This is a genomic window from Pelotalea chapellei (genome assembly GCF_018531195.1).
GTDB classification, from domain to species: Bacteria; Desulfobacterota; Desulfuromonadia; order Geobacterales; family Pseudopelobacteraceae; genus Pelotalea; species Pelotalea chapellei.
Genome location: NZ_JAHDYS010000017.1, coordinates 1 through 56,504 on the forward strand (window position 1 = coordinate 1; position 56,504 = coordinate 56,504).

Genomic DNA, 56,504 nt, shown 5'->3' on the forward strand with positions numbered 1-56,504 from the left:
GCCATGATCAGGGACAACCGCCGCTGGAACGATAGTTTTTATGCTTTCACTTGACAGAGAACACGGTTGCTCCGCGGTGCTTCCTGCGGGTGCGACGATCTGACTGCTTTTGAGCAACGTGAATTTCTAAACTGCCTGATAAGTCGCAAGTCAATGTATCGCGGATACGGCGGTTTTAAGCGGATCTTCATCTTTTATTCTTCGTCCTGATCCGCCGTTATCCGTGCTTTTATCCGCCTTTTCCGCGTTCTATTGCTTTTTGTTTTTAGAAATCTCGAGGTGCCATGAAAATCTCCCCAGCCGACAATTCCTACGCCACCTTCTGCGACCTGACCACCGGTTACCGCTTGTTCTACCTCCTGCGTGAGGCGTGCAATGCGGGGATCATCGACCGGGTGGCGGAGCATGCCTGTACAACCGAAGAGCTGGTGAAGCAGTGCGGCCTGCGGGCGGAGGAAGGGGGGCGCTTCGTCGAGTCACTGGTGAATGTGGGATTGCTGGAGCGCTACGACGGGCAGCTGTACCTCTCCCGTTTTGCCGCTACCTACCTCGCCAGCACCAGCCCCGAGAACCAGGTGCATGTGCTGGAATTTGAAGAACTGCTGATGGAGAACTGGGGCCAGCTGGGGAAGGTGCTGAGGGATGGTCAGGGCTCGCTGATCCAGGAACGTTCCCCGGATGAATACCAGCGCCGGCTGAACCTTTTCCAGGGGGCCATGGCCGAGGCGGCCCGGGTCCGCGCCCGGGAACTGTGGGAAGCGCTGCCCGGACTGCCGGAAACCGGACTGATCATCGACATCGGCGCCGGTGACGGCAGTTATCTGCATGAGTTTCTGACAGGCCACCCCGGCTGGCAGGCGCTCGCCTGCGATCTGCCCGATGTCTGCAACGCGGCGCAATCGGGCTCCACCCACCCTAACCTGCGCTGGCACCCCATCAATATTATTGCTGAACATGAACTGGGGCAGCTCGTGGAAATGCAACGCGGCCAGGCCTCACTCGTAGTGCTCTCCAACCTGATCCACTGCTATTCCGCAGAGGAGAACAGCAACCTGCTGGCCCGCCTGGCCCAATTGACCACCGCCGACGGGATGGTGATCGTCCATGATTTCTATACCGACGGCAACGGCTTTGGCGCCATGTACGACCTGCACATGCTGGTCAACACGTTCAACGGCCGTTGCTACACCATCCCGGAGACCGCCGACCTGTTGCAGCAGGCCGGACTCCCCCAACACACCGTGCTGGAACTCCCCTCCCGCTCCCATGCCGTTATCGCCGGCCGAAGCAGTTCCGTCGAAGCGGGCACTTCGCTCCACCTCCTGCGTACCACGGCCCGTCAGCTCGGCTTTCATGCAGCGGTGGACCTGGACCCGGTCGTCATTACCATCGAACCGTGGGTAAAAGCCAAATGTTCCTATGGCTGCTCGCAGTACGGCAGAAAATGGAGCTGCCCGCCCCATTCCATGGGGAGCGAGGAATTCAAGGAGCTGCTGGGGTGTTACTCCCGCGCCCTGCTGGTGGCCGGACAACCGCCGCTGCGCTCATTTCAGGAACAATTACTGGAGCTGGAGAAAGCGGCATTTCTGGGCGGATTCAAAAAGGCGCTGGCCTTCAGCGGCGGTCCCTGCTGCTGGTGTGAAACCTGCCCGGAAGATCGCTGCACATTTCCGGAAAAGCGCCGTCCCTCGCTGGAATCCTGCGGCTGCGATGTCTTTGCTTTGGCCGAAAGGGCGGGAATTAAGATGGGACCACTGAAAAATAGCGATGACTTTGTGCAGTATGTGGGATTGCTGCTGGTGGAATAAATGTCACGTTCATCTTCAGAAAACCCTTAAGCCTCACCTCACTCCAGCAGTCTCTCCAAGATCATTGCCAGCCACACCACTATGGTGTATATAATTTTCCTATGACCGGAAAGCGTAAACCTACATATGATCTTGATGCGTTTAAGGCCACTTTTGATCGTGTCGAACGTCTTGCTGTTACCGGCACGGCGCTTCGCAACGCTGCCGCGCTTGGATGTGGACGTACCGAGATTGTGAACATAATCCAGACGATGCAGCGAGGACATTTCTATAAATCTATGACTGCTTATGCCGATTCCCGGCTTTGGCAGGACGTATATCACGTTCCGTCTCCGGTGGGTCTGCTGTATGTTAAGTTTACCGCGGATGCCATTACCGAATTTCTGCTGTTGTCGTTCAAGGAGAAAAACAATGACTGATCCCGTTTGTCCTGAAACTGGGGCACCAATGCATCGCGGGGTGCGGCCGATGATTCTTACCTACAAAGGGAAGAGCATCACCTTTGACATGCCCGGCTGGTATTGCGATCAATCAGAAGAAAGTATTCATACCGGCGAGGATATGAAGATTTCAGACAGGATGTTGAATCTTCTCAAGGCTCAAAGCGAAGGACTGCTTGAGCCGGAGGAAATTCGCCGTATCCGCAAAAAACTTCATCTCTCTCAGGAAGCGGCAGGCCTCTTGATCGGCGGTGGCCCCCGCGCCTTCCAAAAATACGAGAGTGGCGATTTGCTGCCCAGCCGAGCTGTCAGCAGCGCACTTATCTTGCTGGATCATGACCCGGAGGCGTTGGCAGTGCTCACTGCCCACAGAAAAGCAGCTTGAATTGGTAAAGCCTGCGCAACACAATGTTACCGGCACTATTCAAACACACGGGAGAACAATATGAAAATCGACCTTATAGTCGCACAACCGCTCAAACACTCAACCCCTGCGCTGGTCATCGGCTGTTGGGAAGATAACCGGGATGACCTCTTTGCCCAGTGCGACGCTGCTCTAAACGGCCTGCTTGGCCGGCTGGCAGAAAACCGCGAGTTCTCCGGCAAGGCCAACTCCACCCATCTGGTGCACACGCTGGGCAAACTGCCGGCGGAACGACTGGTGCTGGTGGGACTGGGCAAAAAGGCAGAGCTGAATGATGAGCGCATTCGTCAGGCGTCCGGTAATGCCGTGCAGGCGCTGCGTGCGGCCCGGATCGCGTCCTTTTCCACTGCACTGCATCTGGCAGGCAAAGAGACACCTGCGGTCGAGGCGGTTTGTGAGGGCACCCTGCTCGGCAGTTACGCCTTTGAGCACTACAAGACCAAGGACAAAGAGGAACGTTTCAGCTATGAGGCTATGACCCTGCTGCTGAAAAGCGATACCGTCAACCAGGACCGCGCCCGGGTTGAGCAGACTGAAATAATCTGCCAGGCAGTTCAACTTGCCCGCGACCTGGTCTCGCACCCGGGCAACGTGGCCACCACCGGTTATCTGGCCGACACGGCGCGGGAACTGGCTGAGCGCCACCCTCTCAAGTGCTCCGTCCTGGAACTGGACGAGCTGGAAAAACTCGGCATGAATGCTCTCGTGGCTGTCGGCAAAGGATCACATGAGCCGCCGCGCCTGATCGTGCTGGAGTACCATGGCGCTGGAGGCAAGGATCGTCCGGTTGTGCTGGTCGGCAAAGGGGTCACCTTTGATTCAGGCGGGATTTCCATCAAGCCGGGGGCCGGGATGGAGGAGATGAAGACCGACATGGGGGGCGGAGCGGCTGTGCTGGCAACCATGCAGGCTGCTGCCGGCCTCAAGCTGCCAATCAATCTGGTGGGAATCATCCCGACTGCGGAGAACATGCCCGATGGCAAAGCCTACAAACCGGGCGATGTACTGACTTCCATGTCCGGAACAACCATCGAGATCACCAACACCGACGCCGAGGGGCGCCTGATCCTGTGCGACGCACTGCACTACGCCCAGAAATACCGGCCGGCAGCGATGGTCGACCTGGCCACCCTGACCGGCGCCTGCGTGGTAGCGCTGGGACACCTGGCCAGCGGCTTGATGGGAAATGATCAGCGTCTGGTGGACGCGCTCAAGCGGGCGGGTGAGCGCTGCGGAGACAGAGTCTGGGAGTTGCCTCTCTGGGACGGCTACGGCGAGGCCATGAAGAGCGACATCGCCGACCTGAAGAATGCCGGCAGCCGCGACGGCGGCAGCATTACCGCCGGATGGTTCCTGAAGCAGTTTGTCGGCAAAACCCGCTGGGCCCACCTGGACATAGCCGGAACCGCCTGGAGCGACAAAGCGCAGCCCTGCTGCCCCAAAGGGGCTACCGGAGTTGGCGTGCGGCTCTTGATCGAGTATCTGAGGGAATTGACCAAGGGGAAATGAAGGCTATCGTGAAGCTGAAAAGATTTTGTCTCACGCAGAGCCGCAGAGTAACGCAGAGAAAGGCGATGCGACAAAAACCTATCTTAGCCTCACGAAAAGGCCGGATTTACAAACAATAATCTTAATCGAAGTTGTAGTCGAGAAGCTTAAAGTCTTGTCTCTCGTAGTCGCAGAAAAAACGCTGAGAAACGCATCAAACAGAAAACATCTTTAGCTTCACGAAAAGCCCCGATTTTTGAACTTTGATTTTTAACCGTGAGGTCATCGTGAAGCTAAAGATTCTTAAAGTTTTGTCCCCTTCGCTGAGATTCACGATTTAGAATTAGTAGGGCTGTAAAATCCGGCCTTTTCGTGAGGCAAAGAAAGCTTTAATCAGACTACTCAACAGTAAACCTTTCTTACTCCTCTTTCTGCGACCGTTCAATTGCCCGCTGCATGTCCGCAAGCGTCGCTTCAAACTCCTGCCATGCCTTCTGACCCGACTCACGCAAGCGAACAAAATCCTTCTTCAGTTGTTGCTCTTTTAGCCGCAGCTCGGGGAGCTTCTTTTTAAACTCGGCCTGTGCCTCTTTACGCGCACCCTTCAGCGTCTTCTCCAGACGGTCCAATTGCCGGTCAATCTCGTCAATCTTCTTCTCCAGCCGTTCGTTCCGTTGTTCCGATTCTTTCGTCTCCGCAGGATCAGCGGGAGGATCGGCTGCCCTGACGAGCGGAGCGGAGTATGCCAGACAAACAGCCAACAGGAGCAGTGAAAGTATTCTTTTCATGGTTTTCTCCTCAATTCAAGGGTGTGGTGTCTCAAAGCTTATCAGATGCCTATGATCAGTCGAGAGTGCATTCACACCTGATCTTCCCAAATTGACACGGTATCCGCCTTTGCTGCAATCCCGGACAACTTTAAAATAAAAGTTTTTCATAGTGATATTGACTTTTAGTGTTGTATTTGCTACCTCCGTGAACATGTATTTTAATGTGTATCGCTTGTTTCGGAGCATATATGTTGTTTGCGTCAAAAAGTGATGCGGCGCTGTAAAGGCCTCGGGTTCCCTAGCGGAATTCGGGGCCTTTTTGTGTCTATTGCAAGCTGAACGAGGTTGGAATGAACTTGATCGGATACAGATATGCTGTTGTTGTGCTGATGACCGTCCTGTTGGCGTCAATCATTGCACCGGTATTTGCGACAGTGCAACAAACGCCCCCGCCGTCAATAAAGTTGACGAACGAAGAAAAAGAGTGGCTCAAGGCTCATCCAGTCATAAGGGTTGTTTCGGATCCGCTACGCGGACCACTGGAGTTTGTAGATGAAAACGGCACACCCAAGGGAATATCCGCCGATTATCTCAAGCTTTTGGAAAAGATGCTTGGTATCCGCTTTGATATCGTCCGTGGCGGCTCGTGGGTAGGGATGGTCGAACAGTTGAAACGCCGGGAACTGGACATGATCACCGGCTTCACCAAAAGCGAAAAGCGCAGTGAATATGCGAATTTTACCAGATCGTACATTTCGTCGCCCTATGGCATCTTTACCCGCCAGAATATGCCTTATATCTATTCCCTTGAAGATCTGAAAGAGAAAAAAATCGGGATTGTGGAAGGCTATATTATCAATGAGTATCTGAAAAAGGATCATCCAAATCTAAAGCTTGTTATCTGCGAAAACGTGGTCGATGGTTTGAAAAGATTATCGGACGGCCAGATAGACGCCTATCTCGGCAACACGCTTACTACCGGGTTTTACATAGCACGTTTGGGGATGGGGCATATAAAAGTGAGCGGGATGACCCCCTACCGCACGGAGGAATCCATGGCCACCCGCAAGGACTGGCCCATTCTGGCCTCAATACTCGACAAGTCGCTCAACGCCATTCCGGATGCAGAAAAAAACAATATTTATACAAACTGGATCTCCGTAAAATTCGAACAGAAGATTGATTATCGTCTGCTCTGGAAGATAATGCTCGGAGCAATTCTGGTGGTAGGGCTGCTGATTTACTGGAACCGACGTCTGGGGAAAGAAATTGCCATTCGCAAACAGGCAGAGACAGCGCTGCAGTCCAATCAGGCGCATCTTGAACAGTTACTTCTGGAGCGCACAGCCCGCGCAGCCGAGTTGAGCGAAGCCAAGGAGCGAGCCGAAACTGCCGACCATTTGAAATCGGCTTTTCTGGCAACCATGTCACATGAGTTGCGCACCCCGTTAAACTCAATCATTGGTTTTACCGGCATCTTGCTCCAGGGGCTGGGCGGCCCGATAAATGAAGAGCAGGTCAAGCAGCTCGGCATGGTTAAAAAGAGCGCCAATCACCTGCTTTCACTAATCAGCGATATTCTGGATATTTCAAAGATAGAGGCGGGGCAGTTGACGGTGGCATCCGAACCCTTCGACCTGAAAGAGTCAATTCTCAAGGTCACCCAAACCGTCCTTCCGCTGGCCGAAAAGAAGGGGCTTGATCTTTCCGTTGATGTGGCTGGAGATGTGGGCAATGTCTGTGCGGATATCCGCCGGGTAGAGCAGGTATTACTCAATCTTCTTAGCAATGCGATCAAGTTTACCGAAGAGGGTAGTATCTCACTAAGATGTGTACAGGAGCCTGAAAAGGTCGTGGTAACTGTAGCGGACACCGGCATTGTCATCAAGCCGGGTGACATGGAATCCCTTTTCAAGCCGTTCCGTCAGATAGATACCGGCCTCAGCCGCAAATACGAAGGCACCGGTCTGGGACTCTCGATTTGCAGGAAACTGGTGGAATTAATGGGTGGAACCATGCTGGTTGATAGCTGCCCGGGAAAAGGGAGTACCTTTGGTTTTACCCTTCCATTTAAAAGGAATCAGGCATGAAAACAAAAATTTTGTATATAGAGGACAATGAGCAGAATCTGTATCTGGTGACCTTCATGCTGGAGAAACATGGTTATGAGGTGTGCGCCGCTGCTGATGGGCGGGAAGGGATTGATCTGGCTGCCAGATTAAAGCCCGACCTGATTTTGTTGGATATTCAGCTGCCAGGTATGGATGGCTATGCAGTTGCACGGCATCTCCGTACAAATCCCGATCTGGCAGATATTCCGATTGTTGCCGTTACTTCGTACGCCATGGCCGGAGACCGGGACAAGGCTCTTGCGGCCGGGTGTACAGGGTATATCGAAAAACCTATAAATCCCGACAATTTTATACAGCAAGTGGAACAGCATCTCCCCCAGTCGTTCCTAGTGAGGAATTAAGATCATGCAAAGAGTGTTGATTGTGGATGACATTGCCGACAACCTGTATTTCCTTGAAGCTCTGCTAAAAGGAAACGGATATGACGTGAGTGCTGCGAACAATGGCGCAGAGGCGCTTGAGTCGGCAAGAAGCAATCCCCCCGATCTGATCATCTCCGACATTTTGATGCCGGTGATGGACGGTTATGCTCTTTGCCGGGAGTGGCGCTCGGATGTGCTCCTCAGCCAGATACCATTTATTTTTTATACAGCCACATTTATCGAGAAGAAAGACGAAGAACTGGCGCTCAGCCTGAAAGCAGACCGCTTTGTCATAAAGCCGCAAGAGCCGGAAGTATTGATGAACATCATTCGTGAAGTACTGGCCACCCCCTGCGCTTTTATGGATAAAGGTAACGCTTCCAGTGCTTCCGACGAAGAAGGTGTTCAGAAAGGATACAGCGAGGCGCTGTTCCGCAAACTGGAAAAAAAGATGCACGATCTTGAACAGGTTAATCAGGAGCTACGCCAGACTATTGCCGATCAGAAGCGCCTTGAAGAGCAGCTGCGCCAGGCTCAGAAGATGGAGGCAATCGGCCGTTTTTCCGCTGGAATAGCTCATGATTTCAACAATATTCTGACTGTTATCCTTGGATATGGTGCAATGAATGATACAGACGGAGATGTCGAGCGATAATCCGCAACGGGACAAGATGGGTCAAATTTTGAAGGCGGCTGAACGTGCCACTAACCTGACCCGCTCTCTTTTGACGTTCAGCAGAAAACAGGAGCTTAAACTGGAGCAGTTTGATCTGAACGATACTATTAAGAATGTGGAAATTTTTCTTCGGCGTGTCATCGGTGAAGATATCAAGCTGATTATATCTCTCAAGGAAGATAATTTCAGAGTTGCAGCTGATAAAGGACATATTGAGCAGGTACTGATGAATCTGGCCGCAAACGCGCGGGATGTGATGCCGGAGGGGGGCATCTTTTCAATCAGCACCGATGTTATTGAGATGGACGAGACATTCATAAAAATGCATGGCTATGGTGCACTGGGGCGTTATGTGGTGATCTCCGTCGTCGATACCGGCGTCGGCATGGATGAAACCACCAGACAACGTATATTTGAACCCTTTTTTACCACCAAGGAAACCGGACGCGGGACAGGTTTGGGACTCTCGATAGCCTACGGAATCATACAGCAGCATAATGGTCATATACATGTCTACAGTGAACTGGGACAAGGCACGACATTCAAAATTTACCTGCCGCTTATGCAAAGGGATGCTCATTCAAGCGATGTAAAAATAAGCCTTCAAAACCAGGTGATACCGGGTGGTCGTGGAACAATATTGGTCGTGGATGACGAAGCCAGCGTAAATGATTATCTTAAAAAGTTTTTGACGGATCTGGGATATGTGGTTTTATTAGCCCGGGACGGACAGGAAGCAATCGATATTTTTCGTGCCCAAAAAGACGAAATAGATCTGGTGTTAATGGATGTTGTCATGCCTAATATCAATGGCAGTGAGGCTGCCACAGAAATCAAACGTTTGTCTCCAAAGGTTAAAATTATTTTTACTAGCGGTTACCCCTATGACCTGATTAACGAGCAAAAGCTGTTTACAGAAAGTTCGCGAATCCTTATGAAACCGCTGATTCCAACTGAACTGGCAGTAACTTTGCGGGAAATCCTTGCCATACCTAATTGAAGCAGATTTTCTGGCCGCTTTGACAACCGCTCGACGCTCCCGACCTCCGTCACTTTGGCCGACCCCTGCCGGAGGATTGTTTGAATCGCCAGCAGTCCCGGCAATTACAGGGACTGTGGCAAATCAAGCCACAACTCTTCCAAGGTCCGATGCTCCCTCAGCCTGCGCACCACACTGTCCACCGGTGCCGCAAAAATCGCCTCGTAGATAAATTCATCGGCCGCAAGGTCCATGGCAAAAGCGAGCTGCTCTTTCTTTATGCTGAACTGGGCATTGATCCCGTTGGTATTACCCCGCGCATCGACCCGAACCCATTTGTCGAGCGTAGTGAGGTAGATCGCATTAAAGCCGTGCAGAACGTACTCGCTATCATCAGGTGGATTCAGGCGTAAAACCTGGTAGCAGAAACCGGCGGGTATATTCACCGCCCTGAGCAGGGCGGCCAGGAGGTGGCTTTTTGCGAAGCAGATCCCGGTACCGTGTTGAAGCACTTCACTTGCCGTGCAGGTCACAATGTCGAGGCCGGCATCATTGGTATGAGGAATGACGTCTCTGACCCATTCATACAGACAGCGGGCCTTGGCAACCTCATCCGGTAAGGACTGGGTCAGTTCCAAAGCCTTCTGTTGAACAGCCGGAGACCGCCAGTCAATGATCGCGTCGGAAACAAGATAATCTTTCAAGTCATCAGATTCAGGGTACATACAATCCTCTTTTTATCCTTTGTTGAAAAATCAATTTATCTCAAAAGTTTCAAGATTCGACTCGCGTCGCCCCCTCTTCGAAGCCCCCCTATCCATACGCCAGCCAGTTATCACACTGGCCGCCGCCACTGAACCGATAATCAGGAAACCACCAAGGAGAGACTGTGCCGAAGGCACTTCCCGCAGCAGCAGAAAGACCCAGACCGGGTTAAACACCGGCTCGATCAGGGCAATCAGATTTGCCGTAACAGCCGAAACACGTTTGATGCCGTATGAAAAAAACAGAGTTGCCAAGCCGATCTGCAGTACGCCGAGCACAACGATACTGCCGACAGCGGCCGGGGTAATCCGGGGAACAGGGAGGAAGACTGCAACACTTAAGGCGATTATGGCTGTAATTGCATGGGAAGCCATCAGCGACTGCAGAGGGTTGCCCTCCTTCTGCATGCGGGTGAAGATGAACATCAACGCAAAGGTAACTGCCGACGTGAGCGCCAACATGTTTCCTAAAAGTTGCCCGGTAGAGAGGCGGTCAAAGAACAGCAGAGCCATTCCGACCGGCGTCAGCAACAGAGCGATGACCTGTTCCCGCCGGACATGCTCCTTGAGGATAAAGACCCCCAATATGGCGGTAAAAACCGGCGCCAGGTATTGCAGCAGAATGGCATTGGCCGCCGTAGTGGTCTTATTGGCGGATATAAAAAGTAGCATGGTGGCAGCATTGGCCAGAGCAGTCCCAACCAGCGGCCACGACCATGTCAGCCTGACGGAGCGGGCAATGGCAAACAGAAACAGGAAAGCGATCAGGCTTCTCATCCCTGCAATCAGGAAAGGGTTCCAATCCAGAATTTTGATGAACAAGCCGGCGACGCTCCAGAGAAAAGCGCAGGCCATCATGGAGAGTGTGCCCAGCAAGGCGGGCGAGAAACTGGTATTCATTGCAAGACCTTTAATTGAATTGTGGGATTGACTGAGGAAGGCATTATTTCGCTGTTTGCATTCGAGTGTACGCCACCAATCCTATGATAGTCAGGGCAACTCCCGTCGTTCCGATGGAACCTGGGAAAACACCCTGCAGAAAAATTATCTCTCCGGCAAGCGAAAATATCACTTCCATGGATTGGGTGGCATCGACTGCGGCAATTTCGCTGGGACGGACGCACAGATGCCTGGCATAGAGAAAGATGGTCGTGGCGATAACACCTGAGAACAGCGCTACCAGTGCAGTGCTGATCAGCTGACTTGACGAAGGTGGCGGTGGTGAAGCGACCAGAATGAGCACAATCCAGAATGGCACTGACCCGATGGTTAAGAGTAACACTCTGGCAAAACTGTCTTTAACTACCCGGCTTTCGATGTGCGGAATACGTCCATTTTTCCCTCGCACCGCCTCCCACACCATCTGATTGCCTGTCGGATATGCGAATGCGGCGACCAGAACCGGAAAAGCGGAGAGCATCACTTCACGAACTGTGGCCGAAGCGGCATATTCGACGTTCACCAGCAAAATGCCGGTGAAGATAAGAGCAATAAGCAGCAGCCCCCTGGTGGGAACCTTTCTGCCGAACATCATGAGAACTACCGGAGTGGCAAGGATAGTCAACTGCCAGGTAGTCGCGACAATCCACCCGGCAGCGTAGGAGGCACCGAAGCTCAGCAGAGAATAAAATATCCCAAAGCCCACGCTTCCCGCCATAATCCAGAACAACCAGTGCCGGATAAAAACTTCTTTGATATCAGCCAGGTATTTGGACCCTTTTGAAAAACCGATCCAGATACTCAAAAAAACAAGCATATATCCGAACCGCAGACTTGAAGTCCATACCCAATGCCCCCCGCCCAGGCTCATCGCTCTGTTTAAGATAAATGTGCTGCTGAAGAATAAGGCGGATAACGTCCCAAGAAGAATTAGTCTAACCACTACAACTCCTTACGGAAGGCATGCTTTAAATATATATTTTTCATAAGAGCGGGTGGTCACCTGTGCTTCACAATATAGTGGACTGGCTAGGAAACAACTTCACACTTCATAATTCTTTACTTTTATAACATGAATGTTATGATCGACATCATGGTTTACCATCTTTCATACTACAATGAAACTGTAGAGACCGAACTTGATGCTTGGCCTGTCGGTTTGCGTGCTCGATTTCGAGCACTGACCGTACGCATGGAAGAAAATGGTCCCAACTTGGGAATGCCGCATACACGGGCGCTTGGCAATGGCCTCTTCGAAATCCGCGCCAAGGCAGAGGAAGGAATTGGAAGAGTTTTTTTCTGCACAATGGTCGGGCGAAAGATCATAATTCTACACAGCTTCATCAAAAAAACGGATAAGACACCAAAACGAGAATTAGATATAGCGCTTACCCGGCAGAAGGAGGTAGTTAATAATGAGCTATAAACCTGTTTCGTACGACCCCAAGAAAAAATTGGAAAAAGACCTGCAAGATCCCCACTTCAAAAAAGCATGGGAAGCCTTGGATGATGAATTTGCCGCTTTGGATGCACTGCTTGCAGCACGCAGGCAGGCAGGCATGACACAGGAGCAGGTGGCAGCTAAAATGGGCGTTTCACAGCCATCCTTGGCGAGGGTTGAAGCCTCGCTCGGCTCTCACCGTCATTCACCGTCTCTGGAAATGCTCCGAAAATATGCTGCCGCCGTTAACTGTAAGCTTGAGATCAGGCTGATACCACAGCACTCGTAGTATCCTGCGCTCTGGTAGAGGGCAAAAAGAGGGGAGCCCTCTTTGCCCTCTCATAATACTTTTCTTTTTTTGTTTCCCAATATTCCGGCAGATCCCAAACCTTTCTCTAATTACCGAATCCATGAAAATCCTCATTGTTGAAAACCCACGACCTCTCACTTTCGCGCATTACAACGACGTGGCCAATGCCCCGCTCTCTGCCAGCCTGAACAGCGGTTATGCCCTGGCTATCGCCCGTCAGGCCGGCTGGGACGCGGCCCATCTTGATTTCACCTCCAGCACTGAGACGCCGAAGAGACTTGCCACCACAATACTGGCTGAGGATGCAGATTTGGTCCTCTTCCATTGGGTCTATTCCTGGGGGCATGAGCGGATCGTTCGCGAAGTGCTTGATCTGCTGCGCGAAAGCGATGCGCCGCTGGGAGCCTTCGGCCTGTTTCCGACGCTCTCCTGCAACAGACTTCTCCAGTACGCCCCCACGCTGGATTTCATCCTGATGGGCGAGTTCGAAGCGACCCTGGCCGAGTTGCTGGCCACCTTCAGGCCAGGCGACCTGCAACCGCTCCCCGGCCTGGCCCTGCCCGACGCACCGTTCATCCCCCGGGCTCTGATCGATGATCTGTCACTGCTGCCGGTGCCGGACGACGTGGGGGCAAACTGCAACTATGCCAGCATGAACATCGCCGCCAGCCGCGGCTGCCATGGCGATTGCAGCTTCTGCTTCATCAAGCCCTACTACGGCTGCAGCCGCCGTCGGGTACGCACTCCAGCTTCGCTGGAAAGGGAATTGACCCAGCGCATAGGGCGTAGACAGGTTGACAGCCTCTATTTCATCGACCCGACCTTCATCGCCCCCGGTGAACGGGAGCGCGAACGGATCATCGCCCTCAGCCGCATCGCCCGCGCAGCTGGCCTGCCCTTTGGTTTTGAGACCAGAGTGGATACGGTTGAAGAAGGGCTGCTGAAAACTTTGACCAAAAACGGGGCTACTTCAGTTTTCCTTGGGATCGAGTCGGGCTGCGATGCCGTGCTGCGGCGCATCAACAAACGCATCACCAAACAGCAGGTCAGCGATGCCGTGCGCATCGCCCAGCGCTGTGGTCTGCAACTGAACATCGGCTTTATCATGTTCGAACCCGATTCAACTTTGGATGAACTGGAAGAAAACTATACATTCCTGGAGGAGTTGGAGCTGCTGGATGAGCCTGATATGACCGTCAACCTACTGTATCACAATCAGATCGTGCTGTATGGTTCCCCTGCCTGGAAGCGCTTTGAAGCGGAAGATCGTCTGTTGGTGGATGAACATCTCCCGTTCGAAGCGCGCTACCGCTTCCGGGACGAGCGGGTGGGACTGGTTTGTGCCGCGATGGGGCGGCTGGCCTATGAATATTTCAGGGGTAGCGATCGGTTGCAGGGCAGCGCCAGCCAGGGGAGAGTGAACAATTCCCTCAAGGAAGCCTTCAGTTCATACACCCTGGCCGCAGAACGGGGCCAGACGGAACAGATTGCCGAGCTGGAAGTTTTTTTTGCACAACAGCTGAAAAATATAGAGTAATACCGGAGGTAAAATGAGGGGGCGGCCTGACCGTTTCGAATGCAACAGGCAGAAATATAAATGGCCCTTCCTTTATTCCGACCAGCCAGGAATAAAGGAAAGGGCCAGATAGTTACAAGAGGATATTGGGATGTCAGATGCCGGCAGGTGCACTCTCAACGGAATATTTTGCCGCTACCCAGTCCACCATGCCGCCCCTGAGCCAGCGAACATTGGTGTATCCCTGTCTAATGGCGAGGATGGCTGCCTTATAGGATCTCCACCCGTTGATGCCGTTACTGTAGAAAACGATAGTGGCGCTCTTGGTTGCGGGGAGGGCAGTAAGGTCGAACTGATCGAGGGTGGCGTCGAAGGTGGTGGTTTTCAGGCTCCGCTGCGTGTAATGCACGTTAGCGGTTCCGGGGATATGACCGGCGCTGTACGCGCTGGAAGAACGGACGTCAAAGAATACGGCTGTTTTAGCGTCGAGGAGGGTTTTGGCGGCACTGGCAGTGATAACTGTGCCTCCAGGAAGAGTGGTCGGTGTCGGGATTACGGTCGTGGTCGTGGTCGTAGTTGTGGTTGTCGCGGCGCTCGCCGGGCCTGACCACGTCATGCAGAAAACTGACAACGCAAGAAACAGCACCAGTGATAATCTTGTCCAAATCATTCGTATTTCTCCTTTCACATCACCTATGGGGTTTTATACTGCCTCGGGACTGTCACAACGGAGTCCCTGAACAGTTTTTGGATTAGCAGCTTCAGGCAGGACGGCTCAATTTATAGCCTTGAGGGGTGGGCAAAAGTCTGTATCACGTACCACAAGATAAAATTAATTTCAACCCATTAATTATTTGTTGTTTACACTATTTCTTTTTCTTGTTCCGAAGCCCGCGAGGAGGGACGTAAATCGGGTCATGAAGTCCCCGCGCTGCAAAATCGATTCCCGCACACCCTCACTTGAGTTACAATCATTCATCCGGCCAGCCCGGCCCTTATGGGAAAAAGATCCGAGAGGAACAATCCATGACACCCGCAACACGCATCCACCTCGTCCGCCATGGCCAAGTGGCAGGATACGACCAACCCCGCTACAACGGACAGACCGATGTCGCCCTGACCGACCTTGGCGTTGAGCAGTACCACCGCCTGAAGGAACATCTGGCTGATGTGCCGCTTTCCGCCTGTTATACCAGCGATCTGTCACGCTGCACGATCGGTGCTGAAATCCTCTGCGGAAAACTCGCCGTCGAGCCGGTCAAACGCAAAGAGCTGCGCGAACTGAACATCGGCATCTGGGAAGGAATGACCTGGAGCGAGATTACCGGGCGCTGGCCAAAGGAGTGGCAGGCCCGACTGGCGGACCTGGTTAATTATCGGGTGCCCCAGGGAGAGAATCTGCTGGACGTGCAGGCCAGGGTTATGCCGGTGATCAGCGAGATAATCGACCGGCATAAGGGGCAGGAGATACTGGTGGTGGGGCATGGCGGCGTCAACCGTGTCATTCTTCTGAATGCGATCGGTGCACCTCTTAAGGGGATGTTCAATATCGAGCAGAACTATGGCTGCTATAATATCATTGACTATTATGCCGATGGCCGCGCCACGGTTAAACTGCTCAACCAGCAGGTGGCCTGACCATGGCCCGCGGACCGAAAACAGTCAAACTGCCCAGCGCTGAAGAGGCTGCCGCGCTTCTGAAAAAAATGCGCGGCGAAGTGGACAGCAACAGTAACTACCGGACCAAATCGCTGAAGATCCATGGACCGGTCTGCGCAAAGTGCGGCCGCGAGTTTGATGCCGCCAATCTGAACCAGCTGACCGTGCACCACAAGGATGGCAACCACCACAACAATCCCCCCGATGGCTGCAACTGGGAGAATCTCTGCATTCACTGCCACGAGGACGAACATAGCCGGGACCTTCTCGGTGACTACATCTCTGGAAAGGAGTGAATATGAAGTTTTTACGGGGTTTCATCAGCATCATGATGGTCTGCGGGCTTCTCGCAGGAAATGCAACGGCAGCAGAAAAGGCTACAGCTCAGCCGGTTGTCGTTGATGTACGATCGCAGCAGGAATGGTTGACAGGTCATCTGGAGGGAGCGGTATTGATTCCCCACGAGCAGATTGTGGAGGGAATCGCGAAAGTGACCAGCGACAAAAAGGCAAAAATACTGCTCTACTGCCGAAGCGGCAGACGCACGGCCATTGCCATTGATGAGCTCAAAAAGAATGGCTATGAAAACCTGATCAATTTGGGCAGTATTGAAAATGCTTCCAAGGAACTGGGCAGAGCGATAGTAAAGTAATCGCACAAGGTCAGATCAGACTAAAAAAGGCCGTTCAACCTTCCCAAAGGAAGAAGTTGAACGGCCTTTTTATTTTCTGCTTGAATTAACGCCAGACAAGGGAACTTTTTATGCCTGTCCACCCGCACTGCTATTTTCAAAAGCGCTGCGAGCCTTGAGCATCTCTTCCATCTCACGCAGTTTCTCACCCATCCAGGCATGGAACACCTTTGCATTTTCATAGCTCATCACCACGCCGGTATCGATGAAACGCACCATGCTGTTTGCCAGATCACTCGGCTCCATACTGGTCTCGCGGCCGATGGCGCCTTCCGAGGTGATTTCATGACTGATGGATTCGGGCAGCGGCTGGCGTTCGAGATAAAAGTTCACGATCATCTCGCCGCGGGGGGAAAACCCGCCCTGGGCTCCATTGACATAGGTAGGGTTGTATCCATAGTTAAAAACGTACTTGAATTTAAGTTCCGGTTTTTTGTGGCTCATGTGATCTCCTTGTATGTGATGTGTGACGTATGCTCCGTCAGTGGTGGTGTTATGTATCATATTACCCGCTAATCATGAAAATAAAACTTGCAAAAATGACCTCATCGGACCATAAAGGACAAAATGAGTCTTATTACTGGAGGCACACATATGAACCGCACAATCCGGAAAATCCCCATCCTCCTTCTCTCTATGTTGTTTCTTCTGCCGCTGAATTGCCTGGCCAAAGACGATGCTCCGCGGATCCTCTTTGACCAGGGCCACAACCAGCGTTTTCTGATCGGAGAGAAAGGTGAACTGCAGCTTTCCAAACTGGCCGATACAGTCCGGAAACAGGGAGCCCAGGTGAATTCAACCACTTCTCCCCTGAGTAATGAAACACTCGGCAACTGTGAGGCGCTCGTCATCTCAGGCCCCTTTGCAGAGTTGACCTCCGAAGAAAGCGATGCTGTGCTCCATTTCTTGGAACGCGGCGGCCGGCTGGCTGTAATGCTGCACATAGGACAGCCGGTTGCCGGCCTGCTCGCCCGGTTGAATGTCGAACATTCCAATGCGGTATTGCATGAGCGCCGGAACATCCTCGACATGGACATCAACTTCACGATAAACGATCTGAAGAAAAATCCTCTGTTCAACGGTATCAGCCAGTTTTCCGTCTATGGGGCCTGGGCGCTCAATCCAGGTCCCGGCTCAACCGCCATTGCCAGCACCTCGCCGGAAAGCTGGGTTGATCTGAATGGCGACAAGACTTTTTCAAAGGATGACGCCAACGGTCCTTTTGCCCTGGTTGTTTGGGGAAACAAAGGGAAAGGCAGTTTCATCATTTTTGGTGATGATGCGATTTTTCAAAACCGGTTCCTCGATAAGAACAATGCCGCGCTTGCCGTTAATCTTGCCGCCTGGCTGGCACACAAAAATTGACACATTGGATATCTGGCGATATAAGGCTATTAATTAACCTTAAAAGGAGAATCATCATGAAAAAAAGCTTCGTCAGATCCGCCCTCGCAGCAGTAGCCCTCATCATGTCAGCGAGCCTCGCCATGGCCGTGGACACAACAACCAAAATGCCTGACGTGAAAGGTGCAGCAAAAGCCACTGCAGACAGCGCCAAAACAGGTGCCAAATCTACAGCCGACACAGCCAAGGGCAGTGCCAAGGGTGCTGCAGCCGATGCCAAGGCAACTGCAACCGACACCAAAGACAAAGCTAAAGCCGCCGCAACCGCTAAAGTGGTTGACATCAATACCGCCACTGCAGCCGAGTTGAAAGCTGTCCCCGGCATTGGCGACACTTACGCATCCAAGATCGTTGCTGGCCGCCCCTATGCCAACAAGGCTCAGCTCAAGTCCCGCAACATCCTTCCTGCGCCTGTGTATGAGAAGGTCAAGGACCTGATCGTAGCCAAGAAAAAATAAATTCATAGCCGCATACCTGAACCACCGGGACATCCAGTAATGGGTGTCCCTTTTTTTGTGCCTCGTTCGACTGCGGCGCCTAAAACTGCTCTCTCGCCAATCACGCATCTTCAATGATAGTATTAGAGCACAGCCAGGAGGTGCGTCATTCAAGGTTTTCCACTTCTGATACGCCTGATTACCATATTCTGTTTTGCCTTCCCACTCGCAACTGCCGCGCAGGAAGCGCCGAAAGAGAAGAACGTGGTGCTTGTCGGCGGAGACCAAAGCTACCCCCCATACGAATTCATCGACAAGGATGGCAATCCGACCGGCTATAATGTCGAGCTGACCAGGGCCATCGCCAGGGTCATGGGCCTGAATGTCGAGGTCAGGCTGGGTACATGGGCGGAAATGCGCAACGCCCTGCTAAGCGGCAGGATCGATGCGCTGGAGGGGATGTCATACTCGGCTGAACGCGCCCTGACCATTGATTTCTCACCACCGCACACCATTGTGCATCATTCATTTTTTGCCCGCAAAGGCGTGGCTACACTTCCCACTCTGGCCAACCTGCGCAACAAGGAAGTCATTGTACTTAATCACGGAATCATGCAGGAGTTTCTCCGTGATCAGAACAGCGGGGCACGCATCGTGACCGCCGAGACCCATGCCGACGTGTTGCGCCTGCTGGCGGCTGGAAAGCACGATTATGCCCTGATGGCCAAACTGCCCGGGCTCTACCTGATCCGCGAACTGGGGCTCTCCAACCTGGAAGCAGTGGGAGATCCGGTTTCGGCCCAGGATTACTGCTTTGCCGTGGCCAAGGGAAATTCGGCTCTACTGGCCCGCTTCGGCGAAGGACTGGCTATTCTCAAGAACAGCGGAGAATACCAGCAGATCTACAACAGATGGCTGGGAGTGCTCGAGCCGCGTGGGATCACCTGGCAGCAGGCGGCCAAGTACGGGGCGATCATAATAGTGCCGCTGATCCTGCTCCTGGGGGGCATGGCCCTCTGGTCGCGGACCCTGCACCGTGAAGTGGCCCTGCGCACCGCAGAGCTGTCCCAGGAAGTGGCCGAGCGGCGCCACGCCGAAGAAGAGCTGCGCAGCCAACAACAGCAGCTGGTCCAGGCCGACAAGATGGCGGCGCTGGGGGTACTGGTTTCGGGAGTGGCCCATGAGGTCAACAACCCCAATGGACTTATTCTGCTGAATATGCCGGTGGTGATGGAGGCCTTCCAGGATGCGGAACCGATTCTGGAGGAATATTACCGGAAGCATGGCGATTTCGACTTTGCGGGACTGCGGTATTCACGCATGCGGGAGGCGCTGCCGCGCCTGATGAGCCAGATGCTGGAGGGCTCGAGAAGGGTCAAGGGTATCGTGGAGGACCTGAAAGATTTTGCCCGCCAGCCGGTTGCGGAACAGAGTGGAGACCTGGACCTGAACGAGACGGTCCGCGCAGCCCTGCGGCTGCTCTCCAACCTGATCGAGAAGAGTACCGAACACTTCAGCGTCGAGTATGGCGAGTCGCTGCCTCAGGTACGGGGGGCCGCCCAGCGCATCGAGCAGGTGGTGGTCAACCTGGTGATGAACGCCTGCCAGGCCCTCCCCTCGCCGGATCGGGGGGTGGCGCTACGCACCTTTCAGGATAAGGATACTAACTGCATCATTCTGGAGGTGCGGGATGAAGGTATCGGCATCCCGGCGGAAAACCTTTCCCGGCTGACCGATCCGTTTTTCACCACCAAGCGTGAGACCGGCGGCACCGGCCTTGGCCTCTCCATTTCAACCGGTATCGTCAAGGAACACAACGGTACCCTCGAATTCGATTCCACGCCCGGCCTGGGCACCACGGTCCGGCTGAGCCTGCCGATCCCCGTCAAGGAGTCTGCCCCATGAGCGTCACCCTCTACCCTTCTTTCAGCATCCTTCTGGTGGATGACGAGCCGGACTGGCTTTATTCCATGGGCATCAGCCTGGAGCGTGCCGGCATCAACAATATCCTGACCTGCAGCGACAGCCGTGCAGTGATGAAGATGCTGGCGGACAACCCGGTGGGCATCGTGCTGCTCGACCTGACCATGCCGCACCTCTCCGGCCAAGAGCTGCTGGGCATGATCGCCGAGGAGCATCCCGGGGTGACAGTGATCATCGTCAGCGGCCTTAATCAGTTGGAAACTGCAGTCGCCTGCATGCGGGGCGGAGCTTTTGACTACTACGTCAAGACTTCCGAGGAAGAGCGCATCATCAAAGGCGTCAAGCGCGCTGTACGGGAACAGGAACTTCAGCGGGAAAACCGGGAGCTGCGCACCCGTTTTCTCTATGACCGGCTGGAACATCCCGAGGCCTTCAGCAACATCATAACCGGCGACAAGGGTATGCGTTCCATCTTCCAGTACATCGAGGCGGTGGCGGTCAGCTCACAGCCTATTCTGGTCACCGGGGAAAGCGGCGTAGGCAAGGAGCTGGTCGTAGCTGCACTGCACAAGCTGAGTCGACGCAAGGGGGAACTGGTGGCGGTGAACGTAGCCGGCCTGGACGACACCATGGTTGCCGACACACTCTTTGGCCATCTGAAAGGGTCCTACACCAGCGCCGGCGAAGCTCGCGGCGGCATGATTGAACAGGCCGGAGAAGGCACCCTTTTTCTGGACGAAATCGGCGACCTGAGCCTGGCCTCCCAGGTCAAGCTGCTGCGCCTGCTGCAGGAGGGTGAATACTATCCCATCGGCAGCGACCGTCCCCGGCGGATGCGGGCCAGGGTCGTGGTGGCCACCCACCAGGAACTGGCCGACCGGCAGGCGGCAGGACAGTTCCGCAAGGATCTCTTTTACCGTTTGCGGGCGCACCACCTGCACATCCCCCCCCTGCGCAAGCGCAAGGGTGATATCCCGCTGCTTGTTGACCACTTTCTCGAGGAGGCTTCGCGGGAGTTCGGCAAGAAGAAGGCCACCGTACCCAAGGAGTTGGCCATCCTCCTTTCCACCTACGACTTCCCCGGCAATGTGCGCGAACTGAAGGCCATGGTCTACGATGCGGTCAGCTTTCACCAGGGGGGTGTGCTCTCCATGGAAGCCTTCATTCGGGCCATTGGCGGACGACCGGCGGAAGCGCTTGTGGAGCGGGATGCCGACCCATCCTCCAATCCCTTCTTCGCTATGGAGCGGCTGCCCGGTTTCAGCGATGCCATCGAGCTGCTGGTGAGCGAAGCGATCCGGCGGGCCGAAGGAAACCAATCCATCGCCGCCCGCCTGCTAGGAGTCAGCCAGTCCGCTCTCAGCAAACGGCTCAAGCCGAAGTCGTAGCAGACAAAATGTGTTAGGAGTGCCAGGCAGTGTTGCCTCAAAGTAGCCTCAATCTCCCCTCCCGCACGGGGAGGGGGAGATTGAGTGCCGAAGTTGTCGTGCAAATCTTAATTCTGTATCAATGCCAATCCCTCCCCCTTGACGGGGGGCTGAAGTGCTAGGAAACCAAGAGCTTCCTTCATACGTTTGCCAGAGAACTGCGCAATAACACTACAGACGTAGAGCGCATTCTCTGGCGTCATTTAAGAAGCAGACGACGCCCCCAAAAGGGGTATGCCCACCGGAATAGTATTCCTCTCGGCATACCTCATCTAACCACCTGTAATTCCGCAGTTTAACACCACACACTCGCCACAAATTTTCCATCCGTCATACCCCTTTCCGTCAACATCCACGCAATTATTTCCGTAAAATCAGCGTATTACATATTCCCTCCTTTTGGCATTTTCAATGCTAATGAGAATGTCGATTAACGACCCCTGTGGGGGATTTCTGAAAGATGAAAAAGGAGTAGGCAACATGTTTTGGATCGAGTTCGCGGTGGTACTGGCTGCAATCTTTATTGGTGCCCGTCTGGGGGGCGTTGGCCTTGGGGTCATGGGAGGTCTCGGACTGGCTGTTCTGACCTTTATCTTTCATCTGCAGCCGACCGCTCCTCCCATCGACGTCATGTTGATGATCACGGCGGTGGTAACCGCAGCCGGCGTGCTGCAGGCGGCCGGAGGGCTGGATTACCTGGTCAGCCTGGCGGAGAAAATTCTGCGCAACAACCCTGACCGGATCACCTTTTTCGGTCCGCTGGTGACTTACTTCTTCACCCTCTTTGCCGGCACCGGCCATGTCGCTTACTCGGTGCTGCCGGTGATTGCCGAGGTGGCCCGTGAAACCGGAGTTCGCCCCGAACGCCCCATGTCCATCTCCGTAATCGCTTCCCAGCAGGCCATCACCGCCAGCCCCATCGCAGCGGCTACCGTGGCCCTGCTTGGGCTACTGGGAGGTTCTGCGGCCAAGTTCGGCTTCAATGTCGAATTGATCGACATCCTCAAGGTCTGTATTCCTTCCACGCTGATCGGCGTGCTGCTTGCCGCCTTCGTATCCAACAAACTGGGCAAGGATCTGGACAAGGATCCCGCCTACCAGCAGCGTGTGAAAGAGGGTCTGGCCCCTGCACCCCACACCACAAGCATTTCGGTAACAGCCAAAAGCTTTCCGGCCACCGCCAAAATTGCAGTTGGGCTCTTCATGCTGGGCACCCTGCTGGTGGTCCTGTTCGGCTCTTTCCCACAGATGCGCCCGGAATGGAGCACAGGCAGCGACACCAGGATCAGCCACATCGTGGTAAAGAGCGAGGCCGAGGCCAAGGATGTGCTGGCACAGCTGAAGTCGGGCGGCAGTTTCTCGGATGTTGCCAAGCAGTGCTCCATCGACGCCACGTCGACCACCGGCGGCGATCTGGGCTGGCAGGCCAAGGGCAAGATGCTGCCTGAGTTCGAGAAAGCCTGTGCCAAACTGAAAAAAGCGGGTGATCTGACCGAGGTGGTCAAGACCCCCTTCGGATATCACATCGTCAAATTTGACGAGAAACGTCCCGCCCAAGCCAAAGAAAAAATGGGCATGCCCCACGTTATCGAGATTGTGATGCTGACCATCGCCGCACTGATGCTATTGATCTGCAAGGTCAAGATCTCCACCATAACCGAGGGGAGCGTTTTTATCGCCGGCATCCAGGCAGTCATCGCCATCTTCGGCATCGCCTGGATGGGGGACACCTTCTTCCAGGGCAACATGGAACTGTTGAGCGGCTCGATCAAAAGCATGGTCACCACCGCACCCTGGCTGTTCGCCTTCGCCCTGTTCGTGCTTTCGATCCTGCTCTACAGCCAGGCCGCCACGGTGCGAGCCCTCATGCCGCTCGGCATCAGCCTCGGTATTCCGGCCCCCTTTCTGATCGCCATGTTTCCGGCAGTCAACGGCTATTTCTTCATCCCCAACTATCCGACCATCGTGGCCGCCATCAACTTCGATCGCACCGGCACGACCGGTATCGGCAAGTATGTGCTTAACCACAGCTTCATGATACCGGGGCTGGTGGCGACGTTCAGCTCCATCGGCATTGGTTTCTTGCTGGTCAAGTTCATGTTCTGACAAGCTACTGCGGGGCCAATCTGCGGCGTTGCCGCTCACTCAAAATCTCAACGTACCAAGGGGTACGCCTCGGCCTTTCGTTCGCTTGCGCTTCAGGCCCTGTGGGTCCTTGCATCTCGGCCTCTTTAGGCCCTTTGGGTCCTCGCGACGCTTGTTAACAAACTGCTAAAAAAGGAATAGCCATGAAAACAACTGCAGCTGAGCAAAAAATGAGAAGTTCTGAAACCATGGAAAACCGCAACTGGCTGATGGAACAGATGAACCCCTACTTCTTTGTGGCCATGAAGGACGAAGCCGGAGCAATCGCGCTTTTGGAACGGGAAATGGGAACCTTGCGCAACAATCGCCGCCTGGTGCTGGCGGACCGTGACAAGGCTTTCATCCAGGCCATGCCTAACATGCCCGGCTCCCTGTACGATACCCTTCGCCGGATCCCGGAGCGTGAAATTTCCTACGCCCTGATCGCTCATTCGGAAGGTCCGCTCCCCGGCATGGATGCTACTTTGGAAATCCAGCGTTTCGAGTTTGACCGCAAGAGCAACCAGGATATCCAGCAGGGTCTGGCCGTCGTTGTCCCTGCCGATATCAAAAGCAGGATTGCAGCCGCGCTGAAAAAACATTACCCCGATTTTGATCGGAAAGTCTTGGAACGCCTGCTGCGGATCATCTGGCTGAACAACGAAAACTACGTGCGCACCGCTTCCCCGGAGCGGGTTGCCCAGATCCTGCACCTGTTCCAGAAGGGCAATCAGGGAGGCGGGCTGCACCTGGATGTGGAACCGGTGGAAGAGGGACGGGAATCACGGATTCACTTTGCTGTGGGCAACCCGCCCCAGAAAGACTTCCTGCTCCAGCTGATGGAGGTCTTCAACCGCCTCGACCTGGGGGTCAACCGGGCCTACTGCCTGACGATCTCAAACGGCACCCACCCCTATTTCCTCGGCACTTTTTATGTAAGACGCCGGGACGGCGAGGTGCTCAACCGGGGCAGCGAGCTGTTCAGCCGCCTGCAGAACGAACTCTGCAATACCCAGATCCTGGCGACACATTCCCAGACGTACCGGGATTACGTGATCAACCAGGTGATGACCGGTGAAGAGGCCTCCCTGGTTAACGCCTTCATCGCCTTCTGCCATACCAATCTGGCCCACAACCAGCCCGACCGCTTCGGCCTGGACGATATCCGCAACGCCTTCCACTCCCATCCGGAGATCGCCCTGCAACTGACCAAGCTCTTCCGGGTGCGTTTCGACCCGGAGATCACCGAGCGGGAGACGGCCTATCAGTCCGTGCTGGATGAGACCCGGCGGACCGTGGAGGCATACAACACCGGTCACCGCTACCTGGACGACATCCGCCGTACCATCTTCAGCTGCTGCCTTATTTTCATCCAGCACACGCTGAAGACCAACTTCTTCGTGCTGACCAAGCAGGCCCTTGCATTCCGCCTCGATCCGGCCTACCTGGCGGCGCTTGGTCCCCAGTTCACCGCGGACCTGCCCCAGGCAACGCCTTTCCGGGTGACCTTTTTCTTCAGCCGTGCCGGCTTCGGCTACCACATCGGCTTTTCCGATATCGCCAGGGGTGGCTGGCGCACGGTTATCTCCCGTTCGCCGGACGACTTCATCACCAACGGCAATACCATCTTCCGGGAAAATTTCGTCCTGGCCCACACCCAGCACCTCAAGAACAAGGATATCTACGAGGGTGGTTCCAAGATGGTGGTGCTGCTGAACGCCTCGGACCTGAAGTCGGCGGAACGGGAACTGGAAACCTGGCGGCTGTACAAGCTTCAGTACGGTATCACCAATGCTTTCCTGGATATTTTCGTTACAAAGGAGGGCGTCGCGCAGCATCCGGCGGTGGTGGACTACTACCGCGAAGATGAGCCGATCGAGGTGGGACCGGATGAAAACATGCACGACAGCATGATCGAGTCCATCGCCCGTTTGTCGCGCAAACGGGGATACATCCTCGGCATCGGCATCATGTCCAGCAAAGAGGTTGGCATCAATCACAAGGAATTCGGCGTCACCTCAACCGGCGTGGTGCGGTTTGCCGAGCTGACCATGCAGGAGTTGGGCATCGACATGCACCGGGAGCAGTTCAGCGTCAAATTCACCGGCGGCCCTAACGGCGACGTGGCGGGCAATGCCATGAGGATCATGCTGGAACGCTGCCCCAGGATGGAGATCAGGCTGATTCTGGACGGCACCGCCGCCCTGTTCGACCTGCAGGGGGCCGACCACCGCGAGCTCGGGCGCATTCTGCTGAAAGAGGATCTGGATGCCTTCAATCCCCAGGCACTTCACCCTGGGGGCTTCATGCTCTTCCGTTCCGGCTGCCGCACCGAGGGGCTGAAGGCGCTCTATCGCAAAGTAACCATGACCGAGGCAGGCCTGAGCGAGGAATGGATTTCCGTTGATGAGTTTTCCCGTGAGTTCGGCGACCTTCCCTTTACCACTCCGGCCGATCTGTTCATCCCCGGCGGCGGCAGGCCGGAAACCATCGACAGTACAAACTGGGAGCGCTTCTTCCTGGCTGACGGCAGCCCATCCAGCCGGGCTGTAGTCGAGGGGGCCAACTCGTTCATCACTCCCGATGCCCGTGTTCAGCTGCAGAAGCGGGGGGTGATCATCATGCGCGACGCCTCGGCCAACAAGTGCGGCGTCATCTCGTCGTCATACGAAATCATCGCCAACCTGCTCTTCTCAGAGAGCGAGTTTCTGCAGAACAAGCAGCGCTATGTAGGTGACGTGCTGGCAATCCTGGAGAAACGGGCAGGCGACGAGGCGCGCCTTATCCTCAACCGCCGTCGTCAGGAGCCGACTCTGCTGTGTACAGAGATCTCAGATGCCATCAGCAGCGAGATCAACGGGCATTATGCCCGCCTGTTCAAATTCTTCCAGGGGCGTCCGGAGCTTTGCCTCCAGCCGCTGTTCCGGCGGGTGATCCTTTCCCATCTCCCCCGCATGGTCAGCGAGGAGCCACGCTACCGCCGCCGCATAGCCAACCTGCCGCAGAAGTACCTTTCTGCCATCCTGGCAGCTGAGCTCGGCTCTTCGATGGTTTACCGGGGCGACCGGGAGACCGAGTTCGAGGAAATCCTCAAGCTGCACATCGCACGAAATTTCTCCGGGTAACACAGTAGCCCTTTGCACTACGCTGTCCTGTTGGGAACCGCCTCCACCGACTTATCCGTCGCTGGAGGCGGTTTTATTTATAGCGCCGGCTCGTTCCCTTAAGGACAGAATCGTTGACTTTTCGACGGTAAATCACTATTCTGTCACATTTTTAGCCGCAGATAAGGAGCCGTAATGAAACCGCTATTTTTGAACCCACCAACTTTCGAGGATTTTGACGGCGGCGCCGGTGCGCGCTACCAGGCTTCCCGCGAAGTAACCTCTTTCTGGTACCCCACCTGGCTCTGTTTTCCTGCAGCAATGATCGAAGGCAGCCGCGTAGTTGACGCTCCGGTGCAGAAATTCGACCTTGAGAAGTGCCTGGAGATTGCCAAAGACTTCGACATGGTGGTCATGTACACCTCCACCCCCACCTTGATGATGGATATCGAGACCGCCCGGCGCATCAAGGGGGTCAAGCCTGAAATAGTAACCGTTCTGACCGGCCCCCATGTGACGATCCTGCCCGAGGAATCGCTGAAGGCCGGCAAAGGCGCCATCGACATTGTCTGTCGCGGCGAATTCGATTATTCAACCAAGGAACTCTGCGAAGGCCGTAACTGGAGCAGCGTGGACGGCATCAGCTTCATGCAGGACGGAAAAGCCGTCCATACCGCTGACCGCCCGATGATCGAGGATCTGGATGCCCTACCCTTTGTGGCGCCAATCTACAAGCGCGACCTGCCGATTTCGGAATACGTCATACCGCACTTCAAGAGCCCCTACGTCTCGATTTACTCCAGCCGCGGCTGTCCCTCCAAATGCATCTATTGCCTCTGGCCCCAGACTTTCTCCGGACAGCGCATGCGTACCCGCTCTCCCCAGAATGTCTACGAAGAGATTAAGTGGATCGTGGAAAACATTCCCGAGATGAAGGAACTCTCCTTTGACGACGACACCTTTACCGCCAACAGGGAACATGCCCGGGAAATTGCACGCCTGATCAAGCCGCTGAATATTTCCTGGACCATCAACGCCCGGGCAAACACCGATTATGAAACCCTCCGCATCATGCGCGACGCCGGACTGCGCCATGTAGTGGTGGGATTTGAAAGCGGCAACGCCCAGATCCTCAAGAACATCAAGAAGGGTGTTACCAAAGAGCAGGCCCTCGAGTTCACCAGGAACTGCAAGAAACTGGGGCTGTCTGTCCATGGCGCCTTTATCATGGGCCTGCCGGGCGAGACAAAAGAAACAATCCAGGAAACGATCAAGTTTGCCAAGGAGATGGACCTCAACTCCATCCAGGCCTCGCTGGCTTCACCCTATCCCGGCACCGAATTCTACGATATGTGCAAGGAGAACGGCTGGATTTCTTCGGACAACTTCATTGACGACACCGGCCACCAGAAATGCGTGATCAATTATCCGAACCTCTCCAACGCCGAAATCTTCAACTCCGTGGAAGAGTTCTACAACAAGTTCTATTTCCGCCCCAAGTACATTGCCCGCAGCATCGGCAGGATGATCGTCAACTCCGAAGAGCGCAAAAAACTGCTCAAGGAAGGCAAGCAGTACCTGCAGTATATGAGAAAACGCAAGGAATCCTGCGAGTCCTGCAAATAGATAAGTCCTCACGAAACAAGAAAGACAAGCATTGAAACAATTGATCATTACATCCGACGACTTCGGCCTTTCCACCGGCGTCAACCGCGCCGTGGAAAAGGCCTGGCGCGAAGGCATACTGACCTGCGCTTCCATCATGCCCGGAGGCGCAGCCTTCGACGATGCGGTGAAAATTGCCAAAGCCAATCCCGGCCTGCAGGTGGGGCTGCACCTGACCCTGGTGCAGGGGAAAGCTGTCCTGCCCAACGAAAAGGTTCGGGAACTGGTGAACGCTGGGGGGCATTTCTCCGACAATCCGGTAAAATCGGGGTTCCGCTATTTCATCGACCGGGGACTGTTCCTTCAGCTCAAGCGGGAGATCGAGGCCCAGATAGTCAAGGTACTTGACGCCGGCATCCCCCTGACCCACGTGGACGGGCACCTCAACATCCACATGCACCCCACGATCTTCAGAATTCTTGCCGAACTGATGCCCCGTTACGGCATCACCAGCTTCCGCCTCTCCCGGGAACGCCTGTCCCACAACCTGACCTTCGACCGGACCCGCCGCCTGGGCAAGACGGTTGAAAACATCATCTTCAGCTCGCTTTCCGATCATTGCCGTCCGATCCTGGAAAAGCTCGGCATCAGGTCAGCTACGGAAGTCAAAGGTGTACTTAATTCCGGCTGCATGACCGAGGAATACATCCTCAACATTCTTGATGGACTCTGCAATGGTCTCACGGAAATCTATTTTCATCCCGGAATTTTGCCTGATGAAGAGATAACTCGACGCATGCCGACCTATCGCCATACTGAAGAACTGGCATCCATAACCAGTTCCCGAATCAGACAAAAACTCACATCCCTGGGAATTGAGCTGGTCAATTACCGGGGAGACAGGAAAAATCATGCTTAAAACTGTTATTGTCATGTTCCTGGCGGTCAGCGCCGGGACCGTGGGGGATATCCTTCTGGCCAAGGGAATGAAAGAGATGGGGGATCTCTCGGCCATGAATTTCCGCGGTATTTTAGACGCAGCCCTGCGGGCCCTGACCACCCCTAAATTGATCTTCGGCACATCAATGCTGGCTATTTTCTTTTTCCTCTGGCTGGCGGTGCTCTCCTGGGAAGACCTGTCCGTGGCACTGCCCATGCAGGCTCTTAACTACGTGCTGGTGGCCTTTCTGTCACAGTATTTTCTGGGAGAAGTTGTCTCTCCCCTACGCTGGGCCGGGACGGTGCTGGTCTGCGTGGGTGTCATGATGATCACTCGAAGCGGCGGACAGTAATCGGGGGACTGGGGATCAAGGACTTCGGTCGCAGGTCTTATGTCCTGCGGCAACTCAGAGACTCAGTGACTTGAAACACAACGGGAGGTGGGAAGCATGCTGGAAGGAAAGAAAATCGGCTTCATTGGCGGCGGCAACATGGCCGAGGCTATTATCAAGGGTTTGCTGGCCGGCGGAGTTCATACGGATTCGGTTGTAGTCGCCGAACCGATGCCGCTGCGCAGGGACTTCCTCTCCTCCGAGTATGCTGCCGAGGTAAGCGATGACAACCTGGAGGTGGCCCGGCAGGCGGACATCGTTGTTCTTGCGATCAAACCGCAGATGGCAGGCAGTGTATTGGCCAGCCTGGAACCGGCGATTCTGGGGAACAAACTGGTAGTCTCGATCATGGCCGGGGTTTCCACCGCATTTATCGAAGAGGCACTGACCAACGGCGTGCGGGTGGTACGGGCCATGCCGAATACGCCTGCCCTGATCCAGGCAGCGGCCACAGCCATCTGTCCCGGCAAAAAAGCCACTTCCAGCGACCTTGACATGGCCAGGGCCATTTTTGAACGAGTCGGCACTGTGGTAACTGTTCCGGAGAAAATGATGGATGCTGTTACCGGGCTTTCCGGAAGCGGACCCGCCTATGTCTACACCTTCGTTGAAGCGCTCTCCGATGCTGGTGTCAAAAACGGGCTACTCAGAGAAGTTGCAACGGAGCTTGCCGTCCAGACTGTGCTGGGCTCCTGTCGCATGATTGCAGAAACCGGCGAGCACCCCGCCCTGCTGCGGGAAAAAGTCACCTCTCCCGGCGGCACCACCATCACCGGCCTGCATGCCCTGGAAAGCGGCTGTTTCCGCGGAACGATCATGGATGCCGTGGATGCAGCCTGCCGTCGATCAAAAGAACTGGCCGGAAAATAACCTTTACAGACGCTCTATCAGCAGAAAAGGCGGCCGCGTGGCCGCCTTTTCTGTTTTACCTATCTTCAGTGCCTATTTTGAAGAGTCATCCTGCTGATTCAGTCTGTCATAAAGTGCAATCTGTTCAGCCATAGAGAGTTTCTTGCGACAGCAGCCGGCACGGTTGAGGCAGAGCCGGCAGCGGTCATCGGAACACCATTGGCAAAAGGTGCAATCAGGACAGGGGTGTTTTTTGGAAGGGGTATCGCTATCCATCAATACACCACGTTGCGCTTGACTGCATTACCTTCCAGCAGATGTGCAAATGATTTGCCGCTGTCTGCATTGATGAGCAGGTAGCGGGGCAGCTTCATGATATTGTCCGTGGCCGTGGCATGCCGCCTTTCGATGGTAAAAGTTGCTCCATAGCCGGCTTCGGCGGCCTTCTTCAACAGATGATCGTCATAGATACCGAAGGGCCAGGCCAGCATGTCAACCTGTCCCCCAAGTTCTTTTTCGAGTTTGGCCTTGGCCTTGGACAACTGAACCTGCACCAGCTTTTCATATTCATCCGGCTTCAGCTTGCGCTTTTCACGCTTGAAATTGGGATGCCAGTAGGTATGGGACTGGATATCGAACAGGCCGGTCTTCTTGAGCTCCCGCAGCTGGTCCCAGGTAAGGGCGTATTTCGCATTGGAGATGGCGGATGGATAGGTAAAAATCGTCACCGGATATTTGTATTTGCGAATTATGGGCAGCATATCGCTGTACACGGACTTGTGGGCATCATCCTCGACGATCACCACCGACTTCGGCTTTGGCGCAGGTCCCTTCTTCTTGTAATAGTCAATCAGCTGGCGCAGAGGGATTACAGTGTAGCCGTTATCATGCAAATATTTCATGTGAGCTTCAAAAACCGAAGTAGTGATCGTCATACCGTCGGCAACAGTGGGGCCAAGGCGATGATACAGAAGAATGGGAACCTGGAAATTTTCAGCACTGTAAGCGGGAAGCGGAAGTACAAGCAGCATGGTGAAGAGGACAAGACGAAGTTTAAGCGACAATTTCATGAAACAGAACCTTCCTTGAGTTGAATTGGTGAATAATTATAGGTGTTCACACACCCACGGCATGTGATGCCTAACACAATTACCTGACAATATATACTGAACAGGCTGCGGTAGTAGCGACCTTATGGGAAACACTACCTTTGAGACGACGCTGCAGAAAGCCTTTTCCGGAGCTGCCGATGACAATCACGTCCACCTGCTCTTTTTTGGCAAAATTCAGGAGCTTTTCGGCCGGTTCACCGTATTCCACAACCATTTCAAGCGGAACATTATGCTCCAGGGCGCTTTTCTCGATCACGTAGAATATCTGGCGACGCAATTGATCCCATCGATCAGTTTCCGTAACCGGCGCTGAGGGGACAAAGTCAGTATAAGTTGAAGTAGGTGCATTGGGCAGTACCAGCATGGCATAAATACGGCTCATGAACTGACTCTGGCTGCCAGCCGCCATTCGGACAGCCTCTTCTGCTGCCTTATCAGACTGGGGCGAGCCATCTATAGCTACCAGGATCTTTTTTCTGAGGTTTAGCACACATCCCTCCGCTAAAAATTTTTAACAATAAATTTAATAATTTTTTTTCAAAACAATATTATTAAAGGTAAAACAAAGACTTATTGCTAGTTGACATATATAAAACATTATTCTATGATTTTTAAAACACAAGCACTCTTGACTCAATTTTTAATGTTTGCTATTTTTTATCAGCTGTTCCAGCAAGTTAACAACCACACATTTTCGATCACCACATTACAATTGACAGGATACCACCATGGCTAAAAAAGAAAAATCAGAATATCTCATCCAGGCAGTGTCTCATGCACTGGACCTTTTGGAGCAGTTTCACGGAGAAACTGACGAATTGGGGGTAACTGAGCTCAGCAAACGGCTCAAACTGCATAAGAACAATGTTTTCCGATTACTGGCTACGCTCGAGTCGCGCGGTTACATAGAACAGAACCGCGTCACGGAAAATTATCGTCTAGGATTAAAAACATTGGAATTGGGGCAGACGTTTATACGTCAGATGGGCCTTCTGCGCCAGTCAAAACCGGTCTTGGAATCATTGGTCAAAGACTGCAATGAGACAACCTATGTAGCAATCCTTAAGGATTTCAGCATCATCTATCTGGATGCAGTGGAAACCGACATGACTGTCCGTGTCGTTCCCCGGGTCGGCTCACGCCTGCCTGCCTACTGCACTGCCGCAGGAAAAGTTCAGATTGCCTTTATGAGCGACGAGGAACTGGAAAATTATCTGCCGGGCAGAGAGCTCAAGCGTTTTACCAACAACACCATCATTGACAAAGATCAGCTTAAGAAACAGCTTAAGGAAATAGCCGAGCAGGGTTATGCGATCGACAACGAGGAACTGGACATCGGAGTCAAATGCGTCAGCGCCCCTATCCGTGATTATACCCGCCGCATAATTGGTGCTGTCAGTATTTCAGGTCCTTCCATGCGCTTCGGAGACGAACGGATTGACAAGGAATTAATTCCCCTGGCCATCAAGGCTTCCGAAGAAATCTCAGCCAAACTTGGCTTCCAGAAATAAATACATCTTTCCGAATGGCTATCAAAAGGCGGCTTCCAAGCCGCCTTTTCTGTTTCCGCTTGAAGAGTGGAACAGGGTTGACTACGATATTAAAAAAATGCAGGGGCATTACTATGCTGACGTATAAAGTGCTTGAACTTTCCACCGTAACCGAAGAGTCAATTCAACAGACACTTAATGAATGGACCTCCAAGGGCTGGCATTTCGACAGCATGCAGTTTGCCATGCGCGATTCGAGCCGACGCCCTTCCATGGCGTTTATTCTATTCACACGCGAAGATACTCCCGGAGCAACAGCATCATGAACAAAGACACACTCTATCTAATCGATGGCTCTTCCTATATCTACCGGGCCTACTTCGCCATCCGCCACCTCTCCTCTCCCAGCGGGCACCCTACCAACGCCATTTACGGCTTCGTGCAGATGCTGCTCAAGCTGCTCAAGGATTATTCCCCCCATCACGTGGCCATGGTTTTCGATGCAGGAAAAATCACTTTCCGCACCGAAATGTATTCTGATTACAAGGCCAACCGGGCGACCATGCCCGACGACCTGTCTGTACAGATGGGGCCGATCCGCGAAGTTGTGCGGGCGTTCAATATCCCTACCCTGGAACTGGAAGGTTACGAAGCGGATGACATCATTGGCAAACTGGCTGCCAAATTCGCAAAAAATGGCGGCCGGGTGGTGGTTGTTACCGGCGACAAGGATCTGATGCAGATCGTGACCGACAAGGTCACCCTGTTGGACACGATGAAGGGCAAGGAATCTGGCATTGCCGAGGTGATCGAGCGTTTCGGCGTCCCTCCGGAGCGGGTCACGGACATCCTGGGACTTGCGGGTGATGCATCAGACAACATCCCGGGAGTGCCAGGAATCGGGGAAAAAACCGCCACAAAACTGATCCAGCAGTTTGGTTCTCTGGACCAGCTTCTTGAGCGCTGTGGAGAGGTCAAGGGTAAGGTTGGCGAGAAGCTGTGCGCATTTCAGGAACAGGCGCTGCTTTCACGCCGTTTAGCCACCATCAATTGTGACGTCCCGATAGAAATTACTCTGGAGGATCTGGCTGCGCGGGAACCGGACCAGGAGACCTTGAATAACTTCTTCAAGAAGTACGGCTTTACTTCCCTGATCAAGGAACTGACCGGGCGTTCCACCCTTTCTACCGAAAATTACCGCACTATTACCACGGAAGCGGAACTGGACGAATTGGTCCGGGAACTGGAACAGGCCGGAGAATTTGCTCTGGATCTGGAGACCACCAGCCTTGAACCTCGGCAGGCCATCATTGTCGGCCTGTCCTTCTCCCACACGGAGCATGCCGCCTGCTACATCCCGGTGTGGCACATTTCGGGACCACTTCCGCCGAAACGAGAGCTGTGCGGCTGTTTCACAGCAATCCCTGCCGCGAATGGCACCACACCGCTCCCGCTGGCTGATCCACAGGGCAACAATACCGGTACGGTTCTCCAGCCGGGACAACTCCCCTGCGCACTGGTGCTGAAACGCCTGGTTCCGCTTCTGGAAAATCCAGATTTGCGCAAGGTAGGCCAGAATATAAAATTTGACATGCAGGTGCTGGCCAACTGCGGTATTGACCTGAAAGGGGTATCTTTCGATACCATGCTGGCCTCCTATCTGCTCAATCCAGCACGCCAGGGGCATGGCCTCGAGGCCCTATCCATCGAGCACCTCGGCCACAAGATGATCAGTTATAGCGATGCTACCGGCACCGGCAAGGAACAGAAAAATTTTGCACAGGTGGAGATCGAGGATGCCAGCCGCTACGCCTGCGAAGATGCGGACGCCACCTGGCTTCTGCGTCAGAAGTTTGGGCCCCTGCTGAAAGAGCACGGCCTGGAACCGCTCTTCCAGAACCTGGAAATACCGTTGATGTCGATCCTGGGTGCCATGGAGAACCATGGCGTTCTGCTGGATGTCCAACTGCTGGACCGCCTCTCAGCAGAGTTCGCCCTGCGTCTTGCCGAGTTGGAGAACAACGTGTACGCCTTGGCCGGTGCCCCGTTTAATCTCAATTCTCCCAAACAGATGGGGGAGGTACTCTTTGAACGTATGGGACTGAAGACCGGCAAGAAAAACAAAGGCAAAACTGGTTGGTCCACCGATAATGAGGTACTGACTGCCCTTGCAGAGGAGCATGAGATCGCCCGCCTGATCCTTGAGTATCGGGGCATATGCAAACTCAAATCAACCTACAGTGACTCCTTGCCGCGCCTGGTCAGTCCGATCACAGGGCGGGTGCATACCTCCTACAACCAGACCGTCACCAACACCGGACGCCTTTCTTCATCCGATCCCAACCTGCAGAACATTCCAATCCGTAGTAACGAAGGGCGCCTGATCCGTCATGCCTTTATCGCCCCCCCGGGCCAGGTGATACTCTCGGCCGACTATTCACAGATCGAACTACGCGTGCTGGCCCATCTCTCCGGAGACCAGGTTTTCTGCCACGCCTTTGCCAATGACGAGGATATCCACACCCGTACCGCTGCCGAAGTATTCGGGCTGTTTCCCGAAATGATCACCCCGGATATGCGCCGTCAGGCCAAGACCATCAACTTCGGCATCATCTATGGGCAAGGCTCATTCAGCCTGGCCAAGCAGTTGGGCATTGCCCGCAAAACAGCAGAGGAATTCATCAGCACATACAAGCAGCGCCACGCGGGAGCCGTGGATTTCCTCGAGGCGTGTGTCCGACAGGCCGAGCAGACCGGCTATGTCACCACAATCCTCAACCGCAGGCTGCCCATTCCGGATATTTCCAGCAGCAACGGCAATGTGCGCGCCTTTGCCCAACGCAACGCCATCAATTACCCGATCCAGGGGTCGGCTGCCGACATCATCAAAAGCGCCATGATCCGGGTGGATGGAAGAATCCGCAAAGAGGGACTCGCCAGCCGCCTGATTATGCAAGTGCATGATGAACTGGTTTTTGAAGTTCCGGAAGAGGAACTGCTAAGAATGGAAGTGCTGGTAGAGGAAGAAATGTCCCAGGCAGTGGAGATGCGGGTGCCGCTGAAGGTTGATATCAGTCACGGCGCCAACTGGAGCGAGGCCCATTGACACACCTTAGATGGGTGGTCAACCGGCCTCACAACCTTTATCGTTATTTCTTTGGCCGTTCAAAACAGATAACGCCTACCGTTCCAAATCTGTTACCCGTCGTGAATTCGGAGAGATAAACCATCCTCCAACCATCATACTTGGAGAAAACCTGTTGCATTTCTGTTGCATCTCGCATGTCACTTGGCTCGCATCGGGTCTCCATGTAAGGAGTATCGCGATCCGAACCTCGCATGACTGCTGAAATATTGGCCGGCTGGCATCCAGTAAGTGTGCTCAGTACTAAACCAATACAGACAATTTTTTTCATAACATCCTCCAATTAGTTTTGACAACGGTTTCGAGCAATATCGCTGATACACTGCATGTGGTCAATGAAAAACACCGTGGAACAAGCTACACTCTATGCATACCGAAAAACTACAAGCCTTTACCATCTCCACCATAGACTATGGCGACAGCGATCGGATCGTATCACTGTTTACCCTGGAACAGGGTCGACTGCGGGCATTTGCACGGGGGGCGCGCAAGAGCCGCAAACGCTTTGGCGCAGCCTTGGAACCTTTTGCCAGAATCGAGGTTCAGGTGAGGATCAAGGAGGGGTTATCCGGGCTGGTCCAGGCTGATATCCACAGCATCTATCCCCACATCCGCAATGACCTGGAGAAGATCGCCCATGCCCTGTACGCCTGTGAACTGGTGGATTCAATCACCGCCGAGAGTCAGCCGCTGCCCCGTCTCTACCGCCTGTTTGCTGCCTATCTTGACCGTTTGGAAACCGCACCTGCACAGGAAGATGAACGTCGTTTCTTCGAGATCAACCTTCTGAACATCCTCGGCTATCGTCCAGCACTGGAAAACTGCTCCCGCTGCGGCACTTCCTATAATACCCGCGGAGCAATTCTGCTGGAAGGGGGTGAGCTGTGCTGTGGTCCGTGTGCGGCACCAGGACGTCCATTATCAGACGCAACCTTGAAAAACCTGCAGGCATGCCTCGGGACCGGAACATTCGGTTCGATACCGCTTCAGCCAGACGTCCTGATTCAGGCAGGCGCACTGCTTGATGACGCCATATCCGCCCATACGGGACGCCGCCTGAAAAGCCTGAACTTTCTTCGACAGGTAAGTTTGTAGATATTTTGAGATATTGATAATAAAAGTGTTTATGCCTCTCATTAAATAATATACGATGCGCCCATGAAAAAGAGCTTTCATGCCTCCATAATCGCTGCATCACTCTTTGCCGGCAGTCTTGCCGCCTTTGCCGCACCTTCCGACTTTGAACTTGACCTTAAAGATCTACCAGGCAATGTCCGTTCTTCGCAACCGCACAAGATGGAATCCCGCAAAAAACTTAAATCTGCCGCGGCCACCCTCTCTCCTTCGGAAAGCAGCAGCTACCTCGTCCAACCGGGTGATCATCTATTTCTGATTCTCATGCGGCATTACGGTCTTTCAAATGATGCAGCTGAACAGCTGATTCCTGAAATCATGAGCCTCAACAACATCCACAATCCACGCAGCCTCGTCAGAGGTCAACGCTTGACCATCCCCCTGCCTGCCCGACCGGAGCGCATGGCGCGAAGAGCAGAAAAAGCCGTCGTTCAACCGGAGATTTCACCTGCTGCAATACCACCGGAACCGCTGCCATCTCCAGTCAATGTCACCTCTCGCAGCGTGGAAATAGCAGCCGTTTCCAGTTGTGATCTGGGAAGAAAGTTTGCCGAAAAACTCAACCTCCTCGTGCCATCTCTCGGTATTATTCAAGGCTTTTCCAATTTCACAGCCGGTCATGCCGGACTGACCGTTGCCGTTGCCTGTGGTGAACTTGCACCTGAGGAGATTTACACGTACAATAAACTGCTCGCACAACACGGTATTCAACTGCTCGTTTTTGCAGATGATGAGCCGCATCGCCGCGTGATTGAAAAGCTTGCCAACCACCTCAGCCTTCCTTACCAGATGGATGAAGCGGCAGGACGGAACCAGCTTCCATTAAAAGTTCTATTTCCGACAGCAGGCGTTGGCAGTCGGGAAATGAGACTTACAGTGCTGGCAACAGCCAGCGTAAAGGGACGTACTTTAAGGAGTGAACAATGAGTAAGGAATTGTATGTGGGGAGTATTTCACCAAAAGCAACGGAAGAGGACCTCATAAAGTTGTTTACAGTAGCGGGCACCGTGACATCAGTCCATCTGATCAGAGACAATCAAACCGGAGAGTTCAAAGAGTGCGGCTATGTAAGAATGGCTACCGAGGAGCAGGTCAAGGAGGCGATTAACCTTCTGGATGGCGCCCTGCTGATAAATCGAGTGATAAGTGTCAGTGTAGCCCGACCAAAAACCACCAACAAGCCGGGATCGGGCAACAACCGTAAATTCTCCCCTGAAAAGCGGCCCTCAAAGAGTAAAAGGTAAGTTAACCTTTCAACTTTATTTGCTCGACTGTTTTTTCCCTTCCAGCAGGACCCGCCAATAATATCCAGCCATAAAACCGCCCACGGCACCTGCCAGCAAAAATGCGAACAGTTGCAGATCACCTTCAAGGGATACCAACGGTTCACGTGCGTTGCGTCCCTGCTCGGCAGCGATTTTCTGAACCACGGCTTCGTCAAGCCCCTGCCACTTTTCCACCGCATCGGATCTACCAGTCAAAAGCGCCACACTCAGCACAATACCACATAACAAGTGTCTCACCTGTCACCTCCTACGGTAGCTGCCAATGCAGTACGAGCCAGCAGGTCCGGACGTTTTTTGCGCAGCAATGACACCATTCCTGCCGTTATGGTTCCCTCCAGGATTCCTAATGGAAGCTGAGTCGGAACAAAAGCCAGACCGATCTTGGTGAACAGTGGCCAGAAAGGACCGGTTCCCTTGATGCCGGCCGCCAAAATCACCGCGGTTGTAGCATAGGTTGACCAATCCGCCATCAGTCCGGCCACAAAGGCAGCCGCCACCGGTCCGACTCCGCAAATACGCATCAGCCGAAAGCTCAGGTATCCGGCAAATGAACCGATCACTCCCATGGCAAACAGGTTGGCACCCCAGGTTGTGAGGCCGCCATGGGACAGAAACAGGGCCTGAATCAGTAGTGCGACAGCGGCAACAACCACTCCCAGAGTCGGACCAAGGATAACGGCTGCCAGCCCGGTGCCGCAGGGATGTGAACAGGTGCCTGTCGGCATCGGGATCGGCATGCAGGAGATGACAAACACCACCGCTGCCATCATACCAACCAGCGGCTTGCTGGAAAGATCCTGGGCCGAGCGACGAGCCAAGGTGCGCAACCCCAGGGCAAGAAACGGTGCAGATACTACAAACCACACCAATGCCCAGGAAAACGGCAGAATACCTTCTGATATGTGCATTGCATAAGAGTATTCCGGAAGAAAAACCAGGGGCAGGACAACTGACAACAACAGAACGCAAAACTTCATCAAATCACTCCGGTCCCCAGGTTGGGGCTCCGGTTTGTAGCATGGAGCGCCTGCTTTTACAAGCCTCCGCGAAGACTTGAGCAATGGCAGGATTGCTGCCGAAATGCAGGTGAATATAGGAGCCAAGACAGTTGCGGAAGCGATAACCCTCGGCCCCCAACTGAACGCCTTGTCTGATTACACGGTAACAGCGCTCGACATGCTCCGGCATGGGGCTGATTTCGGAATAATGAAATTCATGTCCCCGAGCGGAAGTACCGCTCGTACCAATGACGGTATCTGTAATGAATTCCACCTGGCGATAGCCGAGTGCCTTGCGCTTAGGAAGCATGCGGGTACGCACCGGGAAGATACCGACAAAATCGGCTGCCGGGTTCCCCCCCGCAGGCTCCATTCCCTCGGTAAGATAGATGAATCCGCCACATTCGGCATACACCGGCATATCTTCATCTACAGCTTTTTTGATTGATTCCAGCATGCTGCTGTTGCCAGCCAGACGATCCGCATACAGCTCGGGATAGCCACCCGGCAGGTAGATGCCGCTGATATCAGGCGGCAGAACGTCGTCATCCAGCGGTGAAAAGGGCACGATTTCGACGCCGGCCTCCCGCAGCAGACGCAGATTATCCTCATAGACGAAGCAGAAAGCGGCATCGCGGGCCACGGCAATGCGAATGGGAGAAATCCCCCCCGGCCCCCCTTTGATAAAGGGGGGAGGAATTGTTGCCCCCCCCTTTGCAAAAGGGGGGCCGGGGGGGATTTGAAGCCCTACCAACTCATCCAGGTCCAGATACTTCTCGGCCATCTCAGCCAGATGCACCAGGTACTCTGTCGAAAGAGGATTATCTTCAACCGTCACCAACCCCAGATGGCGCGACGGAATTTCCAGCGCTGCATTTCTGGGAATACAGCCCAACAGCGCCACATCCGGCAGATGCTCAGCCATCACCTGCCGCAGCAGATCGCCATGAGACGCACTGCCCACATTGTTGAAGATCACCCCGGCCAGCTTGACTCTTGCATCAAAACCGGCAAAGCCGGCCACCAAGGGCGCCGCACTGGCCGCCATCCCGCGTGCATTGACCACAAGCACAACCGGTGCTCCGGTAACCGCGGCAACCTGGGCACTGCTACCTTGCATAAGAGAACCGCCAATGCCATCGAACAGTCCCATCACCCCTTCGATTATTGCAACATCAGCTCCATTTGCATGCACACCGAATGTATCGACAACATATGATTCAGGACACATCCAACCGTCGAGATTTACGGAGGGAAGTCCCGCAGCCTGACGATGGTAACCGGGATCGATGAAATCGGGGCCACACTTAAAGGGAGCCACTGACAACCCACGCTGACGCAAGGCAGCCATGATCGCCAGACTGACTGTAGTCTTTCCGCTACCGCTCTGGGGAGCTGCTATCAGGAAACCATTGCGCTTCATCTGAGTGATTTCCTTGACAATCCATATTGAAAAAAAGCGAGCAGATGGAACTCATCCTTGTCGTAACCCCGGGGAAAAGAACCAACCGGTCCGATCTGTTTCAATGTCCGAAGCACCTCATCATCAAGAACAACGGCTCCGGAACTCTCAAGCAACTGCACATGCATGATTTCACCTCGGCGATTAAAGGTGATCTTGACCGGCGTAATTCCTTCGATACCGTTTCTTGCAGCCTCCTGGGGATAGCGCCAGACGCCATATACGGCGTTCTCAAAACGCCGCAGAAATGAGCCGAACTGGATGTCGTCGGTATTGAGGAATTTTGTGTCCCCTTCGGCAATCTCACCCTCAAATTTGCGGCGGTAATTTTCTTCCAATTTGGCCATTTTGCTGGCAGCAGGAAAGAGCTGCGGCTTGCTCCGGTTCTGTGCCGTCTGCTGTTGCCGGGGTTTCAAGAGACTGGATGCCGACGAACCTGGCGGAACCTGATCTGGAACACGGGAGGGAAGCGGCAATGACGGCCGGCCTGGAGTTGCCATTTCACCTGGAGCCGGTTGCACGACCTGCGGTTGGGTCTGTGGTTGTATCTGTGGTTGTGGCGGTCGGGAACGGGGAATTGAACGAGACGCTTGTGCAGGCATGCTATCACGAGCGTCGATCCCCCTCGGCGCCATCTCCCGCTCAGCCCTCATCCGTCGGTCAGAGAGGCGTGGCGTCTGCTGCTGCCGGGGTGCTTCAGCTTTAAGCTCGGGTACCTGCTGCAGGTCGATGAAGACAGGTTCCTTGGGGGGTGGCGGTTGTTGTGCAGGCAGATACAACACCAGGAACGCCACTACCAGATGAATAAGAAGTGAACAGCCCACAAAGGCAAGCAACGATTTTTCAATATAGCGGTCAGACATATATAGACGCCTGAGAATCAGCTTCTCAGTCTCGTTATCTCCCAGTCTTCATGTCCCGATTCATCAGGATCTATTCTCCCAGCCCTGCACCATATTGTTCGAACTGCTGATCATAATCGACTCTGCTGACCTGCGTATTGGTCTCCTTGCGCAGAAAGGCCAGGATCTCCTGCAGACTCTGCAAGATAATATGCTCTCCCTTGGGAAACTCACGAGGATCAAGCTCCAGTGTAACAGTGTCCTTGTAATCAGTATTGCGCAGGTGGTTCAAAAATCGTGTCAGCGGTAAAGTTCCGTGTCCCGGCAACAGGTGTTCCCGACCATAGCCGTAATCGGAAAAATGAATATTACGGATGCGACCTGTTTCATAACAAAGATAAAAATCGTTGATGAAGTTCGCTTTGCTTGAGCCCATATGGGTACAGTCAAAGGTCATGGCCAGGTTGTGTTCCCGCAGAAACTCGATCAGCCTCTGAGTGTTGGATAGGATGTGCGGATTTATCTTCATCTTACCAACCCAGGGCATGTTTTCCATGGTGACAATAACTTTGCCGTCCAGACCAATCTCCTTCTGGAAGTCGCGAATACTGTAAAGCCAGCGCCAGAACCCAACCTCGAAACTCATCCATGACGGGGGGTGGAAATTGACCAGCGGAATGCCACATTCAGCAGCCAGCATTACACAGCGCTTGAGGGAGTCTATCGGGCCGCCCCATCCATCCAAAGGCATGAAAGGAGCATGAATGGAATGAATGGTTGCAGTCTGCTGCAGAGAGGTGATCAGCTTTACGCAGTTGACCCGTTGGAAGTCCTGATTGATGATCAGCTCGACACCATCGAAGCCTGCTTCTGCCGAAAGTTCAAAAGCTCTGGGTAACGGCAGAATAAACAGTGACCCGGTGGATAGGGAAATCCGCATCAGACAGCTTCCAGAAAGGTATTGAATGCAATGCCGACCTGACGATGAAGTGTGGACACGGTTTCAAGACTTTCTTTGAAACGGTCGAAGAAGGATTTGTCCCAATCCTCCGTATCGAGGCAAAGTACATTCTTTCGCTCCCAATCCGGCCGCAGTGAAGCTTCCTGATCAAGGCGCATCTCATTGAAAAGATGCCACGTTTCCAAAAGCCTTTCTGCCATTTCAACGTTGAGATCCCCACGCCTGAGCAAGCCCCTGATACGATCCGTTGTTGAGGCTTGGGCAACACCCTTGAGCAGGGCCAGGGCAGTAACGGCGGCTGTCAAGGGCAGAAGAGCGTGGCTGAACAGATTGAAATATCCCTGGCAGACCCCCCGCTTTTCATACTTCAGGCCGCCCATGATGCCTAGTCCCCGTGGAAGTTCCAGAAGACGCTTGACCATCAGATCAAGCGACGTATGACTGCTCTTCAGCAGGGTCAGACAATGCTCCCTGAATTCCATTCCAAGACCTTCATCGTGAATAACCGTCTGATCGGCAAGTTTGAGCAGGTCTATGATTTCCTTCAGCGTTCCCTGCCTTATCTTCTGTTCGAGGCCATGACGCCAGAATGCCATGGTGCTGTTCCAGGCAGGATTTCGGGGGGTTACGACATCGTCGGGAAAGAGCCCTGCTTCTTCGAAAGCCTCATGCAGTATCTTGCCAAACAGCCGCAGCGGTACCGTTCCGGAAGCGTCAGTTTCACCATGCACCATCAGCAACGGCAAGCGACTGAAAGGAGAGAATTCCAGTCTGCCGCCGCTTCCGAGCACAACCAGCGTAATGGGAGGCAGCTTGTCCGCGCTCAGACCTAGCTCCTTCTTGGCGTGCCCGACAATGGCAGCACACACTGCCCTGAGAAAAGAATTACTCAGGGTGTAGAAAGCGACAGAGGAACGGTTCTGACCGAAGAAATCATATGCATTTGTATAGAAGTCAGTCAGCAGCTGTTTCAAGTCACGGGGAACAGTAGTCTGTCCAGCCTGATCCATCAAGTTTCTCAAGTTTGCCAGATTAGCTTCGTGAGCAGCTGCTTTCTCTGCCAGATATCGGTCGGCAGCAGCAAAAAGTGCTTCGGCCTGATCCGACAAAAGCATGTCGGTTTTGCTCAAAAGCATCTGCCTGCAGGTGACGGCAAATTCCTCTGCTGATCTCCATGCCTCGAAATCCTTGCCTTTTGATGAAAGAGTGACCGGCATTATTCTTCCTCGCAGTCGTGTACCTGATGGTTGAGGAACGAGCGGATCTTTTGGGAGGGAGGAGCGGTCAACGTGGAAACCAGCATGATGATTACAATCACCAGAGGTGCCCCCAGAAAGGCCGATGAAGTGGCCGGCAAAAGTGTTGTTATGATCGGCACGGAGGTTCCAAGAAGCAAGGGAGCTGAAGTGATACAGACCCCCACAAGCATGCCTGTGATGACCCCGGTGCTGTTGGCCCGCCCCCACCAGATGCCCAGCAGGAACGCAGGAAATATCGTATTCCCGGCCAGTGCGAATGCCAAGGCGGCTATCTCTGCAATCATCATCCTGGTCGGCTGCAGGGCTAACAGCATGGCACCCAGAGCAAGAACCAGAAAAAATGCTTTGGCTGCGTATACTTTATCGCTTTCCGATGCACCTGGCCGAATGAGGCGGGGGTAGATATCATAGGAAAACGATGCGGCACCAGTCAGCATCAATCCGGCCACAGTAGAAAAAGCGGCACTCATTCCGCCCGCCACCAGCAGACCGGTTACCCAAACAGGCAGACCACCATTGGTCGCTGCCGAAAGTATGACCAAATCCGCAGAGGCAAGATCAGAAGGTTTATAGGGAATCCCGCCGGCAGCCTCGAACAGTCGAGCCAGCACAGCATAGGCCGGAGCTGACCAATAGATCAGGGCAATGAAAAAAAGTCCCCATACCAGCCCCCAACGGGCATCCCTGATGCCTGGCACCATGTAGAAACGCGAGAGCACGTGCGGCAAACCGGCCGTACCGAACATGAGTGTGAAGCAGAGGGCAAACCAGGCAAAGGGGGATCCATCGGCAAAAGGTTTCGGCCAGACAAAGCCGAACTGCTGTTGAAGATCAACAATGGCCGCTCCATATCCGAACTGGGGCAGCAGCCAGAAGTAGCCGAGCTTGCGAGTCAGCAGCATGAGCGGCACGATGAAGGCGATGATCAGCACGAAATACTGCAGCTTCTGATTACGGGCCACCCCCAGGGTACCGGATATGAGCACGAAACTTACCACCAGCGAAGCACCAAGAATTACCGCCGGAGCATAGTCAATGCCGAAAAGCCAGGAGACCAGCAAAGCGATGCCCTTGAATTGTGCAACACTGTAGATGACGGAAATGGCAATGGCAATTACAGCAGCCAGCGTGCGGGCTACTTCAGATTCATAGCGAAATGCAACGAAGTCAGGAGCGGTGTACTGTCCGAAACGCCGGATCTGCGAAGCCATCAGCACCAGCAGCAGCACGTATCCGCCGGTCCATCCCACAACAAACGCCATGGCAAAATAGCCCTTAAGATAAAACATCCCGGCCAGTCCGAGAAAACTGGCGGCGCTCATCCAGTTGGTGGCAATCGCTGCGCCAATGCCGACTCGACTGGTGTATCCCCCCGCAAACCCGTATTCCGATACCTGTCTTTTTCTGGTACGCAAACCGGAAATGATAAAAAGGGAGAACAGGCCGATCACGATAGCCAGAGGCAACAACTGTACGGTGGCTGAGCCCATTGCTATCCCTCCCTGCCCGTATCGCCGCGAACGCGGAAACGCAAGGCACTGTCCGGAGCCCGCCCGGCATGGCGGTCCATCCACACATTGAATACCACGCAGAGCACAATAAACCAGAGTGGAAGAAACTGCCCTGTCAGCCAATAAGGGAGGGGCAGATTGAAAAACGTATATCGAGCCAGACCCGCACCCTGCCGGGTGTATTCCAGAAAGAACACCACCCCCTGAAAGCCGACAACAGCCAACAGCCAGGCGCCAAGCACCAGAGCTATCATACGGATTTCAGACCGCGTGCCGGAGCCGCATCGCCTGAGGATGTTCATGTCGTCCCGACCTGTTTTCGTCATGACTCTCCCTTATCAGGTGCTGTTATTTTGAGTTATACTGCGCTGACTCGTTCATTGCTGAAGAGGAAGTCAGATGGAGTGCATTCTCAAGAGACTCCGACGCCCTGGCTGTGTGCCCGTGAAAACGAACACATTTCCGGTAGTGAATGAAGTGGATCTTTTTCCCTTCCGCAAGAAACTTGAGCATGTATTTGGAGAGAGGATATCCCTCCAGTTCATGGCGGTAAAGGTCGGGCTGGAGAACATTTTCGAACCCGGTTACCTCCGGCATCAGGCGGGCCACATCCTGACCGTAATCTTCGAAGTCAGTAGCAAAATGAATGTCAGCGCCCGGCAGCATGAACTGTGACAGGAACAGGATGAACTCCCTGTTAACCAGCCGGCGCTTGCGGTGACGCAGTTTGGGCCATGGGTCAGGGCAGTTGATGAAGATCGCGCTCAGGGATGCCGGCGGAATACAGCGTACAAGAAAACTGCGTGCTTCATCACGCACCACCCGCACGTTTTCCAGCTCCTGTGTATCGATTCTTTTGCAGGTTTTCAGACATCCTTTGTTGTAATAGTCAATGGCAATGAAATTTAACTCTGGACGAAGTTGCGCCATCCTGGCCACAAAATCGCCCATGCCACTGCCGATTTCAAGTGCAAGGGGACGATCGTTGCCGAAGATCTGCTGCCAATCAGGCATGGTAGTCAATTGCTCGGCATTAAGAAAATTGGGGGATGTAATAGGTATTAAATTCACGACATGCGCCTCGTTCCATGGGATAATTGAAAAAATATCACATGTTATGAGTAATTATCACCGCTTTTTGCGATGTCATTAAAAATCATGGCTAAAGAAATGAGCTTTATATTAAAAAAATTGAAGTATCGGCATGGCAACTCCATATAGAAGTTTGTTTACAGGATAGTTTTTGCCTTGCCGCTATGATATTAGGAATCACGCATACAGAACAGGAGACGGCATGGAAGTTTTTGGTGGATTCATGGTAATGATGAGTATTTTAAGCTTTTTTCTGGCGGTAGTATGGCTTGTGATGCCCTTTGTAGTGTTTACCATCAAGGGCAAGCTGGACCGCACCCTTGATGTACTATCGGGAATCGAGAACCGCCTGTCTGTAATAGAGACACGGCTTGCGGCCCTGGACAAAGGGCGTATGGAACAAGATCAAATGCCTGCCCCGGATGCTCCACTTCCCTCTCCGGACACGGAGATCGATCCGCCTGAAACTTTGCCCCTTGCCTGAAACCGGTTTTCTGCTACTATTAGCCATTCCCTTTTTACAATTGATTCGGAGGTTGAAGAATGCCGCTACTGCAGGGCAAAAAAGCACTTATTTTTGGTGTTGCAAACGAGAAAAGCATTGCCTGGTCTATCGCCAGAGCTTTTCACGAACAGGGAGCAGAACTGGCTTTCACCTATGCGGGGAAACCACTTGAAAAACGTGTCAAGCCTTTGGCTGAATCTCTAAATGCGGCAGCTGTTATTTCTTGCAACGTTAGCAGTGATGAAGAAATTGCAAACGTTTTCAAGGAACTTGGCAAAGTATGGGACGGTGTTGACATAATCATCCACGCCGTGGCTTTTGCCAATAAAGATGAACTGAAGGGGACGATCCTCAACACCACCCGCAGCGGTTTTGCAACCGCCATGGATATCAGTGTCTATTCATTCATCAGCATCATGAAGGAAGCCGCGCCGATGATGAAGGGACGCGATGCCTGTGGCCTGACGCTCAGCTATTATGGTGCTGTAAAAGTCTTCCCCAGCTACAACGTCATGGGAGTCGCCAAAGCGGCTCTGGAATCTTCGGTCCGATACCTGGCAGAGGCACTGGGACCGGAAGGAATCCGGGTCAACGCCATCTCAGCCGGCCCAATTCGTACTCTCGCCGCTGCCGGAGTGAACGGTTTTCTAAACATACTTAATCATGTTGAATCCAAGGCTCCCCTGCGTCGCAATGTCACCCAGAAAGATGTAGCCAGCTCCAGCGTCTATCTGTGCAGTGAACTTGCCAGCGGCGTTACGGGAGAGATCCACTATGTTGATGGCGGCTATAACGCCATTGGACTCTAAAAACAGGTTAAGGTTGAGGTTAAGGTTGAGGATAAATGCCTTTGCTCAACCTTGGCCTCAGCCTCAGCCTAACCTGTCTCTCCCCGGAGTATTCCCATTAAAGAACCGATCGGCAATCTTTCAGGTCTCAAGTCAAGCCAGATCAACGCCTTGGAGCGTCTCTACCGCAGACGTGTCCCGCCGGCGGAGTTTTGTACCCAGGAGCTGGCTGCCCGCCTCATAGAACTTTCCAGTGACATCCGTCGCCAAGTTGCCATTCTCATAAACCGGCAGGGCATTGTCGAATATGTTGTTGTCGGTGACGAAAAAGGAGTGGTTATTCCTGAGCTGCGCGATTATCCGCTCGGCAGGAGGACTCTGCGCGGTCTGCGCCTGATCCACACCCACTTGCGCGGCGAGCAGATTACTGAAGATGATCTTACCGACCTGTCACTGTTGCGGCTTGACCTGCTGGCAACTCTGCTGATCCTCCCGGGCAGGGAGCAGATCATGGCACAGCTGGCATGGCTTTCTCCTGCGCCAAGCGGACAGTCGGCCATTACCGATCCGATCATTCCTTTTGATCGCGTTGATCTGGATTTTCATCACTTTGTAACAGAACTAGAGGCAGAGCTGGAAAGGGCTAGCCAGAGTACGGCCCAGGCAGGCAATGCCCTGGAGCGGGCCATTCTTATTTCCGTGACTGTAGAGGGTACTCGCCAGGAGGCGGAGGATTCAATCGCAGAACTTCGAGAACTGGCCCGCACAGCACGCATCGAGGCACTGGATGAATTCATCCAGCGTCCGCGCAGCCTTAACCCCCGATATGTCATGGGCGAAGGGAAAATGCGCGATGTGGTCATCCGGGCATTGCAGCGGGGCGCAACCATGCTGATTTTTGACCAGGAATTAAACCCTGCACAGATACGTTCCATCTCAGCCATGACCGAGCTGAAAGTTATCGACCGCAGCCAGTTGATTCTCGACATTTTCGGTCGCCGGGCCAAAAGTCTGGATGGCAAAGTCCAGGTGGAACTGGCCCAGCTCAAATACCTGCTGCCGCGCCTGACCGGCCGTGGCGTACAGATGTCGCGCCTGATGGGAGGCATCGGTGGACGTGGACCGGGAGAAACCAAGCTGGAGACGGACCGCCGCCGCATTCGTGACCGTATCGCCAGCCTTGAGCGGGATCTGCAGGAACTTTCCCGTGGCCGGGAACAGCGGCGCCGACAGCGCGTCAAAGCCGGCATCCCGATCATCTCGATTGTCGGCTATACCAATGCCGGCAAATCCACGCTCTTGAACGCTCTCACCCAGAGTGAAGTTTTCACTGAAGATCTGCTTTTCGCCACTCTGGATACATCTACCCGCCGCCTTCGCTTTCCAAGAGAACGGGAAGTGATTATTACCGACACCGTCGGGTTCATCCGTTCTCTGCCCAAATCACTCTTGGGGGCATTCAAGGCAACCCTGGAGGAGATGCGCGATGCAGACCTGCTGCTGCATGTGGTTGATGCATCCAACCCACGCTTCGAAGCTCAAGTGAGCCAGGTGGAACGCATCCTGGAGGAGCTTGAATTAGGAGATAAGCGGCAGCTTCTGGTCTTTAACAAGTCTGATCTGCTGACAGGTCTGCGAAAAAGCGACATGCTCGCATTTCTAAGGGTGCGTCATTATGCCAGAAGCAGGGGGGCTATCATGCTTTCGGCACGTGATCGCAAGAGCCTTACACCGCTTGTTGATGAGTTGCAGCGGCTTTTCTGGCCTGAAGAGACAGCTCCCCTCACTGATTGACAACGCCCGTTATTTGCCTGTATAGTTCCACTATCTTACTCAATTCGGAACCTTATGCAGGACCTCAAAAATTTAACTCCTAAAAAACGTTTTCCCGGCTTCAAATCGACCGGTTCCAGTACCGTCAATAGAAGAATAGCTACAGGTGAACACTTCAGCCACCTTCGTCCCCCCAGAGGCAAGCGCCTGAAGAAGCTCAAACACCTGCTCCTGTTTCTGGCTATTGTTCTGGCGCTGACCCCGGTCTGCATGCTGGTCTTCAACCAGGCCCCCCGTGCAGCAAAGTCCCTCGCCACCTGGCTCAAAATGGGCGCACCTGCCTCCCCCACTATTGCCGAAGCAGCCAAGCCGCCCGCGGTAAGCAGTTTCGGAGTTGCCAGCCAGCTACTCGACTCTGCCACAGTCGAAGGTGAAGGATTGATTGCGCGGACCCCAGCCGGCGACACGCTTCATTACACCATTCGAAACGACCTGCAACAGCGCATTCACGGCTTCATGGCCGCCAACAAGGTTCCATATGGTGTGGTTGTAGCCATAGAACCCGCCACCGGCCGTATTTTGGCAATGACCTCCTATTCATCAGTTGATCCGAATTGGTCACAAAACTCGTTTTTCGACCTGTATCCAATGGCATCGCTCTTCAAGATCGTGACCGCCTCAGCCGCCTTGGAAAACGGAAAAATGACCCCTGAAACCGTGGTCGAATTCCGTGGCAATTCCTACTCGGAAAACCCGCGCTATTGGGAAGCCAGCCCGCGCGGCAGGAACAACCGCATGGATGTCACCCATGCTCTGGGTAAATCTATCAATCCGGTCTATGGCAGGGTAGCAGCAGACATTGCCGGAAAAGCATTCGTACTTGAATCTGCACATAAATTCGGCTTCAACCAGGCACTGCTTCCCGGCACTCCGGCCAAGGTAAGCCACGCGACCGACCCCCAGAGTGTTCACGACCTGATGTTGATGGGTGCCGGACTTGATCACGAGGTCAAGATTTCGCCGCTGCATGCCGCAGTGATGATGGCTGCCATAGCCAATGGCGGTAAGATGATGTTTCCAGGACTAACGGAAAAGGTACTTGATTCGGGCGGGACAGCCAAAGAGACTCATAAACCTCTGGCAATCCGCCAGCTGGTATCACCGGAAACAGCATCGTCTCTGACCCGCATGTTGACCAGCACCGTTACACATGGCACCTCCCACAAGGCATTCCATGACCGTCGCGGTCGTCCACTTATTGAAGTTGATATTGCTGCCAAGACCGGCTCCATCAACGGCACTGATCCGCGAGGGCATTATTCCTGGTTCGCCGCCTTCGCACCGGTTCGCAATCCCAAAATTGCGCTTGCCGCGCTGGTTATCAATCAGGATAAATGGAAGATAAAATCATCACAGGTGGGAGAGCAGGCCTTGCAGGAGTTCTTTGACAAGGACACGCCATAAGAGATGGGCACATAAGAATTACAAGTGTCTTCTGATTCTATAATTCAGGCAACTTCAGTGTTATCGGGAAGGTAGTTTTTCAGGAGCAGCTCTCCTGCTATCATCTCGCCATAGGTAAAATGTTCGATCCAGTCCCCCAGGGAAAGAATGGTAAAAGGCAAGCCGGTCAACTGTTCCCTGAAGGCCAGATGAAAATGGCCGACAACCAGCCCCTCCCCCCCCTGCTGACGAACTGAATCAGCATATGAACGAATGATCCGGCGATAATCCCATCGTTCAGTCTTGGTACCATAGGTGGCACGACTGCGCCGTTGCAAATGTTCCTTGACGACAAGCGCCAGGGATGGTGGAAAGAGCTTGACCGCCAATGCCGTAACTGGGTTGTGCAGTAACAGCCTCAAAAAGCGGTAACCCCGGTCGGCCGAGTTGATCTGGTCGCCATGGCAGAGATACAGTCGACGCCCCTGCACCATCCGTAAAGCCGGGCCGGTATGAATCTCAGCAGCGAGCTGTTCTCTGAAAACAGGCCCGAGATGAAAATCATGATTGCCCTCGAAGTAGATCAGTCGCCAGCCGTTTTGCTTCAGACACAACAATGCTTCAATCAAAGCATCATGCTGCCGAAACGGGTTTGAAGGAAAACCGAGCCAGAAATCAAAAAGGTCGCCCATAATGAAAAGTTCCCCGGCCTCCCCTTTCAGCTCGTGTAGAAATTGCAGCAACAAACGGTAGTTGTGGTCGCTGGGTGTCACCAGATGGGCATCGGCAATAAAGATAGTACGCATGGGGTGGATTGTGCTGTCACTCCTCGCATATGTCAACAGGGAATAGAGGAAGATCGATATGGCTTTTGTGCATAATGTTGAAATAGAGTGGGATGAATTAGTGAATGCATTTACCAACCTGCGTGGCGATCAGGTTCATTTTCTCGACCGTCAGACCGGTGAAGTCTTTCATGTTCCTGCAACACTGGAGGATGAGGATTTCTGGCGTCAGATGGAAACGAATCGGGAGCGATTCCTGGAAATTCCCCGCATGGATTACGGTGTTGAACGGCAATTCATGACCGGCTTCATTGGAGCAGTGGAAGATGGAGGGCTCAAAAAGATCCTCAACGGTTCCATAAGCGGGGCTAAACCCTATGGCAAGCTCAATGACATCATTTCATTTTTCCCTGAAGAATCTGAGCGTCTCCAGGAGATGAAGGACGAATTTCTCACCAGCCGCGTCAAACACTGGCTTGAAGCAAACAATCTCTACACCATCGACGCTGACATGATCCGCATCCCCCGCCTGTGAGGACGCGATGAGCCACTCCCACCAAAGTATCCACCGCAGCGACTACGGCAGGCTGATAGCAATAATCCTGATCCTCTGCCTGTTAGCCGCTGCCGGCTATGCCCTGCAGCACACCATTTCCTGCTTCCTGCTCTCCTGGGTCATAGCATACCTGCTGGATCCGATTCTGATATACGCCGAAAAGCGCAGGATCCAGCGCGTCTACGCCCTTGGATTGATGTACTTTTTCCTCGGTATTCTGACTGTTTTTTTTCTGACATTCATGGTGCCCAAACTTACCATCGGCTGGAACAGCTTCATTCATGATCTGCCGCTCTATATACAGAAGCTGAAACAGCTCGCCCTGGAATGGAGAAGCCGAATTCCTGATCGTACCGGATCTGAAGAGATCCAGTGGCTGATCGATACCTTTTCGGGCAACATCGACAAGGCAGCCGACAAAACCGGTGCAGTGGCCTATACCTTCGGCACCAGCATTTTCTTCAATCTATTCAACATCGTACTCTCGCCGATTCTGGTCTTCTTCATGCTGTACTACAAGCAGATCATCCTGGATACCGTCGCATCCTGGATTCCGGAACATCGCCGGGAAATGATCATCGGCATCGGACTTGAAGTAAACAGCAGCATCGGCGGGTATCTGCGCGGCCAGGTCATCGTATCCCTCATCGTGGCCGTCTGTGCCTCACTGGCACTCTTTGTCATGGATATCCCCCATCCCATATTCTGCGGCATCTTTGCCGGTGCAGCTTCGATACTGCCGTTCATCGGCGTATTTATCGCCATCCTGCCGGCCCTGTTCTTCGCCTGGTTCAAATACCAGACCATAGCGGTACTGGCAAAAACAGGCATTGCCTTTGCGGTGATATACTTTCTGGAAGGGTACATCATCAAGCCGCTGGTCTTCAAACAATCCATGAACCTCAACCCGCTGGTGACCATCATCATGGTCATGGCACTGGGTGAATTGCTCGGATTCTGGGGAATCCTCCTCGCCCTGCCGATAGCGGCCGCCATAAAAATTGCCTGGGGGCACGTCATCAGAGGTGATTTCAACAGTTAATTCCAAAGCGTGATGGATTCCCATGACTACATCTACAATGAAAATCACCGGCATGTCCTGCGCAAGCTGCGCTTTGCGTATCGAAAGATCCCTCACCGGCCGCAGCGGAATCTCCTCCGCAATCGTTAATTTCGCCATGGAGGAATTAACCGTCACCCATGACGAAACGGTTTCCCGCCATGATATCGCAGAGCAGGTTAATAGCCTGGGATACGACGTGATTCTTCCTGAACCGCCGGGTGAACTTAATTTCGGTGTAGCAGGCCTGCACTGCGCCTCCTGCGTTAATACTCTAGAAACAAAGCTGCTTGAAAACCCCGCCATCAGCACCGCCGTGATCAATCTTGCAACAGAAAGCGGCTTCGTCCGCTTTGATCCACAGCGCCTTTCTCCTGCAGAAATTTTTGCAATTGTTCATTCGGCAGGCTACACACCGCTGGAATCGGGTAGAGACAGCGATGCCTCTGCAAATGAGGACCTTCGTTCCCAGCGGACCTGGTTCATCTTCGCGCTGGCCGCCTCGTTGCCGATCATGTTGACCATGGGGATGCACGACAACCGTGCCGTCATGCAGCTCAATCTTCTACTGGCAACAGCTGTTCAGTTCTCGGCTGGGCTCATATTCTACAAAGGTGCCTGGGCAGCCATCAGGAACCGCAGCGCAAACATGGATGTGCTGGTGGCATTGGGCACCTCGGCAGCCTATTTCTACTCGCTTCTGGCCTATGCCGGACTGCTGGGCCCTGCCAGGGAAGTTTTTTTCGAAACTTCCGCCATGCTGATTGCCTTCATTCGCCTTGGTAAGTATCTGGAGGCACGGGCACGGGGCAAAGCGGGCGAGGCCCTCAAAAAGCTGCTGCACCTGCAGGCGGACAAAGCCCGTCTGGTGACGGAAGATGGAGAAAAAGAGGTGCCCGCCTCCATCATCCGTGTCGGTGATGTGGTGCTGGTGCGACCGGGCGAGGCAATCCCTGTTGACGGCGAGATCATCGAGGGCAGCGGCGCTGTTGATGAAGCCATGGTCACCGGGGAGTCCATGCCGGTACTGAAGCAGGTTGGGGACACGGTAACCGGCGCCACCATCAGCAAGGGGGGAGTGCTGCGGGTACGTGCAACCAGAGTAGGCGAAGCAACCCTGCTTTCCCAGATCGTTCGCATGGTTCGGGAAGCGCAGGGGGACAAGGCGCCCATCCAGCGCTTTGCCGATGCAATCTCAAGCTGGTTCGTGCCGGCAGTCATCGTGCTGGCACTGGCTACTTTCGGAATCTGGTTTTTCCTGTTGCAGTCAGATTTTCTCGCAGCTTTCAAATTTGCCATTGCAGTAATTGTCATTGCCTGCCCCTGCGCAATGGGACTGGCCACCCCCACCGCCATCATGGTCGGAAGCGGTGTGGCCCTGGCACGCGGCATCCTCGTAAAAAAAGGGTCTGCACTTGAAATCATCTCAGGCCTGCAGGTTTTGCTGCTGGACAAAACCGGCACCCTGACTGCCGGCTCCCCCGGCATGACAGATCTGGTACCGGTTGCACGCACTGTAGACCCGGATCGCCTGCTTGAATGCCTGGCAACGGCAGAGGCGCATTCCAGCCACCCCCTGGCCCAGGCTGCCGTCAAGGCTGCAGCAGATGCCGGCATACAGCCGGGTGAAGCCTCTGATTTCGAAGAACGGGGGGGCTACGGCATCACCTGCACCTATGCCGGACTGCGCCTTTCGGTCGGAAATGAGCGGCTGATGAAAGAGGCGGGAGTGAGCCTGGCCCCATTGTCGGAAAAAGCCGCCGAACTTGCCAGTGCAGGAAAATCCCTGCTTTTTGTAGCAGCCGATACCACCCTGGTTGGCGTTGCAGCTTTTGCAGACACCCTCAAGCCGAGCTCGCGTAAAGCCGTGGCCGAATTGAAGGGAATGGGCATCACAACAATCATGATAACCGGCGACCACCATGATGTGGCCGAAGTGGTGGCGCGTCAGGCGGGTGTTGACAATTTCGAAGCAGACGTGCTGCCGGACCGCAAGCAGCAGGTGGTCAGGGAGTACCAGCAGAAAGGCTATATCACCGGCATGGTGGGTGACGGCATCAACGATGCGCCGGCCCTGGCCAGCGCTGAGATAGGCATTGCCATCGGTGGCGGTACAGATGTAGCCAAGGAAACCGGCGACATCGTACTGATGCGGGACGACCTGCTGGACGTGGTCCGCGCCATCAAAATCGGCCGTGCAACCCTGACCAAGGTCAAACAGAACCTGTTCTGGGCACTCTTCTACAACATCCTCGGCATTCCCGTAGCCGCCGGTTTCTTCTCACACTACGGCATCACCCTCAAACCTGAATATGCAGGACTGGCCATGGCCTTTTCTTCGGTTTCGGTGGTGATGAATTCGATCCTGCTCAAACGGGTTGCAAGGGGGCTGTAAATCGGAGATTTGGGGACTGGTGGCTTCAATACAAAAGCCCTCCTGATACGGGAGGGCTTTCGTATTTGTACATCATGAAAAAGCGGATTACAGTAAAGCCTTGGCTGCAGCGATGGCCGCTGCATAATCCGGCTCGCTGGTAACCTCCTGGACGATCTGGATGTAACGGATCGTATCGTTTGCATCGACGACGAAGATGGCACGGCCAAGCAGCAGCAGCTCTTTGATAACCACGCCATAGGCATCTCCAAAAGAGCGTTCACGATAATCGGAAAGGGTGGTTACCCGCTCGATGCCGGCCGCC

57 protein-coding genes and 2 pseudogenes (1 of these 59 running past the window's edge) are annotated in these 56,504 nt (G+C 53.8%); 38 read left to right on the plus strand and 21 right to left on the minus strand.

Annotated elements, in window-relative coordinates; all coding sequences use genetic code 11:
- The first annotated feature begins 284 nt into the window (after positions 1-284).
- From KJB30_RS15085 to KJB30_RS15100, 4 genes are all read left to right on the plus strand, one after another.
- Complete coding sequence (locus KJB30_RS15085) at positions 285-1,808, plus strand: DUF2284 domain-containing protein (protein ID WP_214300824.1); 1,524 nt, start codon at positions 285-287, stop codon at positions 1,806-1,808.
- A gap of 101 nt (positions 1,809-1,909) precedes the next feature.
- Positions 1,910-2,227 carry a type II toxin-antitoxin system MqsR family toxin gene (locus tag KJB30_RS15090; RefSeq protein ID WP_214300826.1) on the plus strand — a complete coding sequence of 106 codons (318 nt, stop codon included), beginning with the start codon at positions 1,910-1,912 and terminating at the stop codon, positions 2,225-2,227.
- Positions 2,220-2,633 carry a type II toxin-antitoxin system MqsA family antitoxin gene (locus KJB30_RS15095; RefSeq protein ID WP_214300828.1) on the plus strand — a complete coding sequence of 138 codons (414 nt, stop codon included), beginning with the start codon at positions 2,220-2,222 and terminating at the stop codon, positions 2,631-2,633. The genes KJB30_RS15090 and KJB30_RS15095 overlap by 8 nt, the downstream gene beginning before the upstream one ends.
- Positions 2,634-2,693: 60 nt before the next feature.
- Positions 2,694-4,181 (plus strand): leucyl aminopeptidase, encoded by a 1,488-nt coding sequence (locus KJB30_RS15100; protein WP_214300829.1) that lies wholly within the window; start codon positions 2,694-2,696, stop codon positions 4,179-4,181.
- A gap of 398 nt (positions 4,182-4,579) precedes the next feature.
- On the opposite strand, the gene KJB30_RS15105 is transcribed toward KJB30_RS15100, so the two are convergent.
- Positions 4,580-4,948 carry a sll1863 family stress response protein gene (locus KJB30_RS15105; protein ID WP_214300831.1) on the minus strand — a complete coding sequence of 123 codons (369 nt, stop codon included), beginning with the start codon at positions 4,946-4,948 and terminating at the stop codon, positions 4,580-4,582.
- Positions 4,949-5,280: 332 nt separating this feature from the next.
- Between KJB30_RS15105 and KJB30_RS15110 the strand changes: the two genes are divergently transcribed.
- The 4 genes from KJB30_RS15110 to KJB30_RS15125 are packed head-to-tail and all read left to right on the plus strand — an operon-like array spanning position 5,281 to position 9,100.
- Positions 5,281-7,020, plus strand: coding sequence for an ATP-binding protein (locus KJB30_RS15110; RefSeq protein ID WP_214300833.1), 1,740 nt, complete (start codon positions 5,281-5,283; stop codon positions 7,018-7,020).
- On the plus strand, positions 7,017-7,403 hold the full coding sequence (locus KJB30_RS15115; protein WP_214300835.1) for a response regulator: 387 nt from the start codon (positions 7,017-7,019) through the stop codon (positions 7,401-7,403). Before KJB30_RS15110 ends, KJB30_RS15115 begins: the two co-directional genes overlap by 4 nt.
- A 4-nt stretch (positions 7,404-7,407) precedes the next feature.
- Positions 7,408-8,079, plus strand: coding sequence for a hybrid sensor histidine kinase/response regulator (locus tag KJB30_RS15120; RefSeq protein ID WP_214300843.1), 672 nt, complete (start codon positions 7,408-7,410; stop codon positions 8,077-8,079).
- Positions 8,051-9,100, plus strand: a complete 1,050-nt coding sequence (locus KJB30_RS15125) for an ATP-binding protein (protein ID WP_214300845.1) — start codon at positions 8,051-8,053, stop codon at positions 9,098-9,100. The genes KJB30_RS15120 and KJB30_RS15125 overlap by 29 nt, the downstream gene beginning before the upstream one ends.
- Before the next feature lie 104 nt (positions 9,101-9,204).
- Here the strand turns inward: KJB30_RS15125 and KJB30_RS15130 are convergent, their stop codons facing one another.
- The 3 genes from KJB30_RS15130 to KJB30_RS15140 are packed head-to-tail and all read right to left on the minus strand — an operon-like array spanning position 9,205 to position 11,725.
- Complete coding sequence (locus KJB30_RS15130) at positions 9,205-9,804, minus strand: transglutaminase-like domain-containing protein (protein ID WP_214300846.1); 600 nt, start codon at positions 9,802-9,804, stop codon at positions 9,205-9,207.
- 30 nt (positions 9,805-9,834) lie between these two features.
- Complete coding sequence (locus KJB30_RS15135) at positions 9,835-10,743, minus strand: DMT family transporter (RefSeq protein WP_214300847.1); 909 nt, start codon at positions 10,741-10,743, stop codon at positions 9,835-9,837.
- A gap of 43 nt (positions 10,744-10,786) precedes the next feature.
- Positions 10,787-11,725 carry a DMT family transporter gene (locus KJB30_RS15140; protein WP_214300849.1) on the minus strand — a complete coding sequence of 313 codons (939 nt, stop codon included), beginning with the start codon at positions 11,723-11,725 and terminating at the stop codon, positions 10,787-10,789.
- A gap of 138 nt (positions 11,726-11,863) precedes the next feature.
- Between KJB30_RS15140 and KJB30_RS15145 the strand changes: the two genes are divergently transcribed.
- The 3 genes from KJB30_RS15145 to KJB30_RS15155 all read left to right on the plus strand — a co-directional run bounded on the left by KJB30_RS15145 (position 11,864) and on the right by KJB30_RS15155 (position 14,070).
- Positions 11,864-12,208, plus strand: coding sequence for a type II toxin-antitoxin system RelE/ParE family toxin (locus tag KJB30_RS15145; protein WP_246545728.1), 345 nt, complete (start codon positions 11,864-11,866; stop codon positions 12,206-12,208).
- Positions 12,198-12,512 (plus strand): helix-turn-helix transcriptional regulator, encoded by a 315-nt coding sequence (locus tag KJB30_RS15150; protein ID WP_214300851.1) that lies wholly within the window; start codon positions 12,198-12,200, stop codon positions 12,510-12,512. The genes KJB30_RS15145 and KJB30_RS15150 overlap by 11 nt, the downstream gene beginning before the upstream one ends.
- A gap of 121 nt (positions 12,513-12,633) precedes the next feature.
- Complete coding sequence (locus KJB30_RS15155; RefSeq protein ID WP_214300853.1) at positions 12,634-14,070, plus strand: B12-binding domain-containing radical SAM protein; 1,437 nt, start codon at positions 12,634-12,636, stop codon at positions 14,068-14,070.
- 133 nt (positions 14,071-14,203) lie between these two features.
- Here the strand turns inward: KJB30_RS15155 and KJB30_RS15160 are convergent, their stop codons facing one another.
- Positions 14,204-14,719, minus strand: coding sequence for a rhodanese-like domain-containing protein (locus KJB30_RS15160; protein ID WP_214300855.1), 516 nt, complete (start codon positions 14,717-14,719; stop codon positions 14,204-14,206).
- Positions 14,720-15,075: 356 nt separating this feature from the next.
- Between KJB30_RS15160 and cobC the strand changes: the two genes are divergently transcribed.
- From cobC to KJB30_RS15175, 3 genes are read left to right on the plus strand one after another with little or no spacing between them, the layout of a single operon-like run.
- Positions 15,076-15,687: an alpha-ribazole phosphatase gene (gene cobC / locus KJB30_RS15165; RefSeq protein ID WP_214300857.1), complete on the plus strand. Its 612-nt coding sequence runs from the start codon at positions 15,076-15,078 to the stop codon at positions 15,685-15,687.
- 2 nt (positions 15,688-15,689) lie between these two features.
- Positions 15,690-16,004 (plus strand): YajD family HNH nuclease, encoded by a 315-nt coding sequence (locus KJB30_RS15170; protein ID WP_214300859.1) that lies wholly within the window; start codon positions 15,690-15,692, stop codon positions 16,002-16,004.
- Positions 16,005-16,006: 2 nt separating this feature from the next.
- Positions 16,007-16,360 carry a rhodanese-like domain-containing protein gene (locus KJB30_RS15175; protein ID WP_214300861.1) on the plus strand — a complete coding sequence of 118 codons (354 nt, stop codon included), beginning with the start codon at positions 16,007-16,009 and terminating at the stop codon, positions 16,358-16,360.
- 108 nt (positions 16,361-16,468) lie between these two features.
- Here KJB30_RS15175 and KJB30_RS15180 read toward each other — a convergent pair whose 3' ends face one another.
- The gene (locus tag KJB30_RS15180; RefSeq protein WP_214300863.1) at positions 16,469-16,843 is read right to left on the minus strand and encodes a hypothetical protein; all 375 of its coding nucleotides are present in this window, start codon (positions 16,841-16,843) and stop codon (positions 16,469-16,471) included.
- Between the two features lie 150 nt (positions 16,844-16,993).
- Here KJB30_RS15180 and KJB30_RS15185 point away from each other — a divergent pair, with 150 nt between their 5' ends.
- The 11 genes and pseudogenes from KJB30_RS15185 (at position 16,994) to proC (ending at position 30,624) form a co-directional block, all read left to right on the plus strand.
- On the plus strand, positions 16,994-17,764 hold the full coding sequence (locus KJB30_RS15185) for a DUF4350 domain-containing protein (RefSeq protein WP_214300865.1): 771 nt from the start codon (positions 16,994-16,996) through the stop codon (positions 17,762-17,764).
- 56 nt (positions 17,765-17,820) lie between these two features.
- Positions 17,821-18,261, plus strand: coding sequence for a ComEA family DNA-binding protein (locus tag KJB30_RS15190; protein WP_214300867.1), 441 nt, complete (start codon positions 17,821-17,823; stop codon positions 18,259-18,261).
- A 243-nt stretch (positions 18,262-18,504) separates the two neighbouring features.
- Positions 18,505-20,145: a transporter substrate-binding domain-containing protein gene (locus KJB30_RS15195; RefSeq protein WP_367618995.1), complete on the plus strand. Its 1,641-nt coding sequence runs from the start codon at positions 18,505-18,507 to the stop codon at positions 20,143-20,145.
- Positions 20,142-21,551, plus strand: coding sequence for a sigma-54-dependent transcriptional regulator (locus KJB30_RS15200; RefSeq protein WP_214300869.1), 1,410 nt, complete (start codon positions 20,142-20,144; stop codon positions 21,549-21,551). The genes KJB30_RS15195 and KJB30_RS15200 overlap by 4 nt, the downstream gene beginning before the upstream one ends.
- Positions 21,552-21,742: 191 nt before the next feature.
- A pseudogene (locus tag KJB30_RS18530) lies at positions 21,743-21,889 on the plus strand (hypothetical protein); the annotation flags it as partial.
- Positions 21,890-22,070: 181 nt separating this feature from the next.
- The gene (locus tag KJB30_RS15210) at positions 22,071-23,696 is read left to right on the plus strand and encodes an anaerobic C4-dicarboxylate transporter (RefSeq protein ID WP_214300871.1); all 1,626 of its coding nucleotides are present in this window, start codon (positions 22,071-22,073) and stop codon (positions 23,694-23,696) included.
- A 182-nt stretch (positions 23,697-23,878) separates the two neighbouring features.
- Positions 23,879-26,839: an NAD-glutamate dehydrogenase domain-containing protein gene (locus KJB30_RS15215; RefSeq protein ID WP_214300873.1), complete on the plus strand. Its 2,961-nt coding sequence runs from the start codon at positions 23,879-23,881 to the stop codon at positions 26,837-26,839.
- Positions 26,840-27,013: 174 nt separating this feature from the next.
- Positions 27,014-28,444: a hopanoid biosynthesis associated radical SAM protein HpnJ gene (gene hpnJ, locus KJB30_RS15220; RefSeq protein WP_214300875.1), complete on the plus strand. Its 1,431-nt coding sequence runs from the start codon at positions 27,014-27,016 to the stop codon at positions 28,442-28,444.
- 31 nt (positions 28,445-28,475) lie between these two features.
- Complete coding sequence (gene hpnK, locus KJB30_RS15225) at positions 28,476-29,342, plus strand: hopanoid biosynthesis-associated protein HpnK (RefSeq protein ID WP_214300877.1); 867 nt, start codon at positions 28,476-28,478, stop codon at positions 29,340-29,342.
- Positions 29,335-29,715: an EamA family transporter gene (locus tag KJB30_RS15230; protein ID WP_214300879.1), complete on the plus strand. Its 381-nt coding sequence runs from the start codon at positions 29,335-29,337 to the stop codon at positions 29,713-29,715. Before hpnK ends, KJB30_RS15230 begins: the two co-directional genes overlap by 8 nt.
- Before the next feature lie 96 nt (positions 29,716-29,811).
- The gene (proC, locus tag KJB30_RS15235) at positions 29,812-30,624 is read left to right on the plus strand and encodes a pyrroline-5-carboxylate reductase (protein WP_214300881.1); all 813 of its coding nucleotides are present in this window, start codon (positions 29,812-29,814) and stop codon (positions 30,622-30,624) included.
- Between the two features lie 72 nt (positions 30,625-30,696).
- On the opposite strand, the gene KJB30_RS15240 is transcribed toward proC, so the two are convergent.
- The 3 genes from KJB30_RS15240 to KJB30_RS15250 form a co-directional block, all read right to left on the minus strand.
- Positions 30,697-30,879 carry a hypothetical protein gene (locus KJB30_RS15240; RefSeq protein ID WP_214300883.1) on the minus strand — a complete coding sequence of 61 codons (183 nt, stop codon included), beginning with the start codon at positions 30,877-30,879 and terminating at the stop codon, positions 30,697-30,699.
- Positions 30,879-31,634: a polysaccharide deacetylase family protein gene (locus KJB30_RS15245; protein WP_437179739.1), complete on the minus strand. Its 756-nt coding sequence runs from the start codon at positions 31,632-31,634 to the stop codon at positions 30,879-30,881. Before KJB30_RS15245 ends, KJB30_RS15240 begins: the two co-directional genes overlap by 1 nt.
- A 118-nt stretch (positions 31,635-31,752) precedes the next feature.
- Positions 31,753-32,205: a universal stress protein gene (locus tag KJB30_RS15250; RefSeq protein ID WP_214300887.1), complete on the minus strand. Its 453-nt coding sequence runs from the start codon at positions 32,203-32,205 to the stop codon at positions 31,753-31,755.
- A 238-nt stretch (positions 32,206-32,443) separates the two neighbouring features.
- On the opposite strand from KJB30_RS15250, the gene KJB30_RS15255 reads away from it, so the two are divergent.
- The 3 genes from KJB30_RS15255 (at position 32,444) to polA (ending at position 36,311) form a co-directional block, all read left to right on the plus strand.
- A complete protein-coding gene (locus tag KJB30_RS15255; RefSeq protein ID WP_214300889.1) occupies positions 32,444-33,226 on the plus strand; it encodes an IclR family transcriptional regulator in 783 nt (260 codons plus the stop codon).
- Positions 33,227-33,339: 113 nt separating this feature from the next.
- A complete protein-coding gene (locus tag KJB30_RS15260) occupies positions 33,340-33,531 on the plus strand; it encodes a DUF4177 domain-containing protein (protein WP_214300891.1) in 192 nt (63 codons plus the stop codon).
- Positions 33,528-36,311, plus strand: a complete 2,784-nt coding sequence (gene polA, locus KJB30_RS15265) for a DNA polymerase I (protein WP_214300893.1) — start codon at positions 33,528-33,530, stop codon at positions 36,309-36,311. The genes KJB30_RS15260 and polA overlap by 4 nt, the downstream gene beginning before the upstream one ends.
- A 43-nt stretch (positions 36,312-36,354) precedes the next feature.
- Here the strand turns inward: polA and KJB30_RS15270 are convergent, their stop codons facing one another.
- Positions 36,355-36,621 (minus strand): hypothetical protein, encoded by a 267-nt coding sequence (locus KJB30_RS15270; RefSeq protein WP_214300895.1) that lies wholly within the window; start codon positions 36,619-36,621, stop codon positions 36,355-36,357.
- A gap of 95 nt (positions 36,622-36,716) precedes the next feature.
- On the opposite strand from KJB30_RS15270, the gene recO reads away from it, so the two are divergent.
- The 3 genes from recO (at position 36,717) to KJB30_RS15285 (ending at position 38,728) form a co-directional block, all read left to right on the plus strand.
- A complete protein-coding gene (gene recO, locus KJB30_RS15275) occupies positions 36,717-37,445 on the plus strand; it encodes a DNA repair protein RecO (RefSeq protein WP_214300897.1) in 729 nt (242 codons plus the stop codon).
- A gap of 63 nt (positions 37,446-37,508) precedes the next feature.
- Positions 37,509-38,411, plus strand: a complete 903-nt coding sequence (locus KJB30_RS15280; RefSeq protein WP_214300899.1) for a LysM peptidoglycan-binding domain-containing protein — start codon at positions 37,509-37,511, stop codon at positions 38,409-38,411.
- On the plus strand, positions 38,408-38,728 hold the full coding sequence (locus KJB30_RS15285; protein ID WP_214300901.1) for an RNA recognition motif domain-containing protein: 321 nt from the start codon (positions 38,408-38,410) through the stop codon (positions 38,726-38,728). The genes KJB30_RS15280 and KJB30_RS15285 overlap by 4 nt, the downstream gene beginning before the upstream one ends.
- A gap of 15 nt (positions 38,729-38,743) precedes the next feature.
- Here the strand turns inward: KJB30_RS15285 and KJB30_RS15290 are convergent, their stop codons facing one another.
- From KJB30_RS15290 to trmB, 9 genes and pseudogenes are all read right to left on the minus strand, one after another.
- The gene (locus tag KJB30_RS15290) at positions 38,744-39,007 is read right to left on the minus strand and encodes a cobalt transporter (protein WP_214300903.1); all 264 of its coding nucleotides are present in this window, start codon (positions 39,005-39,007) and stop codon (positions 38,744-38,746) included.
- Positions 39,004-39,747, minus strand: a complete 744-nt coding sequence (locus KJB30_RS15295) for an energy-coupling factor ABC transporter permease (protein WP_214300905.1) — start codon at positions 39,745-39,747, stop codon at positions 39,004-39,006. Before KJB30_RS15295 ends, KJB30_RS15290 begins: the two co-directional genes overlap by 4 nt.
- Positions 39,748-39,751: 4 nt before the next feature.
- Entirely contained in the window at positions 39,752-41,191 is a 1,440-nt protein-coding gene (locus KJB30_RS15300; protein WP_214300907.1) for a cobyrinic acid a,c-diamide synthase CobB, read from the minus strand.
- Positions 41,188-42,093, minus strand: a complete 906-nt coding sequence (locus KJB30_RS15305) for a TonB family protein (RefSeq protein ID WP_214300909.1) — start codon at positions 42,091-42,093, stop codon at positions 41,188-41,190. Before KJB30_RS15305 ends, KJB30_RS15300 begins: the two co-directional genes overlap by 4 nt.
- A gap of 70 nt (positions 42,094-42,163) precedes the next feature.
- Positions 42,164-43,012 (minus strand): sugar phosphate isomerase/epimerase family protein, encoded by an 849-nt coding sequence (locus tag KJB30_RS15310; RefSeq protein ID WP_214300911.1) that lies wholly within the window; start codon positions 43,010-43,012, stop codon positions 42,164-42,166.
- The gene (locus KJB30_RS15315; protein ID WP_214300913.1) at positions 43,012-44,250 is read right to left on the minus strand and encodes a putative nucleotidyltransferase substrate binding domain-containing protein; all 1,239 of its coding nucleotides are present in this window, start codon (positions 44,248-44,250) and stop codon (positions 43,012-43,014) included. The genes KJB30_RS15310 and KJB30_RS15315 overlap by 1 nt, the downstream gene beginning before the upstream one ends.
- Positions 44,250-45,782 (minus strand): sodium:solute symporter family transporter, encoded by a 1,533-nt coding sequence (locus KJB30_RS15320; protein WP_214300915.1) that lies wholly within the window; start codon positions 45,780-45,782, stop codon positions 44,250-44,252. Before KJB30_RS15320 ends, KJB30_RS15315 begins: the two co-directional genes overlap by 1 nt.
- Positions 45,783-45,784: 2 nt before the next feature.
- Positions 45,785-46,129 carry a DUF4212 domain-containing protein gene (locus KJB30_RS15325; protein WP_214300917.1) on the minus strand — a complete coding sequence of 115 codons (345 nt, stop codon included), beginning with the start codon at positions 46,127-46,129 and terminating at the stop codon, positions 45,785-45,787.
- Between the two features lie 136 nt (positions 46,130-46,265).
- Positions 46,266-46,817: pseudogene (gene trmB / locus KJB30_RS15330) on the minus strand (tRNA (guanosine(46)-N7)-methyltransferase TrmB); the annotation flags it as partial.
- Between the two features lie 280 nt (positions 46,818-47,097).
- Between trmB and KJB30_RS15335 the strand changes: the two are divergent.
- The 4 genes from KJB30_RS15335 (at position 47,098) to KJB30_RS15350 (ending at position 51,425) form a co-directional block, all read left to right on the plus strand.
- Positions 47,098-47,379 (plus strand): hypothetical protein, encoded by a 282-nt coding sequence (locus KJB30_RS15335; RefSeq protein ID WP_214300919.1) that lies wholly within the window; start codon positions 47,098-47,100, stop codon positions 47,377-47,379.
- Between the two features lie 59 nt (positions 47,380-47,438).
- Entirely contained in the window at positions 47,439-48,209 is a 771-nt protein-coding gene (locus KJB30_RS15340) for an enoyl-ACP reductase FabI (protein ID WP_214300921.1), read from the plus strand.
- Positions 48,210-48,359: 150 nt separating this feature from the next.
- Positions 48,360-49,982, plus strand: coding sequence for a GTPase HflX (gene hflX, locus KJB30_RS15345; RefSeq protein ID WP_246545729.1), 1,623 nt, complete (start codon positions 48,360-48,362; stop codon positions 49,980-49,982).
- A gap of 54 nt (positions 49,983-50,036) precedes the next feature.
- Positions 50,037-51,425 carry a penicillin-binding transpeptidase domain-containing protein gene (locus KJB30_RS15350; protein ID WP_214300930.1) on the plus strand — a complete coding sequence of 463 codons (1,389 nt, stop codon included), beginning with the start codon at positions 50,037-50,039 and terminating at the stop codon, positions 51,423-51,425.
- Positions 51,426-51,469: 44 nt separating this feature from the next.
- Here the strand turns inward: KJB30_RS15350 and KJB30_RS15355 are convergent, their stop codons facing one another.
- Positions 51,470-52,210, minus strand: a complete 741-nt coding sequence (locus KJB30_RS15355; protein ID WP_214300932.1) for a UDP-2,3-diacylglucosamine diphosphatase — start codon at positions 52,208-52,210, stop codon at positions 51,470-51,472.
- Between the two features lie 58 nt (positions 52,211-52,268).
- On the opposite strand from KJB30_RS15355, the gene KJB30_RS15360 reads away from it, so the two are divergent.
- From KJB30_RS15360 to KJB30_RS15370, 3 genes are read left to right on the plus strand one after another with little or no spacing between them, the layout of a single operon-like run.
- Positions 52,269-52,724, plus strand: a complete 456-nt coding sequence (locus tag KJB30_RS15360; RefSeq protein ID WP_214300934.1) for a UPF0158 family protein — start codon at positions 52,269-52,271, stop codon at positions 52,722-52,724.
- A 7-nt stretch (positions 52,725-52,731) separates the two neighbouring features.
- A complete protein-coding gene (locus KJB30_RS15365; protein WP_214300936.1) occupies positions 52,732-53,787 on the plus strand; it encodes an AI-2E family transporter in 1,056 nt (351 codons plus the stop codon).
- Between the two features lie 22 nt (positions 53,788-53,809).
- Positions 53,810-56,200 carry a heavy metal translocating P-type ATPase gene (locus KJB30_RS15370; protein ID WP_214300938.1) on the plus strand — a complete coding sequence of 797 codons (2,391 nt, stop codon included), beginning with the start codon at positions 53,810-53,812 and terminating at the stop codon, positions 56,198-56,200.
- Positions 56,201-56,287: 87 nt separating this feature from the next.
- Here the strand turns inward: KJB30_RS15370 and tpx are convergent, their stop codons facing one another.
- Positions 56,288-56,504: the 3' end of a thiol peroxidase gene (gene tpx, locus KJB30_RS15375; protein ID WP_214300940.1), read on the minus strand. 299 nt of this gene lie beyond the right edge of the window; the window shows 217 of its 516 coding nt (coding positions 300-516); its start codon lies off the right edge, out of view; the stop codon is at positions 56,288-56,290.

Bases quoted from the DNA above. Each gene is read 5' to 3' on its own strand.
- KJB30_RS15085 (WP_214300824.1), top strand. From the start codon at position 285: ATGAAAATCTCCCCAGCCGACAATTCCTACGCCACCTTCTGCGACCTG.
- KJB30_RS15090 (WP_214300826.1), top strand. From the start codon at position 1,910: ATGACCGGAAAGCGTAAACCTACATATGATCTTGATGCGTTTAAGGCC.
- KJB30_RS15095 (WP_214300828.1), top strand. From the start codon at position 2,220: ATGACTGATCCCGTTTGTCCTGAAACTGGGGCACCAATGCATCGCGGG.
- KJB30_RS15100 (WP_214300829.1), top strand. From the start codon at position 2,694: ATGAAAATCGACCTTATAGTCGCACAACCGCTCAAACACTCAACCCCT.
- KJB30_RS15105 (WP_214300831.1), bottom strand. From the start codon at position 4,948: ATGAAAAGAATACTTTCACTGCTCCTGTTGGCTGTTTGTCTGGCATAC.
- KJB30_RS15110 (WP_214300833.1), top strand. From the start codon at position 5,281: ATGAACTTGATCGGATACAGATATGCTGTTGTTGTGCTGATGACCGTC.
- KJB30_RS15115 (WP_214300835.1), top strand. From the start codon at position 7,017: ATGAAAACAAAAATTTTGTATATAGAGGACAATGAGCAGAATCTGTAT.
- KJB30_RS15120 (WP_214300843.1), top strand. From the start codon at position 7,408: ATGCAAAGAGTGTTGATTGTGGATGACATTGCCGACAACCTGTATTTC.
- KJB30_RS15125 (WP_214300845.1), top strand. From the start codon at position 8,051: ATGATACAGACGGAGATGTCGAGCGATAATCCGCAACGGGACAAGATG.
- KJB30_RS15130 (WP_214300846.1), bottom strand. From the start codon at position 9,804: ATGTACCCTGAATCTGATGACTTGAAAGATTATCTTGTTTCCGACGCG.
- KJB30_RS15135 (WP_214300847.1), bottom strand. From the start codon at position 10,743: ATGAATACCAGTTTCTCGCCCGCCTTGCTGGGCACACTCTCCATGATG.
- KJB30_RS15145 (WP_246545728.1), top strand. From the start codon at position 11,864: ATGATCGACATCATGGTTTACCATCTTTCATACTACAATGAAACTGTA.
- KJB30_RS15150 (WP_214300851.1), top strand. From the start codon at position 12,198: ATGAGCTATAAACCTGTTTCGTACGACCCCAAGAAAAAATTGGAAAAA.
- KJB30_RS15155 (WP_214300853.1), top strand. From the start codon at position 12,634: ATGAAAATCCTCATTGTTGAAAACCCACGACCTCTCACTTTCGCGCAT.
- KJB30_RS15160 (WP_214300855.1), bottom strand. From the start codon at position 14,719: ATGATTTGGACAAGATTATCACTGGTGCTGTTTCTTGCGTTGTCAGTT.
- cobC (WP_214300857.1), top strand. From the start codon at position 15,076: ATGACACCCGCAACACGCATCCACCTCGTCCGCCATGGCCAAGTGGCA.
- KJB30_RS15170 (WP_214300859.1), top strand. From the start codon at position 15,690: ATGGCCCGCGGACCGAAAACAGTCAAACTGCCCAGCGCTGAAGAGGCT.
- KJB30_RS15175 (WP_214300861.1), top strand. From the start codon at position 16,007: ATGAAGTTTTTACGGGGTTTCATCAGCATCATGATGGTCTGCGGGCTT.
- KJB30_RS15180 (WP_214300863.1), bottom strand. From the start codon at position 16,843: ATGAGCCACAAAAAACCGGAACTTAAATTCAAGTACGTTTTTAACTAT.
- KJB30_RS15185 (WP_214300865.1), top strand. From the start codon at position 16,994: ATGAACCGCACAATCCGGAAAATCCCCATCCTCCTTCTCTCTATGTTG.
- KJB30_RS15190 (WP_214300867.1), top strand. From the start codon at position 17,821: ATGAAAAAAAGCTTCGTCAGATCCGCCCTCGCAGCAGTAGCCCTCATC.
- KJB30_RS15200 (WP_214300869.1), top strand. From the start codon at position 20,142: ATGAGCGTCACCCTCTACCCTTCTTTCAGCATCCTTCTGGTGGATGAC.
- KJB30_RS15210 (WP_214300871.1), top strand. From the start codon at position 22,071: ATGTTTTGGATCGAGTTCGCGGTGGTACTGGCTGCAATCTTTATTGGT.
- KJB30_RS15215 (WP_214300873.1), top strand. From the start codon at position 23,879: ATGAAAACAACTGCAGCTGAGCAAAAAATGAGAAGTTCTGAAACCATG.
- hpnJ (WP_214300875.1), top strand. From the start codon at position 27,014: ATGAAACCGCTATTTTTGAACCCACCAACTTTCGAGGATTTTGACGGC.
- KJB30_RS15230 (WP_214300879.1), top strand. From the start codon at position 29,335: ATGCTTAAAACTGTTATTGTCATGTTCCTGGCGGTCAGCGCCGGGACC.
- proC (WP_214300881.1), top strand. From the start codon at position 29,812: ATGCTGGAAGGAAAGAAAATCGGCTTCATTGGCGGCGGCAACATGGCC.
- KJB30_RS15240 (WP_214300883.1), bottom strand. From the start codon at position 30,879: ATGGATAGCGATACCCCTTCCAAAAAACACCCCTGTCCTGATTGCACC.
- KJB30_RS15245 (WP_437179739.1), bottom strand. From the start codon at position 31,634: ATGCTGCTTGTACTTCCGCTTCCCGCTTACAGTGCTGAAAATTTCCAG.
- KJB30_RS15255 (WP_214300889.1), top strand. From the start codon at position 32,444: ATGGCTAAAAAAGAAAAATCAGAATATCTCATCCAGGCAGTGTCTCAT.
- KJB30_RS15260 (WP_214300891.1), top strand. From the start codon at position 33,340: ATGCTGACGTATAAAGTGCTTGAACTTTCCACCGTAACCGAAGAGTCA.
- polA (WP_214300893.1), top strand. From the start codon at position 33,528: ATGAACAAAGACACACTCTATCTAATCGATGGCTCTTCCTATATCTAC.
- KJB30_RS15270 (WP_214300895.1), bottom strand. From the start codon at position 36,621: ATGAAAAAAATTGTCTGTATTGGTTTAGTACTGAGCACACTTACTGGA.
- recO (WP_214300897.1), top strand. From the start codon at position 36,717: ATGCATACCGAAAAACTACAAGCCTTTACCATCTCCACCATAGACTAT.
- KJB30_RS15280 (WP_214300899.1), top strand. From the start codon at position 37,509: ATGAAAAAGAGCTTTCATGCCTCCATAATCGCTGCATCACTCTTTGCC.
- KJB30_RS15285 (WP_214300901.1), top strand. From the start codon at position 38,408: ATGAGTAAGGAATTGTATGTGGGGAGTATTTCACCAAAAGCAACGGAA.
- KJB30_RS15295 (WP_214300905.1), bottom strand. From the start codon at position 39,747: ATGAAGTTTTGCGTTCTGTTGTTGTCAGTTGTCCTGCCCCTGGTTTTT.
- KJB30_RS15300 (WP_214300907.1), bottom strand. From the start codon at position 41,191: ATGAAGCGCAATGGTTTCCTGATAGCAGCTCCCCAGAGCGGTAGCGGA.
- KJB30_RS15305 (WP_214300909.1), bottom strand. From the start codon at position 42,093: ATGTCTGACCGCTATATTGAAAAATCGTTGCTTGCCTTTGTGGGCTGT.
- KJB30_RS15310 (WP_214300911.1), bottom strand. From the start codon at position 43,012: ATGCGGATTTCCCTATCCACCGGGTCACTGTTTATTCTGCCGTTACCC.
- KJB30_RS15315 (WP_214300913.1), bottom strand. From the start codon at position 44,250: ATGCCGGTCACTCTTTCATCAAAAGGCAAGGATTTCGAGGCATGGAGA.
- KJB30_RS15320 (WP_214300915.1), bottom strand. From the start codon at position 45,782: ATGGGCTCAGCCACCGTACAGTTGTTGCCTCTGGCTATCGTGATCGGC.
- KJB30_RS15325 (WP_214300917.1), bottom strand. From the start codon at position 46,129: ATGACGAAAACAGGTCGGGACGACATGAACATCCTCAGGCGATGCGGC.
- KJB30_RS15335 (WP_214300919.1), top strand. From the start codon at position 47,098: ATGGAAGTTTTTGGTGGATTCATGGTAATGATGAGTATTTTAAGCTTT.
- KJB30_RS15340 (WP_214300921.1), top strand. From the start codon at position 47,439: ATGCCGCTACTGCAGGGCAAAAAAGCACTTATTTTTGGTGTTGCAAAC.
- KJB30_RS15350 (WP_214300930.1), top strand. From the start codon at position 50,037: ATGCAGGACCTCAAAAATTTAACTCCTAAAAAACGTTTTCCCGGCTTC.
- KJB30_RS15355 (WP_214300932.1), bottom strand. From the start codon at position 52,210: ATGCGTACTATCTTTATTGCCGATGCCCATCTGGTGACACCCAGCGAC.
- KJB30_RS15360 (WP_214300934.1), top strand. From the start codon at position 52,269: ATGGCTTTTGTGCATAATGTTGAAATAGAGTGGGATGAATTAGTGAAT.
- KJB30_RS15365 (WP_214300936.1), top strand. From the start codon at position 52,732: ATGAGCCACTCCCACCAAAGTATCCACCGCAGCGACTACGGCAGGCTG.
- KJB30_RS15370 (WP_214300938.1), top strand. From the start codon at position 53,810: ATGACTACATCTACAATGAAAATCACCGGCATGTCCTGCGCAAGCTGC.